Here is a 57,671-nt window from a genome sequence, read left to right on the forward strand (position 1 = left end):
GAAGCAGGCCTCGCCGTTGCAGGCGGGGAGGGCGGCGAGCGTTGCGACGCACAAAACGCCCAGCGCGGGGCGGGTGAAGCGCGTAAGGCGAATGTTCATGGTCGCGGGCAATCCGAGAGAATGAGGCAACCGGTGCGCGTGGGGGAATGCGGCGCTGTTGTCATTCTATGTCGTGATCCGGGGAAAGCGAATACGGCCGGCCGATAAGACCGCCTCACCGCCTCAGCGCTTGCGCGCACCCGGCTTCGCGAACGCGCCGCGCACCTCGAAGTCGATCGCGTCGGCGACGTTGCCGCGCGCATCGACGAGTTCGAGCCGGTGTCGGCCCGGCCACGGCAGCCACGCGACGCGATCGGCATGGCCGATCACCTTGTCGTCGAGCCGCCACGCGAACTTCGTCGCGTGCCCGGACGATCGCTCGAACCAGATCCGCTGGTTCTTCGGCGGAATGTCGGGGTCGATCGCGAAGATCGTGCCGTCGGTCGGCGCGCCGATCGTCAGCGGCGCACGCGCACCGTCCTTGCCTGGCGCGACGGGCGCCGCGAGCCGGATCGTGTCGACCGCCGTGCCCGCGATGAACCATTCGTTGCGGGCCGGCTCGATGTCGCGCTCGAACGCGATGCGGCGCGTCTCGACGCCGGCCGGCGCGCGCGGCGCACGGCTCGGCAGGTCGCGATGCAGGTAGCCGACGACGGCCGACCACACGGGCGACGCGCCCGTGACGCCCGACACGTCCCACATCGGCGAGCCGTCCGCATTGCCGACCCACACGCCGACCGTATAGCGCGACGTGAAACCGATCGTCCAGTTGTCGCGCATGTCCTTGCTCGTGCCGGTCTTGACCGCCGAGAAGAAGCGCGTCGCGAGCGGGTTGTCGAAGCCGAACGTGCGCACGCGTGCGTTGTTGTCGGACAGGATGTCGGTGACGACGAAGCTGGCCGCGTCGCTGAACACGCGCGTACCGGCGTCCATCCGCGCGGGCGCCGAGGCGCCGGATGCCGGCGTCGGCGCCGTGGCGGGCAGGTCGACGACCTTGCGCGCGACGCCGCCGTTCGCGAGCGCGCGGTATGCATTGGTCAGCGACAGCAGCGTGACGTCCGCACTCCCGAGCGCCAGGCTGAAGCCGTAGTAATCGCCTTCCTGCGCGAGCGGCAGGCCGAGCGCGGTCAGCGTGCGCGCGAAGCGGTGCGGCGTGACGAGCACCAGCGTGCGCACGGCCGGCACGTTCAGCGAGCCGCCGAGCGCGCTGCGCACGCTCACCCAGCCCTTGAAATCCTTGTCGTAGTTCTGCGGAATGTAGAGGCCGCCGCCGGCGGCGAGGTTGATCGGCGCGTCGTCGAGCAGCGACGCGGCGGTCAGCCGTTTCTCGTCGATCGCCTGCGCATAGAGGAACGGCTTGAGCGTCGAGCCGGCCTGGCGCGGCGCGAGCACGGCATCGACGTCGCGCGCGCTCGACAGCGCCCCCGACGAGCCAACCCACGCGCGGATCTCGCCGGTCGCGTTGTCGATCACGACGACCGCGCCGTCCTGCACGTTGCGCCGATGCGCGGGTGCGTTCAGTTCGGTCAGCGCGCGCATCAGCGTGTCGCGCGCGAAGCGCTGCAGCGGCGCATCGAGCGTCGTGCGGATCTGCGCGCCGGCCGCCGGCTTGACCTCGGACGCGATGCGTCGCGCGAAATGCGGGGCGAGGGCGGCGCCGTCGTCGCGTACGGCGTTGGCCGGGCGCGCGGTGACGAGCTGCACGTAGCCGTCGAGCGATGCGCACGCCTGCGCGGCCTGCATGTCGCGCAGGATCCGGCACGCGCGTTCGGCGATCTTCGCGGGCGCCGCGTTGGGCGCACGCACGAGTGCGGCGGCGATCGCGGCCTCGCGCGCGTCGAGGCCCGACGGCGCCTTGCCGAACAGCACCTGCGACAGCGCGCCGAGCCCGATCGTCTCGCCGCGAAACGGCACCAGGTTCAGGTACGCCTCGAGGATCTGGTCCTTGCGCCAGCTGCGTTCGAGCCACAGCGCGTTCACGGCCTGCGTGGCCTTTTGCGGCAGCGAGCGCTGGCCCGAGCGGCGCGGCGAATCGCTGAGCAGGCCCGCGAGCTGCATCGTCACGGTCGACGCGCCGCGCGTGCGCTCGTTCCACAGGTTGCCCCATGCCGCGCCGGCAATCCCGCGCCAGTCGACGCCGCTGTGTTCGTAGAAGCGCTTGTCCTCGGACACGACGATCGCCTCGCGGAACGCGGGCGATACGTCGGCGAGCGACACCCAGTCGCCGCGCCGTTCGGTGCGGTCGATGCGCGTACGCTGCAGCGGCGTGCCGTCGCGCGCGAGCAGCACCCAGTCGGAGCTGCGCCAGTTGCGGCGCACGTCGTCGTAGCCGGGCAGCGCATGCGCGACGAGCGGTGCGGCCAGTACGACGGCGACGAATACGCGGCCGGCGAAACGCGCCGGCCGCGGCAAAGCCAGATCGATCATCGCTTGCCCGGTTACTTGCCCGCGTCGGCCGGCTTCACGGTCATCGGCGGGTTCGGCCACAAACCGTACACGGACGGCGCATACAGCGCCTCGACGCGCGTCGGCGGCAATCCGAACGTGCCGACGTTGTTCAGCCGCACCGTGTACTCGACCGAGAATTTGCCCTTCGGCAAATAGTCGTAGTACGCGCGATAGCCGTCGAAGTCGCGCTCGATGAACGCCGGCCACGCGCCGTCGGGGGTTTTCTCGCCCTGCGTCGCGGCTTCGGAATCGCGGCCGAGGCCCGACCCGAGGATCGTCGCGCCGGCCGGAATCGGATCGTTGACGGCGACCCACGTCATGTCGCTCTGCGCATCGATGTCGAGATGCACGCGCACGACGTCGCCGCGCGTGAGCACACCCTTGACGGCCGGCGATACGGGCGTGACGGTCTTCGTGATCCGGTAGCCGGCCGCGAACGGCGCGCGCAGCGGCACGGCCGCGAGGCTTTCGACCGTGGCCCACGGGCGGCCCGTGCCGTCCTGCGTGACCGACAGCGTGGCCGGCCCCTGCGACGCTCGCGGCCACGGCATCAGCACGCTGCGCGCGGCGGCCGCGCGGGTCGCCGGCGTCGCCGACGCGGGCGCATCGGCGGGCGCGGCCGATGCCGGCTGCGACCACGAGATCGAGCGCTCGTCGCCGCCCAGCGCCACCTTCGTCGCACCGGCGACCGGCGTGCTCTCGTAGGTGCGCGAGAAGCGCTCGACCGCGAGCAGGCCGAGCGCGTTCGACGTCGTCGTCTGCCATGCGCCCTGACGTTGCAGCGCGAGCAGGCCGGCCGTCACGCGCGGCATTTCGTCCTTCCATGCCGGGTCGCCCGCGAATTCCAGCGCGAGACGCGCGGCGTTGGTCTCGTTGCTGGTCATCAGCCACCACAGGTCGTCGTCGCGCGCGGTCGAGAACACGAGCTGCGTGCCCTGGTAAGTCAGGCGCGCCCGCAGGATCTGGTCGACCTGCGCGCGTTTCTCGTCGCGTTGCGGGATGTCCTTCACGCGCGTGAGGATCGCGTGATAGTCGATCACCGCCGACGTCGGCCACTGGTTCGGCGCGATCTCGATCGAACCGAGCATGCGGCCCTGCGCGGCGCCGTAGCGCGACAGCGCCTCGATCGCGGCGAGCTTGCGCAGGTCGCGATCCTGGCGCGGCGCCCACGCGTTGCGCTCGAGGCGGCCGTCGACGAAGCGCGCGAGCCCGGCCTCGAGCTGCGTGCGCAGGTCTTCCGGCAGCGCGAAGCGCGGGTCGAGGCGGCTGGCTTCGTCGGACACCACGAGAAGATACGACGACAGCGTCGGGCTGCCATGATGCGAATCGTCGGACGACGGCGGGAAGTAGCTCGCCAGCCCGTCGCTGTCGAGATAGACGGGCATGCGCGCGATCAGCGCCTGCCATTGCGCGGGGTCGCGCAGCCCGATCGCACGCGACGTCTGCTGTTCGAGGCAGCGATACGGATAGCGTTCGAACCAGCGCCGCACGCCGGGCAGGCCGTCGGCGAGCTTCGACTGCAGCGACACGGCGATGCCGCCGCGCGGCGCGCCTTGTGCGTTGCTCACAGCGCCGGCCGGGGCCGCGACGGGCACCGTCAGCGTGCCGTCGACCTGCGCGAGCGTCGCCTGCTGCACGGTCACCGGCAGCGCGGGCACGACCTTCTGCGCGACGGCCAGCGCGTCGGACGCGCGCTTGCCGCCTTGCTCGGCCGCCTCGATGCGCCAGTTCAGCGCACCGGCCGCATCGAGCGCCTGCTCGGGCACGGTGATCGTCCACGCGACCTCGGTCGCCGCATTCGCGGCCAGCGACACGGTTTGCGGTGCGACGTCGAGGCCCGTCACGCGCGGCGTCACGACGACCTGCATCGCGCGGTCGGTCGTGTTGCGCAGCGTGACCTGCGCACGGAACGCGTCGCCTTCGCGCACGAGCGGCGGCAGGCCGGAGATCAGTTGCAGATCCTGCGTGCTGCGGATCGACGTGCTGCCCGTGCCGAAACGGTCGGGGCCGACCGCCGCGATCGCGACGATCCGGAAGCGCGTGAGCGCGTCGTTCAGCGGCACCTCGACGGTTGCGCTTCCGTTCGCGTCGAGCGTCACGCGCGGGTTCCACAGCAGCAGCGTGTCGAACAGCTCGCGGGTCGGTGCGCTGCCGCCCCCGCCGCCGGCCGGCACGGCTTTGCGGCCGAAGTGGCGGCGGCCGACGATTTCCATCTGCGCGGTGGCCGTCTCGACGCCGTACGCGCGCCGGCGCAGCATCGCGTCGAGCAGGTCCCAGCTGTTGTTCGGCATCAGTTCGAGCAGCGCCTCGTCGACGGCCGCGATCGCAATCTGCGTGCCGGCCGGTGCCGGCTGACCGTTCGGCAGCGTGACCTTCACGTGCGCCTGCGCCTTGCTGCGTACCGTGTAGCGGGTCGCGTCGGTCGTCACGGTCACGCCGAGGCGATGAACGCCCGTGCCGACCTTGATCTCGCCGAGGCCATAGCGGAACGCGGGCTTCGACAGGTCGACGAACGCGGTCGGCGCCTCATAGTGGCGGCCTTCGCGCCAGAACGCGCGCGCCCATTCGACCGGCGCCTTCCAGCCCCACGTGAAGAACGAGTACCACGGCACCTCGCGAATCCGCCCGCGCAGCGCGAGCACCGACACGTAGACGTTCGGCCCCCACGATTCGCCGACCTTCAGGTCGACGGTCGGGTTCTTGCCGTTCAGCTCGACGATGTGCGTTTCCATCACGCCGCCGCGCTCGACCGCGACGAGCGCGGTCGCGTAGCGGAACGGCATGCGCACCTGGAAGCGGGCCGTTTCGCCCGGTTCGTACGACGTTTTCTCGGGGATCACGTCGATCCGGTCGGTGTTGTCGCCGCCGAACCAGAGCTCGTCCTCGCGCGTGACCCATACCGACGTCGACGCATTCGACGTGCGGCCGTCGCCGTCCTTCGCGACCGCGATCAGTTGCACGTTGCCGGCCTGCTCGAGCGTCGCGTCGCAGGCCATGCGGCCCTTGTCGTCGGTCTTGCCCGAGCACAGCACGCCGAGGTCGCGCGTATCGCTCTTGTTGTCGTACGCGTAGAAGCCGCCGACCATCCGCTTGCGCGACGACGTCGTGATGCGCGCGACGCCCTTGATCTCGATCGGCACCGACGCGCGCGGCTTGCCCTGCAGGTCGACCGCCAGCGCCTGCACCGGCACGCGCTGGCCGACCGACACCCAGCGGCCGGCCTTGATGCCGGCCACCACCGCGGCCGGCCACAGGATCGTGTCGCCGCGGATCGTCTGCACTTCGCCGTTCGGGTCCGCGAACGTCGCCTCCAGCGCGATACGCTTCGGTGCGTCGACGTCGGGCAGGCCCTTGAGCGTGACCGAGCCCGCGCCGTTGCGGTCGAGCGTCAGCGGCAGCTTGTCGGCGATCAGCTTCGTCGCGTCGGGATCGTTGCTCGACGCCGCCGCCGACGCGTTGTCGCCGTCCTGCGCATCGTCGTCGGCATTGCCGTCGCTCGTGTCGGGGCGATACGGCGTGAAGCTGAAATCCTCGAAACGATCCGCGAACGGCGGCGATGCCCACTTCATCAGCGCCGACACCTGCACGGGCAGGTTCGATGCGCCGCCGCCCGACACGTAGTCGATCTGCACCGCGAGCGGCGCTTCCTTCACGGCGACGAGCGGGCTCTTCTGCGCGTCGCGCGCGCCGATCGAGCCTTTCAGCACCGGCAGGCGGAACGCCTCGACGCGGAAGCTGCCGCTGTAGTAGGTGGCGCTCGGCGCATCGTCCGGGCCGCCTTCGAGCTCGACGCTGTATTCGCCGAGCTTCGCGGCGGCCGGCAGCGTGAACTGCGAATCCGCGCTGTGGTCGGCCGCCCACGTGAGCGGCAGTTTGTACGTCTGGCCGGTGCCGAGATGGCGGATCGTCACGCGCGTCGGGTATTGCGACGGGAACGCGAGGCTCTGCAGCGTCTCGGTGCGGATGAAATGCTTCATCGACACGGTTTCGCCGGCGCGCAGCAGCGTGCGGTCGAACACCGTATGCGCGCGCACGGTCGGCGCGCTGTCGGTGTCGGTCGGCACGTTGAAGCGCCACGATTCGATCCCGCGGTTCCAGCCCGAGCTGACGAACGCCATGTCGGGGCCCGTCTTCGGATCGTCGACGCGCGCCGACACGAAGTAGTCGCTAAAGCGCTGTTCCGACGAGCTGCATTCGCGCTTCGGCTCGAACGGCCCGTCGATCTTCAGCAGGCCCTGCGCGTCGGTCTTGCCGGCCGCGATTTCGTCGCCGTTGCAGTCCGACACGCGGATCTGCGCATTCGGCACCGGCTTGCCCTTGTCGAGCGTCGTGACCCACACGAGGTTGTTCTCGCGGCCCTGTTTCAGGTGCACGCCGAGGTTCGTGACGAGCACGGCGGTGCGCACGTACATGCTCGACGGCTTCGCGAGCAGCGAGCGGCCGAGCGCGGGCGACGCGAGTTCGAGCACGTAGAAGCCAGGCTTCTCGATCGGCACGCCGACCACTTCGAACGGGCGCAGCGCTTTCGGATCGGCCTTCGGCAGCGTCAGCACCTGCGCGCCGGGCTCGCCCGCGAGCAGCGACAGCGAGCGCACGTCGATGCGGCGGTTCTTCGGCGCGGGCTGCTTTTCGCCGGCCTCGAGCGGCACGTAGACCGGGCGTTGCCCCTTGCGCTCCAGCAGGCCGGGAATCTGGTCGTCGATCGAGCCGGCCGTCATCGACCAGTTGTCGAAGCGATCGACGGTGCGCATCCATTGGCGGATCGCGGTGTCGTTCTCGACCTTCAGGTTCGCGAATTGCGCGCCGCCCGCGTTGAGGCCCGCGATATGCAGGTCGGCCTCGACGTTGCGCAGCGTGACGGGCACCAGCGCGGGCGTGCCGGGCTCGGCGAAGCGCTCGACGATCCCGAAGGTGCCCGACGAGAATTTCGCGAGCGGCGGCATCGGCGCGGTGCGCGTCGCGAGCGGGAACAGGTCCGCGTTGGACAGCGGCCGGTCGGTCACGTCGTGCAGGCCCGACGGCAGCTCGACGGTGAGAGCCGCCTGTTCGGGCAGCGGCGGGTTGAACGTGACGGTCGTCACTTCCTCGCTGTGATCGTCGGCCGCGAAGGTCGGCGACAGCGAACCGTCGGGGCCGCGCAGCTTGATCGCTTCGGCCTGCTTGCGCGCGATCGGCGCGTTGAACGACAGCGTGAGCGGGCGCAGCGGCGTGCAGGGCGCCTTCGCGTTCTCGCGTTCGCACGAGAAGCTCGCGGCGAACGGTGCGCGCACGGTGAAATCGAAGCGTCGTTCGGTTTCGTTCGCGATGCCGCTCGGGCTCGCGACGCCCTTGCCGTACACGAGCTGCATCTTCGCGCTCGCCGGCAGCGCCTGCGAGCACGACAGCGTCAGCACGCGCGCGGCCTCCTTCTTCAGCCCGAAATGATCGAGCAGCGCGTTGCGCGCATCGTCGTCGGCGGCCGTGACGGGAATGCGGTTGCCGATGCCGGCCGCTTCGCACCAGATGTTCGCGAGCGCCGAACGCGGCTCGGCCGGGCCGTTCAGCTTCATCACGAAGACCTGCCGCTCCTCGATCTCGCGGGAGCCGGGGCGCACCGACACCGGGAACGGGCCGCCCGTCTGGAACGTGAAGCGACGCGGGCCGCTGACCGCATTGCCGGCGACCGAGCGCAGCGTGTCGTTGAGCGCGACCGAGCAGCGTACGCCGGGCGGCAGGTCGCTTTCGAAATCGTAAACCCAGGTCTTGTCGTCGAGCCAGTGGCCCGAGCCGCGCGCGGCCGTCGAATCGTTGCAGGTCACGCGCGCCGGATTCGGCGCAGAGGCCGAGCCGAACGCGACCATCGGTTCGTCGAACTTCACGACGCTCTGCCGGACTTCGGTGACGGTGCCTTGCGGCGACACGCTCACCGTGCGCGCCGCGCCCGCATGCAGCGACAGCGCGGCGGCGCCGCCGAGCGCCGCGACGGCGCCGATGCGCCAGAGCAGCCGGGTCGTGTGGTGGGTGTGGTTCGTTTCTTTGTTGTGCTTGTCGCGCTGCTTCATCGCTCGATTGCCCTCGGAGGGAAGCTTTCTGTTTGATTGCACGGGATTCTAACCGACCGCCGCGCGCGCGCAGCACGGCGTGCAGGTGCAGTGTGTGGTCGGCGCGCGACACGGGCGTGCCCGCGGCAGATTTGTCGCGCCGACGACACAAAATTGCAGCGAAATATCGATTGTCGCGGATTGCGGAACATTTAATGGACTATAAAAAGATTGTTCGATCCGACTTGTGCGCGTACATTTCAGGGCCGCGCCAATGTTTGAGAAATATCAAGCGTGGTTTTCCCGAATCCGGTGTTCGAGAGAAGGAAACATGCACAACGACAACACCCCCCAATCGCGTCGTGACAACGACGCAGCCGTAACCGGCATCACGCGGCGTCAATGGCTGCAGGGCGCACTGGCGCTGACGGCGGCGGGCCTCACCGGCTCGCTGGCGTTGCGGGCCCTGGCCGACGATCCGGCCACCGCGCCGCTCGATACGTTCATGACGCTTTCCGAAGCATTGACCGGCAAGAAAGGGCTGAGCCGCGTCACCGGCGAGCGCTATCTGCAGGCACTGCAGAAGGGCTCGTTCAAGACGGCCGACAGCCTGTCGCAACTCGCCGGTGCGCTCGCATCCGGCTCGCTGAATCCTGACCAGGAATCGCTCGCATTGACGATTCTCGGCGCGTGGTATCTCGGCATTGTCGACAACGTCGTGATTACCTACGAAGAAGCATTAATGTTCAGCGTGGTGTCCGATACCCTCGTGATCCCTTCGTATTGCCCCAACAAACCCGGCTTCTGGGCCGAAAAACCGATCGAGAGGCAAGCCTGATGGCCGATACCGATACGCAAAAAGCCGACATCGTCGTCGTCGGATCGGGTGTTGCCGGCGCGATCGTTGCACACCAGCTCGCGATGGCGGGCAAGTCCGTGATCCTGCTGGAAGCCGGCCCGCGCATGCCGCGCTGGGAAATCGTCGAGCGTTTTCGCAACCAGCCCGACAAGACCGATTTCATGGCGCCGTACCCGTCGAGCCCGTGGGCGCCGCATCCGGAATACGGCCCGCCGAACGACTACCTGATCCTGAAGGGCGAGCACAAGTTCAACTCGCAGTACATCCGCGCGGTGGGCGGCACGACGTGGCACTGGGCCGCGTCGGCGTGGCGCTTCATCCCGAACGACTTCAAGATGAAGACCGTGTACGGCGTCGGCCGCGACTGGCCGATCCAGTACGACGACCTCGAGCATTACTACCAGCGCGCCGAGGAAGAGCTCGGCGTGTGGGGCCCGGGCCCCGAGGAAGATTTGTACTCGCCGCGCAAGCAGGCATACCCGATGCCGCCGCTGCCGTTGTCGTTCAACGAGCAGACCATCAAGAGCGCGCTGAACGGCTACGACCCGAAGTTCCACGTGGTGACCGAGCCCGTCGCGCGCAACAGCCGCCCGTACGACGGCCGGCCGACTTGTTGCGGGAACAACAATTGCATGCCGATCTGCCCGATCGGTGCGATGTACAACGGCATCGTCCACGTCGAGAAGGCCGAGCAGGCCGGCGCGAAGCTGATCGACAGCGCGGTCGTCTACAAGCTCGAGACCGGGCCGGACAAGCGCATCGTCGCCGCGATCTACAAGGACAAGACGGGCGCCGACCATCGCGTCGAGGGCAAGTATTTCGTGCTCGCCGCCAACGGCATCGAGACGCCGAAGATCCTGCTGATGTCCGCGAACCGCGATTTCCCGAACGGCGTCGCGAACAGTTCCGACATGGTCGGCCGCAACCTGATGGACCATCCGGGCACCGGCGTGTCGTTCTACGCGAACGAGAAGCTGTGGCCGGGCCGCGGCCCGCAGGAGATGACGTCGCTGATCGGTTTCCGCGACGGCCCGTTCCGTGCGACCGAAGCCGCGAAGAAGATCCACCTGTCGAACATGTCGCGCATCAACCAGGAGACGCAGAAGATCTTCAAGGCCGGCAAGCTGATGAAGCACGAGGAGCTCGACGCGCAGATCCGCGACCGTTCCGCGCGCTACGTGCAGTTCGACTGCTTCCACGAAATCCTGCCGCAGCCCGAGAACCGCATCGTGCCGAGCAAGACGGCCACCGACGCGGTCGGCATCCCGCGCCCCGAGATCACGTATGCGATCGACGATTACGTGAAGCGCGGCGCCGTGCACACGCGCGAGGTCTACGCGACGGCCGCGAAGGTGCTCGGCGGCACCGACGTCGTGTTCAACGACGAGTTCGCGCCGAACAACCACATCACCGGCGCGACGATCATGGGCGCGGATGCGCGCGACTCGGTCGTCGACAAGGACTGCCGCACGTTCGATCATCCGAACCTGTTCATCTCGAGCAGCTCGACGATGCCGACCGTCGGTACGGTGAACGTGACGCTGACGATCGCGGCGCTCGCGCTGCGGATGTCGGACACGCTGAAGAAGGAAGTCTGACCGTGCGGAAATCTACTCTCACCTTCCTCCTCGCCGGCTGCCTCGCGCTGCCGGGCCTCGCACGCGCGGCCGATTCGGCCGATCCGGCGCAAGTCAAGCGCGGCGAATACCTCGCGGTCGCGGGCGACTGCATGGCGTGCCACACCGCGAAGGGCGGCAAGCCGTTCGCGGGCGGCCTCGGCATGCCGGTGCCGATGCTCGGCAAGATCTATACGAGCAACATCACGCCCGACCCGGACACCGGCATCGGCAACTGGACGTTCGACGACTTCGAGCGCGCGGTGCGGCACGGCGTGTCGAAGAACGGCGCCAACCTGTATCCGGCGATGCCGTACGTGTCGTACGCGAAGATCAACGACGACGACGTGCAGGCGCTGTACGCGTACTTCATGCACGGCGTCGAACCGGTCAAGCAGGCGCCGCCGAAGAACGAGATCCCCGCGCTGCTGAGCATGCGCTGGCCGCTGAAGATCTGGAACTGGCTGTTCCTGAAGGACGGCGTCTACCAGCCGAAGCCGGCGCAGAGCGCCGAGTGGAACCGCGGCGCGTATCTCGTGCAGGGCCTCGCGCATTGCAGCACGTGCCACACGCCGCGCGGCATCGCGATGCAGGAGAAGTCGCTCGACGAAACGGGCGGCAGCTTCCTGTCGGGCTCGGTGCTCGCGGGCTGGGACGGCTACAACATCACGTCCGACCCGAACGCGGGGATCGGCGGCTGGACACAGCAGCAGCTCGTCCAGTACCTGCGCACCGGCAGCGTGCCGGGCCTTGCGCAGGCGGCCGGCCCGATGGCCGAGGCTGTCGAGCACAGCTTCTCGAAGATGACCGAAGCCGACATCGGCGCGATCGCGACGTACATCCGGACGGTGCCGGCGGTGGCCAGCGGAGACGCGAAGCAGTCGCGCTCGTCGTGGGGCAAGCCGGCCGAGGACGGCCTGAAGCTGCGCGGCGTCGCGCTCGCGTCGTCTGGCATCGATCCGGCGCGGCTGTATCTCGGCAACTGCGCGACCTGCCACCAGATGCAAGGCAAGGGCACGCCGGACGGTTACTATCCGCCGCTGTTCCACAACTCGACGGTCGGCGCACCGAATCCGACCAACCTCGTGCAGGTGATCCTGAACGGCGTGCAGCGCAAGGCCGGCAGCGAGGACGTCGGGATGCCGGCATTCCGCCACGAGCTGTCGGATGCGCAGATCGCCGCGCTGACGAACTACGTGACCGGGCAGTTCGGCAATCCGGCCGCGAAGGTGACCGAGCAGGACGTCGCGAAGCTGCGCTGACGCGGCATGCGACGAAGCAGGGCGACAACGTAAAAGAGGAGGAGCACAGCACATCGGGCGGGCCCCGATGCCGGTTGTTGCAGAGCGGGGCGGGCGGCGCGATTGGCCGCTCGCTCCGGTTCACAGGCAATCCGGTGCGTGCGGTTGCGCGCGCATCGTTTTCGTTGATCACACCATGACACCGAATCAACCGTTTCTCGCGTCCCAGCGCGATGTGCTGCTGCTGCTGTCCCGAATCCTGCTCGTGATCCTGTTCGTGATGTTCGGCTGGAAGAAGATTATCGACTTCTCCGGTACGATCGCGTTCATGGGCAGCGAGGGCGCGCCGGCTCCGATCATCTCGGCGGCGATCTCCGTCGTGATGGAGCTGTTCGTCGGGATCGCGATCCTCGTCGGCTTCCAGACGCGGCCGCTCGCGCTGCTGCTTGCGCTGTATACGATCGGCACCGGCATCATCGGCCACCACTACTGGACGATGACGGGCGGCGAGCAGATCAACAACATGATTCATTTCTACAAGAACATCGCGATCTCGGGCGGCTTGCTTGCGCTCTGCGCGGCCGGCCCCGGACGTTTTTCGATCGATCGCGGATAAGCGACCCGAGGCGCGTGCATGGGGCGCGCGACGGACGGTCGAGACTTCGAGGGGGCATCATTTTGCGACTCAAATACTTCGCATGGCTGATTGCGGCCGCCACGCCGGCGGCTGCGTTTGCGCAGACGAGCGTCACGCTGTACGGCCGGATCGACGGCGGCATCGAATACCTGAACCACATCGCGAAGCCGAACGGCGGCAGCGGGACGCGCTGGAGCGCGGAAAGCGGCGACTGGGGCACCAGCATGTTCGGGCTGAAAGGTGTCGAGGATCTCGGCGGCGGGATGTCGACCGTCTTCAACCTGGAAACCGCGTTCCAGGTGATGAACGGCCAGACGGGCGGCGGGCGCATGTGGTCGCGGCGCGCGTACGTCGGGTTGAAGAGCAACACGTGGGGTCAACTGCAGGCCGGCCGCAACCTGTTCATCGACAGCGACGGCGTGTGGGAATTCGATCCGTTCGTGCAGCAGGCGTTTTCGTCGGCGTCGCTTGTGCGCGGCCGCAACTGGCAGCAGAGCAGCAACAACATCGAATATCACAGCCCGGTGATCGGCGGCTTCGACGTGCAGGCGCAATACGCGTTCGGCAACCAGTCGCGCGGCTTCAACTACGGCGCGGCCGACGATTTCGGCCGCTCGGACGGGATCATGATCTCGTACCACTCGCCGGTGCTCGACGTGCGCGGCATCTACGACGAACTGCGCGACAACAACGGCAAGTTCAGCAACATCTTCACGGCGTCGCGCGAGTACTTCGTCGGCGCGAACGTGAAGGTGTCGAAGTTCAAGATCCAGGGCGCGTATACGCACTACCAGGCGCCGGATAGCCCGGCTGGTGTCGCCGACCGTGCGGATCACTACTGGCTTGGTGCGACCTACTCGGCGACGCCGCAGTGGGCTGTGACAGGCGGCGGGTATTACGTGAAGGTGGGTGATGGCGGTGGAGACGCGTCGCACGATCCGTCGGGGCACGCGATCATGTACGTGCTCGGCACGACGTACAACCTGTCGAAACGGACGTTCCTGTATGGCACGGTCGCGTATGCCCGCAACGGCGGGAATTCGAACTTCTCGCTGATCGCGTCGCCGCGGGATGCGACGTCTGGGACGAGCCCGATGACGGGCGAGTCGCAGACGGGCGCGTATGTGGGGATGATGCATACGTTCTGAGTGTAGGCAACGCCAGATACGCAAAAGGCACGGGTGATGAACCCGTGCCTTTTGCGTTTACAGCGCTTGCGAAGCGTTCTGGCAAGCGTGCTGATGTCGGTCGGCGGAATCAGAGGCATCGTATCGGTTATGTGGCCGCGACATGTCGCTCTGCCATCGGTTCGCCGGCTCGGGCGTGGCTTACATACGTATCGCGTTGCGGGTGCAGTACACGCGCGATTGCGTCACACTTTCTAACGTTTGTGGACCGGAAACTTCAAGGCAAACGTCGGTTGCCCGATTTATCGCCGTCTGACTGATGCCAGCTACGGCGGGCACTTTCGCTGCAGACGTCGAATGCATCCCCCGACGGGCCGCGTGCCTATACTGCCCCGCGACATCGTTGTACTCGAAAGCATCACGTAAGCTCCCGTATCGATGAGATACCAATCGGCCGCCCGGCACCGCCCGGCGGCCGTTTTTGTTACTACACGGTACGGGGTAGCTTGATGGTTTCCGATCTCCTGAACAAGGCACTGCGCACGCAATACGTGCAACACGGACGCATTGTCCGCCTCGATACGCCGCTTGGCGAAGACTGGTTGGTCCCGCTCTATGTCCGGGGGCGCGCATGCCTCGGGCGAGACTTCGAATTCACCATCGACGCAACGTCGACGCGACTCGAAACGATTCAGGCGAAGGCGCTGATCCGGCAATCCGTGACGCTGTGGATTCGGCAAATGGACGGCAGCGAAATGCCGATTCACGGCTATGTGACTGCATTCAGTCGCCTGGGCGGGGACGGAGCCAATACCTACTACCAGCTCCGCTTCAATTCGTTCCTCGCGCTGCTGCGCCTCGGCAGTGACCGGCGCGACTGGATCGAGACGTCCGCGCAGCAAACCGTGTCCGATGTGCTGGGAAAGTATCCGCAGGCTGCCAGTAACTTTACTTGGCAACTGCGCCAAGCGTTGCGTTCGTATTCTCAGCGGATGCAATGGGAATCCGACTGGAACTACGTTCATCGTACATTTGAAGAACTCGGCCTTTTTCCGCGTTTCGATATCGCGCAGGACGGCAAGTCGCACAAGGTCGTCATCATGGACGACCTTTTGTCGGTTCCCGAGTTGAAGCACAAGACCATTTTGTTTAGCCGCTCGGCGCAGAACGAAGAATTCGATGGCCTGAGCGAGTGGATCGATTCGCAGGAAATCCAGTCGGCCGAACTCGACACAGGCACGTTCGACTACAAGCGTCCGGATCTTTCGAAGCACGTCACGATGTCTGCGTTCGATCTTGACGATGTACCGGGGTTGGGTGAGCAGTACGAATACACCGGGTCGCATACGTGGTCCGATCGCGACATGGGCGAGGCTCAGGCAAACGTTGTCACCGAAGAGTGGCGCTCACGCGCGCAACGCTTCTACGGTGTGGGCGCATTGCGTTGCGCATGGCCTGGCCGCTATGGGGTGCTGACCGGGCACGCGGTGCATGATGCGCAGCCGGATCAGGATCGTGAAATGGCGATTCTCTCGGTGAACTGGCTCATCCAGAACAACGTGCCGGGACTCGAGAACCTGATGCGTTTTCGCAGGAGCCTGCGCGCTGAAGTCGAGCAAGCGCGCGCGAGCGGTGCGGGTTCGTCCGTACGCCATGACGACGGCGGCGTGGGATTCTTCCACGTCGAAATCGAGGCGCAACGGCGCCGCGTCGCGTTTCGTAGTCCGTTCGAACACAAGAAGCCGATCATGCAGCTTCAGACGGGCATCGTCGGCGGTCCCGAGGACGAAGAGATTTATACGGATGCGATGCTGCGTGCGAAGGTGCGGCTGACGTCCAATCGACTCAATGACGGCGACCAGAACGTGTCGGCGTGGATACGTGCGGCGATGCCCGATGCGGGCCACAAGCGCGGCGGCATGTTCCCGCTGCGCAAGAACGACGAAGTCTTGATTGGCTTCATCAACGGCAATTGCGATCGTCCCGTGATCCTGTCCAGAATGCACGGCGGCGAAAGCATGCCCGAATGGCACACGCACGGGCTGACTTCGGGCTTGCTGTCGCGCGAGTACGGCGGTGAAGGTTATAACCAACTGATGATGGACGATGCCAGTGGGCAGAACCGCGTGCATTTGTACTCGACGAGCTATAGCTCGCATTTGCACCTGGGCTATCTGATCCAGCACTCGGGCAACACGCGCGGCGCGTTCATCGGGCAGGGTTTTGACCTCAAGTCATTGAGCTATGGTGCGGTGCGGGCCGAGCAAGGGCTCTACGTGTCGACGCAACCCGCCGCGACCCAACCGCTGAGTGTGACGGCAGCGTCCGAACAGCTTACCCGCGCCGAAGCAATGCTGGCGACGACGTCGAAGGCGAGCCAGACGAATCGCGCGCAGAGTCAGCAAGACGGCCACGATGCACTGAAAACTTTCACGGACGCAACGCAGCACCCGGTGGCTGGCACGACCAAGGGCGGCCGCACGGCAGGCGGCGGCACGGGCAACGCGAACGGCTTCGCGAAGCCGATCATGCTGCTGTCGAGTCCGGAAGGCATTGCCGCATCGACGCAAGGGTCGGCGCATATCACGGCAAACAAGCAAACCAACGTGGTTGCCGGAGAGGACATCAACCTCGCAGCCGGACGGGCGTTACTCGCCAGTGTGTTGGAGCAAATCAGCCTGTTTGCGGAAAAACTTGGCGTCAAGATCTATGCGGCGAGCGGCCCGATAGACCTTCAGGCACAGAATGATTCGATGAGTTTGGCCGCTTCGCAAGATGTGAAGATTACGGCGGGCAAGAAGATGTATCTGTCGGCCGATGAAATCTGGATCGGCGCGAACGGCTCGTATATCAAGCTGACGGCGAACATGATCGAGAACGCAACGTCGGGGCAGATTGTAGAAAAGTGCGCGAATTGGGAGAAAGCAGGAGCTGCAAGCGGTACGCTGAAAAACCCGCTGCATTCGTCGCCGGTATCGGTCGACGGCGGGCGTTTTACGCTGTTCTCCGGTTGAATCGCACCATCGGCATAATGTCGACATAAGAAATTCTGAAAACCGAATCCGAGTCGGGAATCGTGAGCAAAACGACCCATAAGAAGAAGCATCCTCCAGCAGCCGCGCCGCAATCGGCCCCGAAACCAACGGAACCTGCGGATACGCCGCTGAGCTGGGCGTATCCATTCACGCCGGTAGGTAAGGCCGACGCGGCCGACCCGATGACGTATTTCAAGGCGCTGGCGAAGTGCGAGAACGGTTTTTATCCGCTAGGCGTCAGCGGCATGTGGCACGGGGGCGTGCACTTCGCCGACGGCAGCGCCGAAATGTTGAAGCAGGACAGCGGCGTGCGTGCCATCGCGGACGGCAAAATTGTCGCGTATCGGCTGAACACGCAATACGAGGAAACGACGTACCCGAACAACCTGGGTCTGGCGCACTACTCGACCGGCTTCGTATTGGTTCGACATGAGCTGAAATTACCGCCGAAACCGGCACCGAAGGACCCTGCGAAACCGGCTCCGGCTTCGGCTCCCGCGCCGGCATCGACTAGTGCTGCGCCTCCTGCACCCGCTCCAGCCGATAATGCCCCGTCCAACACCAAACCGGCGAACGACAAACCACTCGTGTTTTTCAGCCTGTACATGCATACGATGGATTGGGCGACCTATCAGAAGGCGATTGAGCAGGCCAAGGCGAACCCGAAGCCCGATCCAGAGCTTCCCACGCCGATGTCGTACTGGGAAGGCGATCGCTATTATCGAGTCGGCGATAAGGCGAAGGACCAACAATCGGTGCCGAAGGCGCCTGTGCAGTCTCCCGCTACGCGTACCGATGGGGCAGACAATCTGCCGATCAACAACACCAGCCCGAACGAACCGATACCGACCGATAGCGATCAAGATGTGGCCCTACCGGCTCCCCAGACGGGATTGCGCATTCGGGAATTGCCAAACGGGAAGTGCAAGATTCTCGGGATACTGCCGACTGGGGCCGAAGTGATTGCCGGTGACGGCGATCCCGCACACACGGATTGGATCAAGATCAAGGCCATCAAATCGGGCACGATATTGCCTGCCGAAGTGGGTAAGCCGGTATCCCCCCAAGCGCCTTGGGGCTACGTGTTCAAAGGGGAACTGGATGCCGTTGTCGATCCGAAGCCGCTCGACACGGTTGTGATCCTGAAGGTGCCGCAGCGCATCAAGGCAGGCGAAGTCGTCGCGCATGTCGGCCAGTATCAATGGCCCATGAAGGCGAGTCCGATACCGCCGAAGCCGAACTACCCAATGTTGCATCTCGAAGTATTCGCGGGCGCGGATTTCAAAGATTTCATGGACCGAAGCCGCGCGCGTGCCAAAGAACTGAACGATAAAAACAAGCCGCTTCTGGAAATAGAGCCGGGGGCCAAGCTGGTCACCGAAATTCCCGCGCCCGATCAGAAACTGACGCAGGCGGGACTGAAGCTTGTACCGCTGGCCGATGCAAAGGGTTCGCGCTGGGTCAAGGTGCAGCCCAAGAGCGTGACAAATGTGCCCGCGAAGGGCAAGCAGAAGGCCACGCAGAATTTAGCAAACGTCGGGAACCCGATATGGGTAGAGAGCAGTCTTGCGAACACGATCAGTACCGCGAATGTGTCAGGCTGGCAGAACTTTCCGCTAGACGTTTCCAAGGCAAGCGGGCCGGGGGCGGATTTCCGGGACGTGCTTCGTCGTGCTGAACTCGACAAGCTTGGCGAGGGTAACGTTGCAATCGACGACAAGGGCCATCATTGGTGGAACATCACGATTGGTTCGAAGGATGGCTCCGAACTGAAAGGCTGGGTGTGCGACACTGGCCACCTTAACGTACAGTTTCGTAGTCCTTGGGAATGGCCGGGTTTCGAATTGGTCGATAACGGTAGTGTTGGCCCTGCCGACATGTTCAAACGCCACATCCATACGACCGAGCAATATCTGGCGGACGAGGACGGCACGGAGTTTATGGGGGAAGCGGCGAAGGTTAACGCTGGCGAACTCATCACGAAGATCGAAAAGGCGATCGATACGAATCACGACGGGAAGGTGTCGGCGCAGGAACTGAAGCACGCACTGGATACGCGCTGGATGGCCGAAGCGGTCTCGCACCTTATAGTGCGCAATGAAACCGAATGGGGCGGTGGCCTCGGCAAGTGGGAAGATCTCTCCCCGCTCATGAAGACGCAGAAGGAGATGTGGAAGACGGAACTTGACCGACTCGCGAAGCTTCAGTGGTGGGAGGAAATCAAGGGGATTGACGGTTTCCCCACAGACCTTTCGCCTTGGCACTTTCATCCGATTGGATTGATCGGGAATTTTCTGGTAAGCGGAGGATGCGATTGTGCTGGTTCTCGACTTGAGCTATCAAGCATGCGGAAAATTGCGACAACCTGTGGTGACGCAAAAATTAACGAGTACCTTGATTCTATAAATCAGGCATTTGTCGATTACAAGATCAATACATGCATGCGGCGCGCTTATTTCATATCTCAAATACTTACGGAAAGTGGCGAGTTTAAATATACCCGGGAGCTGTCAAAGAATAATGCTCCGCTTGAGTATGACCCGTGGCGAGGTCGAGGGTTGATTCAACTCACGCACAAGGAGAATTACCAAGCCTATCAAGATTATTCTGGCGAAGACGTAACATCCGGGATGCCGGCGATTGAGAAGGTTGAGAAGGCGCCGCATTCGGTTTTATCGGCAGCTTGGTTTTTTGCTATTCATGTGAATTTGCTTAAACCTAGCGAGGAAGATGATTTAATTTGGGCTTCTCGAATTATTAATGGTGGATTTAATGGGTATGATCATCGATTGAGCTATCTCAATCTGGCTATCAAGGCTCTTGGGCTAGAGGCTTGCACGAAGCTGAATCGGGCAGGTATATATAAATTTGAGGAGAGTCGTGCCTATAACGAGAAGCGTGCGTCATTTGGTTGGGGTCATTGGCACGATCCCGGTTCGGCAGTCTCGGGTACGTCAAAGGATAAGGACGAGGCCATTAAGGGATTTAGGCGATACCTTGATCTTGATGATGCGGCAGGTAAGCCGGTGGATAAGCACGGCAAGCCAAAGGATCAGAATTGGTATCACATTGCCGTTGTGCGCCCACATGCTGAAGCGAGACTTTTAGCACTGATGGCGTCCTAATTAAAGGTTGGGTCATGAAGCAAAAAAATGTATTTAGTATACTATTTGTCTGTGCGTTGAATATGTGTGCCCACTCTTCTTTGGCGCTATCTGGTGAGAATAAAATAGTTGGCGACTTTGAAGGAATCGGAAAACCCGGAATTTTCACATCCGAAGCTGCGCATAATGGGTTGAATGTTCAATACTACTCGCCTTCTTTGGGGCGATCGCTTTCGTATAGGGTTGAGAGTTTTGATGAATGCAGCATGATGGGTATATATATAATTCCGCATACAAACCTATTGGCTGTTGATGGAAGTTGCTCCAGTCAAGGAGGGCAGATATATCGCTACATCTACAAGTGGAGTGCCAGCGAAAAAAATTGGTGCTTGATCCGGCAAGTCAATGGTGAAAAATCTGATATTACGTCTGGAGTGGTGGTGCCAGTAGAGGATGTTTTGCGGGTAAATGGATGTGCGACTATAGGAAAAAACGACTCGCTGACGTACAAATCGAAGGATCAAGTGCGGAGCGAAATTCGCAGTGAATTGGATGATTTTAAGAAGGCTGCCCAGCAACAGTCGTCGCTAGAGAGGTATATCGCCGAAATGCCGGATTTTCGTGTGGCTGAGCTTGGGTCATATATCGATGCTGGCAATGTTGAGGATATCAATAATTTGGCATTTTATTTGGGGAAATATAAGAGAAGTGGTGATGCGGTGGAGGTATTGCAGTTTTTGGTGAAAAAATTCCCAAGCCGAACCGTGGCTAGATTGAATTTGGCTGATGCATATTGGGATATTGACGCCAAAGAGTTGGCGGCTCCGGAGTATCGTGAGTATAGGCGGCAAATGAATGAAAAAGGGATTTCCGCAAAAATCCCCCCTCGGGTCCTAGATAGGATGAGGTAATTTATTTTTCAACACTTTAAAATGTGATGAATCTAATTCGAGTTGGTGACGGCACCGACCACGGCGGTAAGGTTGAAACTGGATCATCGACCATGAAATTCGATGGCCGTTACGTCGCTCGTAAAGGCGATCGCGTGTCGTGTCCGCAGCATCCCAACGTGTCACCGAACCTCATCGAGGAAGGCGATGAATCGATGAAGGACAACGGCATTCCGATTGCGCGACACGGCCACCGAGCGACGTGCGGCTGCCACCTGATTTCGAGTCTCGCGTAGCGCTATAGCAGCGGCACGATGCTAGTCCGCATCGGACAGCGCACGATCACGGAGCCGTCGTTCTTCGACAGGACGACGAGCTGGGTGAAGCTGTTGGCGGGCGCGTAGCGCGACAGGTACAGGTCGAGCAGCAGAATCAGCGTACCCATGCTGTTTTCAATGAACGCGCTCTCATCTGCCGCCATCACAATTTCGAAGCCTCTCACTAGGGCCGAATGCGGCTTGATCGCCAGTAGTCTCTCGACGACGTTTCGCTTGACGAACGAAATCGCCCCGACGTGTTCGGCGCGTCGGTCGCTCGGTGCAAGCTGGCGCATGAGTTTCACGAAGTCCGGCCATCCCTCGCGTGTCAACTGCGCCAGGTTGGCTGTCGTCAGTGCGAGCACGCGCCACTGCGCTTCCGACTCACGGGACGCGCTATACGTCGGTGTCGGCTGTTTCAGCAGCGTAATCCTGCAAGGCATTTGATCGTTTTCGTTTTTCAGATCGCCCTTGAGGGAGCCGATCCGCATTCGCGAAGGCCAGTCGCGATTCGTGCAGGTAAGATCGGCACTCAATTGCAGCGGCGTTTGCGCCACCGCCGTCCCGTCCGCGCGTAGCAGTACGAGCGACGTTTCACGTCCGGGGTGATGGATTGCCGCGTAGCGATCGTGGCGCGTGATCCAGAATCGTTCGCCGGCGCCGACACCCCACGCATTCAGTGGTGGAATAGCGGTCCCGTCTGACACATCGCGAACCGCATCAACCGAATAGATGCCGCGTATGTCTGGTCGGCTCGGTTTCGGCACGACGGGATAATCCGCGGCGATTTCGCCACGCGACGACTTGACACCCATATGCTTGAACAGGTTCACGATTGGCGTACAGAACAATCCGATGTTGTCCGCCGATAGCGGGGTGAGCGCTTGCGCGATGCGTGAATCGGCGTGCATGCCTTCGATCGCCAGATGCAGTGTTACGCGCCGCGCGCGGTTCATTTGGAGAGGTTTGAGACATCGGCGTAAATGAATGTCGACAAAATCGAACTTGTCCGGAAATCCGACGTATTCCAGCAGCGGTTGAACCAGCGGCGAATTGTGCGACGGCGGCAGCAGCATATCGTCCGGGCCGAACCCGACCGGAGTGACCGGTATCCCCGCAATTGGCATCCACCGTCCGCTGTCGTCCGCTTCGACAAATGCGCCACGGACGCGCAGCAGGACCGTATCCAGCAGCGCGACGACGGTCTGGCGTTCTCCAGCGAAATGGACGCGCAGCGTGTTGGGCGAAACCGCGCCGAGCGGTGAGGCGGCGACCGTCGGCTCAATCGTGATGGAAATGAAGCTGGTTGTGTTCGGCGGCAATGCGACTTGTGCCGGTGCGACGGTGCTGCGCGAGAATCGAGCGTTTGCGATGCGGATCGGCGCAAGCGTTACGTCATAAGCGGTTCGAAAGCGAACTTCCCCGCCGCGCGACGTGAGCTCCATGCCACGCGGCAAGACGACCGGCTTGCCCGGTAATTCCTTGATCGGATCGGAGCGAGCGATCGAACATGCAGGGAACGGTCGCAAGTAGTGCGGGTGCAAGACATGAAGCAGCGCTTCGGTGAACTTCGGTGCGCCGTCGTCCAGGTTGGCCCGGATTTCGGCTGCAATCAACGCGAACGCCTGCATCATCCGCTGGATGTGTGGGTCTTCCGTCTGTCCGCCTGTAAAGCTCAGGCGGGCGGCAATTCGTGGATACTCGTTGGAGAAGGTTGCGAACTGATCCTCCAGTTTCGTCAGTTCCTGTTCATAGTAGCCGCGCAGCTTGTCGTGCATATCCAACGTCGTCAGGCCTCTGCAGGTCACGACGTGCGTCGTATTGTCCAACGGTCATCGTAGTCGAATCTTCATCCTCCGAGTTTCTGCAGTCCGATAGTCCGAGGCCAAAATATGAGTCTGACGAGATTACGGAAACTGCACGACGGCGGGACAAACCGCCTGCGTTCGCATGCGATTGATATTCAGTAACTGATATTGACGGGTTTTGGCATCAGCCGTGGTTCCTTGAATCTCGACGTGAATATGTTTCGCAATGTGAACTTCGAGGGGCGGCTCGTCGAGATAAAGCCGTGACGGCAGCCGCCGACGCGGGACAAGATCAGCGGGTTGATGTCGGCAGCGGGATGCCGACGGTCTTTAATCTGGAAAAACCGCGTTCCAGGTGATGAGCGGTCAGACGGGGTACTACGCGAAGGTGGGCGACGGCGGCGATGCGTCGTACGATTCGTCGGGGCACGCGATGATGTAAGTGCTCGGCACGACGCGCAACCTGTCGGAGCGCACGTTTCTGTACGGGACTATTGCGTACGTGCGCAACGGCTGCAATTCGAATTTCTCGCTGCTCCCGAGGCCGCGTGGCGCGACGTCGAGTACGAGCCCGATGACGGGAGAGTCTCCGACGGGCGTGGGGATGATGCATACGTTCCGAGTGTAGGCGCAGTGCACGCAAGGCACGGGCGAGGGCAGCCCGTGCCTTGTTGCGTTTGCGGCTTTGCCGGATCATTGTGACGTGCACATCAGCGCCGGCGCGCAGATTGAGGTGCGCCGGGCCTGCCTGCGGGCCGCTATATGGCTCCCGCGCATCGGTTGTTCATCTTTTCGCCGCGAGTCTTATAGCTGGCCTTACGCGTCGTGCTACCGATAACGTGCGCTGGAGGGATTCACATTTTATGACGTTTATGGGCTGAAAATTCTGCGACGGCTTGGCTGTCCCGGAGGATGGAAGTGGTTTTGGCTGAAAACACTATCGTGCAAATCAAGAACAAGGTACTGGTCTATGTTACGTGGCGAGACCGACTACTCACGTTTACCCAACCGAAGTTCCCGGAAGCCGGGAGGCAAGTGGTTGCCGGCACGATGAACCACGGCGAAGTGCCAATAGCCGCCGCGCTACGCGAGCTTCGCGAGGAGAGCGGTATCAGCGACGCTCAAGTCGTGCGTGTCCTCGGCGATTACTTCTATTCGATGAAGAAATTCGGAAGAAGTGAGATTCAGCATCGACATGTCGTGCATGTCATGGTGAGTGACGCCATTGCAATGAAGGCGCACTGGACGCATTTCGAGGTCGACTCAAGTCCCGGTGGTGAGCCTATTGAATTCCGCTTCCAGTGGTTTCTCCTTTTTGGAGAGGAATTCACGCTGATCGGTGGGCACGATTTCTTCTTACCCATGCTGAAACACTTCATGCGCGAGCATCAACATGCGCGGTTGAACAGAGACTGAAACATGAAGGTTTGCATCGTAGGCCCGTCGGGTGCGGGGAAAACGACTATCGCTCGGGAGTTGGCTCGGAGGTTCGATACTGACGCGTATGAATTCGACAACGTCTATTGGGACAAGAGCGGTGAAGAGTATGTGAAGAACTCGGATCAGGCGATGGCTGACGCTATCGCGACGATCATCGCCGAAGCCGGCTGGGTCGTCGAAGGCGCGTACGACAAGCGAATGTATCCGCTGCTTGCCGAGTGTTCACTGATCTTGAAGGTCGAAGTCCCGTTCCGTGTGCGCGTGATACGCCTGATCAAGCGCTTCATCGGGGCGACGGTGACCGGAAAGTTACCTAGGGAGACCTTCCGGAACACCATCGAATTGACCAAGTTTTCGTTCCGCTTCGACAAGCGGCTCAGCGATTTTCTGTCCGCGGACGCAGTGCTTTCGACGAAGGTCGTTTCAGTCCGCGACACATCGTCGAGCATTGAAGCAATACGTATGGCAGGGCTCTGCTGACGCTATAGCCGGCCCGCGCTGATCCATCGCGATCCGATCGGCGCCGTGCATCAGAACACGCATGCCTCGGTCTTCGTCAGCACCGCAAACGGGCCCGCCAGCGTCGCATTGTGATGCGCGACGATCCGCTCGGCCGGCAACGCAGGTGTATCCATGCAGGTATGCGCATCGGCAACGAGCACCGCGCGAAAGCCGAGATCGCCGGCCGCGCGGCACGCCGTGTCGACGCAGTACTGCGTCTTCATCCCCGCGATCACGATCTCGCCGATACCGGCCGCATGCAACCACTCGGCGAGCCGCGTGCCCGCGAAGCAACTTGGGCGAGTCTTGTCGAACACGATGTCGCGTGCGGTATCGATCGCAAGCTCCGGCAGCAACGCGGCCAGCGGCGCGTCGGGCGAAATCGGCGAGCCGGCCGGGCCGGTGTGACGCACGGCGAACACGGGCGCGCCGGCTTCATGCGCGCGACGAATCAGCTGGTTGACGTTGGCCAGCACGCGTTCACCGTCATACGGACGATCTGGACCATGAAACAACCCGACCTGCATGTCGATGACGAGCAGTGCGCGTTTCGGGAAAGGGACTTCGGACATTGCGTTTCTCCTGAGTGGCCGATGCAGACGGAGAAACGGAAAGACCCCGTCCGGAACCGGCGGGGCCTGTGGGAATCGGTGACGCTACGATCTTGCGCGCACTCGCCGCACGGGCCCGCCGAAGGCGGTCGTGCGCGTGGTCGTCGAAAGGGTGATCGTGGCGTTGTGCATTGAATGATCATGCCCGATGCGCGGGCGCGGCGTCAATGACGTACGTCACGCACCCACGCATCTCCCACCGCTCAATCCAGCGCCTTCCCGGCCTTCTCGTCCATGCAACGAATCGCGAGCAGCGTGAACACGCCACACCCGATCGCATACCACGCCGGCGCATTCGGATTCCCGGTCGCCGCGATCAGCCACGTGACGAAGAATTGCGCGAAGCCGCCGAAGATCGCGACGCCGACGCTATACACGAGCGCACCGCCCGTCGCACGCACCGCACGCGGAAACAACTCGCCGAGCATGGCCCCCGTCGCACCGATGTTGATCGCATGCACGATCGACAGCGCGGCGATGATCGACAGCAGCGACGCGGCGCCCGGCCAGCGGTTCAGCGCGATGAACGCCGGGTAGATCGCGGCCATCAACACGATGCGCGTCCACCAGACGATCCGGTTGCGCCCATACACGTCGGACAGGTGGCCGCCGATCGGCGTCACGAGCATCAGGATCGCGCCAGCGACGCAGCCGGCCGTCATCGACAGCCACGTCGGCAGGTGCAGCACCTGCACGCCGTAGATCGCCATGTAGAACACGATGATGTAGTGGATCGACGTGCCGCCGATCGTTACGCCGAGCCCCGCGAACACGGCTTTGCCGTGATGGCGCAGCACGTCGGCGAGCGGCAGCGACGCAACGGGTTCGTCGTGCTCGGCGGCGGGCGAGGGTGTCGCCGCCGGGACTTCCTCGACGGTGCGTCGCAGCCAGTAACCGAGCGGCACGAACAGCGTGCCGATGATGAACGGCACACGCCAGCCCCAGCTTTCGAGCTGCGCGGCGCTCAGCGTCGACGTCAGCGCGACGCCGGTGAGCGCGCCCGCGAGCGCGGCGAGCCCCTGGCTCGAGAACTGGAACGACGCATAGAAACCGCGACGATGCTGCGGTGCCTGTTCGAGTAGCAATGTCGTCGAGGCGCCGACTTCGCCGCCCGACGCGAACCCTTGCAGCAGCCGCGCGAGCACGAGCAGCAGCGGCGCGGCGATGCCGATCTGCGCGAAGGTCGGTGCGACCGCGATCGTCGCGGTGCCGAGCGCCATCAGCAGCAGCGTGAGGATCATCGCCTTCTTGCGGCCGGCGCGGTCCGCATACATGCCGATCACGAGCCCGCCGAGCGGACGCGTGACGAAGCCGACGCCGAAGCTCGCGACCGCGAGCATCAGTTGTCCGAACGACGAATGCACGGGAAAGAACAGCTTGCCGATCAGGATTGCGAAGAAGCTGTAGACCGTGAAGTCGTAGAACTCGAGCGCATTGCCGACGGCGGCGGCCGCGATCAGCCGGCGTTTCTTCGCGGCGGCGCGGGCGTCGACCGGCGTGCCGGCGAACGGAAGGGCGGACGTTTCCATGGGGTTCCCCCGGGTAGGCACGAAACTGCGTGGTGAAGGATCGTCAGGCCGCGAGCCATGCTTCGGCGACGCGGACCCAGTAGCTCGCGCCGATCGCGAGGATGTCGTCGTTGAAGTCGTAGCCGGGGTTGTGCACCATGCAGCCGCCCTTGCTGCCGATCCCGTTGCCGATGAACGCGTAGCAGCCGGGGCGTGCTTCGAGCATGAACGCGAAATCCTCGCTGCCCATCAGCGGCGCGGCGCCGGTTTCGACGCGTTCGGCGCCGAGCATCTGGCGCGCGATGTCGGCCGCGAACGCGGTCGGTTCCGCGTGATTGACGAGCACCGGATAGCCGTAGTCGTAGTCGACTTCCGCGGTGACGCCGAAGCTCTCCGCCTGGCCTTTCGCGAGCGCTTCGATACGGCGCGCGAGCAGCGCGCGCACGTCGGCGTTCAGCGCGCGCACCGACAGTTTCATCACGACGGTTTCGGGAATGATGTTGAACGTCTCGCCGGCCTGCACGCTGCCGACGGTGATCACGGCCGCATGCTGTGCATCGACCTCGCGCGCGACGATCGTCTGCAGCGCGACCATGATGCTGCCCGCGGCCGACATCGGATCGCGCGCGAAATGCGGCATCGCGCCGTGGCCGCCGACGCCGCGCAGCGTGATCGTCACGCGGTCGGCCGACGCCATCGCGGCGCCGGTGCGGAACGCCATGTCGCCGGCCGCGCGGCCCGGCATGTTGTGGATCGCGAAGATCGCGTCGCACGGGAAACGATCGAACAGGCCGTCGTCCATCATCGCCTTCGCGCCACCGAAGTTTTCCTCGGCGGGCTGGAAGATCAGGTTCAGCGTGCCGGAGAACCGGCGCGTGGCCGCGAGGTGGCGCGCCGCGCACAGCAGCATCGCGGTGTGGCCGTCATGGCCGCATGCATGCATCTTGTTCGCGTGGCGGCTTGCGTACGGCAGGCCGGTGGTTTCCGCGAGCGGCAACGCGTCCATGTCGGCGCGCAGGCCGACCGTGCGCGCGCCTTGCCCTTCGCGCAGCACGCCCACCACGCCCGTCTTGCCGATGCCGCGATGCACGTCGTAGCCCCAGCCGGTGAGCAACTCGGCGACGAGATCGCTCGTGAGCGTTTCTTCGAATGCGAGTTCGGGATGGGCGTGGATGCGGCGGCGCACCTCGACGAGTTCGGGGGCGATCGCGGCGATGCCGGGGATGACGGGGTTCACGGCTGGCAGCATGGTCTCTCCAGTGGGGCGGGTGGGGCGTTTGACGCGCATATGACGACCAAGCATATAAATTTCTTTTGCGTACCAGAAGCTGCTAAATTGCTTTGGTGCACACCGTCGGTTGTCGCTCGGGAATACCCTGAACCCCTGCGCGGCACGGCGCACAGGGTTTCCACGGATCACGCATTGCCCCATGAAATACCATCAGCTGAAAGCGTTCGTCACCGCCGCGGAGGAAGGCAGCATTCGTGCGGCCGCGCGGCGCCTGAACGTGTCGCCGGCCGCGCTGACGAAGGCGGTCAAGGAGCTGGAGATCGCGCTCGGCGTATCGCTCGTCGTGCGCACCGCGCGCGGCGTGCAGCTCACCGCGTTCGGCCAGCAACTGCAGGTGCGCGCGCGGCTGATCGTCGCGGAAATGCAGCGCGCCCGCGACGACATCGAGCAGGCGCAGGGCGCGATGACAGGCTCCGTCGCGGCGGCGATCACGCCGGCGGCGGCGGTGACGATCCTGCCCGACGCATTCCGTGCATTCCGGCGCCGCTTTCCGGTGGCGCGCGTCAATCTGGTCGAAGGGTTTCCCGGCGTTGCGCTACCGCGCCTGCACGACGGTTCGCTCGATTTCGCGGTGGCCGTCGTCGTGCCGGAGCTGCTGGCGGCCGAGTTCGATCATGCGGAGCTCTATGCGAGCCGCTCGCTGATCGTCGCGCGCAAAGGGCATCCGCTCGCGTCGGCCACGTCGCTCGCCGATCTCGTCGAGGCCGACTGGCTGATGAATCCGTCGCCGGAAAGCTCCACGCAGGTACTGTTCAACTCGTTCGTCGCGTACGGATTGCCGGTGCCGGCGCGTGTCGTCGAGTGCCCGAGCTTCGGTCTCGCGCACAGCCTGATGACCGGTTGCGACCTGATCGCGTCGATGCCCGAGCAATTGCTGCAAGGCGAGTGGGCACGCGATCAGCTCGCGGTGCTGCCGATCCGCGAGCGCTTGCCGGGCGTATCGGTGCAGGTCGTCACGCGCCGCGACAGCCCGCTGACGCCGGCCGCGGCGATGCTGCTCGATTGCCTGCGCGATTCCGCGCGACGCAAGGGATTAAGGTGAGCGTGCGCCCGCAAGGATCACGTAGTGATCCTGACGATCATGGGCCCGGCATGTGCCGGCCGCGCGCCATTCGGGCGCACCTTGCGCGAGCCGGTATCATAGCGGCCGGCCCGCCGCTCCGGCCGGCCGCCAACCACACCGCCATCCGGCATCCAGCAATCAGAGGCATCCCATGACCAGTGCAACCCAATTCGACAACGTATCGGTCGTCAAGCGCGCGAACGTCTATTTCGACGGCAAGTGCGTGTCGCATACCGTGCTCTTCCCGGACGGCACGCGCAAGACGCTCGGCGTGATCCTGCCGTGCGCGCTCAACTTCGGCACGGATGCACCCGAATTGATGGAAGTGCAGGCCGGCAAGTGCCGCGTGAAGCTCGACGGCAGCAGCGAATGGCAGACCTACGGCGCCGGCGAATCGTTCTCGGTCCCGGGCAAGAGCCGCTTCGACATCGAAGTGCTCGAGACGCTCGATTACGTCTGCAGCTACCTGTAAGGCGCTTCCCGCGCGGCAAAGAAAAAGCCCCGCCGAAGCGGGGCTGGTCGCAAGCGGATGGCGCAAGGCCATCCGAAGCGCCTGTTCTCGTTACTGCGTTACAGGCAGGCGTTGATGTCGCCGGCGGACGCTGCGTCGCCACGCACGCCGACCCACGTTTTCGCACCCGGCTTCCACGACGGACGAACCATCGCGGCGGCGCCGTTCGGCGGCTGCTGGCCCGGTGCATACACGTCGGTCGCGAGGCCATTGGCCAGCACGTTCTGCGAGATCACCTGTTGTTGCGACTTGTCGGCCCAGGTCTTGGCGATGCACGCCGACACCTCGGGCGCGTCTTTCTGGCTTTGTCCCACGTTCTGCGCGGCAGGTTCGGCGGCATGAGCAGAAATTGCCACGGTCAATGCGATGAGCGGTAAGTATTTCACGTTCACGTTATCTCCCTCGAGTCGTGATTGATTGAGTGGGATGCGCAGCAATGCTGCGTGCAAGTGAGATTCCATCCTGCAAGCACGGTTCCGGCCATTCCGAAACAAGTTGTTAACGCGCTTGCCAAATGGCGGCTCGGATGCTGCGCATGTTGCTGCGGCGCGGCATGCGTCGTGTACGGTTCGACGTCATGCGTGGCGCGGTCCGCGCGCTGCCCGATCGTGGTGTGGTGAAGTGACGGCCGCGGCTGGCGGGATGTCTGTGCATCCCGCGCCGCGACGCTTTATCTGATGACGAAGTGGAATGGCTGATGGATGGCCCCGTCGCATGAGCACCATGATGACAAACTTTCGTCTGCCGAATTGTTAACCAACTTTAAACGCAGGAAGGCGGCGGGGAAGCGATGCGCGGCCGGGCGAACGCCCCGCATGCGGTTTGTGTCAGCTGGCCTTGCGCGAGCCGACGTCGCGCAGGTTGACCGGAACGACCGGACGGAAGCGCTCGCGCTTCTGTTCGTCGTCGAAGTGCTGGAGCGCCGGCTTGATCAGGTCGCTGCGCGACACGATGCCCGTGACGCGCAGCGATTGTTCGTCGGCGACCACCGGCAGGCGTTCGAGGCCGAGCATCGCGAGGCGAGACGCGACGACGCGGCACGTTTCGTGCGCCAGCGCGACGGCCGGTGCGCGGTTGGCGAACGCGTCCGAGATCGGCGTGTCGGCGCCGGCTTGCGCGCGCTGCGCATCGAGCATTGCGCGATCGACGAGGCCGAGCAGTCGCCCGTGCTGCACGACCGGATACGCGCGGTGCGTCTGCCTCGCGCCGAAGTATTGCGCTTCGACGGTATCGAGCGTCGTTGCGCCGTCGATCGCGACGAGCCGATCGGCCGACGTCATCACTTCGCCGATGTCATGCCGTTCGAGCGGATCGACGCCGTATTCGCGATAGATGTGATAGCCGCGACGTGCGATTTTCTCCGTCATGATCGAGCGCTTCATCACGATGGTCGCGAAGCCGTGCGCGACGAGCGTCGCCGCAAGCAGCGGCAGCAGCGCGTTGGCGTCGTGCGTGAGGCCGAACGCGAACACGATCGCGGTGAGCGGGGCGCCGAGCGTCGCGCCGAGCGTCGCGGCCATGCACACGAGCGGCCACAACGCCGGATCGCCGCCAGGCAACACCGGCGACAGCACGGTGCCGAGACCGGCGCCGAGCATCAGCAGCGGGGCAAGCACACCGCCCGACGTGCCCGAGCCGAGCGCGATCACCCACATCACGGCCTTCACGATCAGCAGCGCGAGCGCGATCTTCAGCGCGATGTGCTGCAGCAGCAGGTCGCCGATCACGTCGTAGCCGACGCCGAGCGCGCGCGGCTCGAGCCAGCCGCCGACGCCGATCACGATCGCGCCGAGCGCCGGCCACCACATCCAGTGCACGGGCAGCTTCGCGAATGCGTCTTCGACGCGATAGAGCGCCGCCGACAGGCCGCACGCGAGCATGCCCGACAGCAGGCCCGCGACGATGCACGACAGCAGCGCGACGGGCGTCGGCGCGGCCGTCGTCAGCGGAAACAGCGGATCGACGCCGAAGAACACCGCGCGTGCGAAGCCGGCCACCGCGCATGCGAGCGCGACCGGCAGGAAACTGCGCGGACGCCATTCGAACAGCAGCAGTTCGACCGCGAGCAGCACGGCGGCCACCGGCGTGCCGAACACGGCCGTCATGCCGGCGGCCGCACCGGCGACGAGCAGCGTCTTGCGCTCGGCGGCGGTCACGTGCACGCATTGCGCGATCAGCGAGCCGAGCGCGCCGCCCGTCATGATGATCGGGCCTTCGGCGCCGAACGGGCCGCCGCTGCCGATCACGACGCCGGACGACAGCGGCTTGAGGATCGCGACCTTCGGCGACATCCGGCTCTTGCCGAACAGGATCGCCTCGATCGCTTCGGGAATGCCGTGGCCGCGGATCTTCTCCGAACCGAAACGCGCCATCAAGCCGACGATCAGCCCGCCGATCACCGGGACCGCGATCACCCAGGCGCCGAGCGTGTTGTTCGCGGGCGAATGGTCGGCGAACGACAGTTGCTGGAAGAAGAACAGGTTCGTGAACAGGCGGATCAGGCTCAACAGCACGAATGCGGCGAGCGTGCTGAGCAGGCCGATCCCGGCGGCGAGCAACGCGATCCTGGGCAGGCGTTCGTTGGTCGAGAAATCGCGTTTGTGTGGTGCGTTCATCGGAGTGGCAAGGGTCAGTAATCGATCTGGGGAACCAGGAACGTGCCCTTGAGCGACTTCAGCTCGGCACGATGCATGGCCGCGAGACGGGCAAGCAGCGTTTCGCCGGCCGGCTCGAGGTGGACTTCGACCTGGCGGCGGTCGGCTTCGCTCGGCTTGCGCTTCACGAGCCCGAGTGCTTCGCAGCGCGTCACCAGCGCGACGACGCCGTGGTGCTGCGCCTGCAGGCGTTCCGCGAGTTCGCCGATGGTCGCCCATTCGCGATGCGGATAACCCTTGATGTGCAGCAGCAGCAGGTATTGCAGCGGCGTCACGCCTTCGCTTTGCGCGGCGCGTTCGGAGAAGCGCTCGAAGCGGCGCATCTGGTAGCGGAACTCGGACAGTTGCTGGAAATCGCTTTTCGTCAGTGCGCGTCGGGTATCGGTCATCGAGGTCATTCGGGCAGTCGGTTGCGGTGACGATTAATATATCACAATGTGATATAAATGGCCGAAATCGGTCGGATTGGCTGCATTCCGCGTTCCGCCGGCGGCTACATGTGGTGCGCGCTACGCGGCTTCGAGCATTTGGGTCTGCTGATAAAGGCCCGTGACGAGATCCGTCTGCGTAATGATGCCGACGAGCCGGCGTGATGCATCGACGACCGGAATATGGTGGTGGCCCGAATGCGTGAACAGCGGCACGAGCGCGGTGATCGGCATCGTTTCCGGCACCGACGCGACGTCGCGCGTCATTACCGACGCGACGCTCGCGGGCTGGCCGCCGAACGATTGCGGCAGCCGCGCGGACAGGCGCTGCCACAGCGGGGCCGGATGGCGCAACTGGCGCGTGAGGTCGGCGCGCGTGACGATGCCGATGAGGCGGCCTTCGCCGTCGACCACGGGCAGCGCCTTCACGCGGTGGCGGTCGAGCAGCGTGAGCGCGGCCGTGACCGACGTCGACGGCGCGACCTCGATCGCATGCTTCGTCATCAGGTCGGCGCACTTCAACTGGCCGAACGTGCGCGTATAAGCCTGCATTTCCGTTTCGCGCAGCAGCGTTTCGAGATCGTCCGGATCGACGTCGAGCCATTCGCTGCGGCGCTTCAGTACCGCATCGAGGTCGTCGCGCGTGAAGCCGCCGCGCGCCGGTGCGGCGCCCGCCTGCGGTTTCGCTTCGGGGCGCACGCCGCCGTGCGGGTAGCGGTGCCCGGTCAGCGCGTGGTAGAGGAGCGCGGCCGACAGCAGGATCGCCGATTGCAGCGCGATCGGCTGCAGCACGAAGCCGAAGCCGAGCGAATGAATCGCCGGGCCGCCGACCACCGCGGTGAGCGCGACGGCGCCCGACGGCGGGTGCACGCAGCGCAGCGCGAACATGCCGCCGATCGCGCAGGCAATGGCGACCGCGGCGGCCGTGATCGGATCGGCGATCCATTGCGCGCACGCGACGCCGACGGTCGCCGCGACGAGATTGCCGCCGACGATCGACCAGGGCTGCGCGAGCGGGCTCGCCGGCACCGCGAACAGCAGCACGGCCGACGCACCCATCGGCGCGACGAGCAGCGGCACGAGGCCCGGCACGCCGGGCAGCAACCGCATCGTGACGCCGACCGTCGCAATGCCCACGAGCGCGCCGGTGCACGCGCGCAGGCGCTCGCGCCAGCCGAGGGTCATCGGATGGGGAATGAAACTGTGCAGCCATTGCCGCAACGTGCGGCGCGACGGGGAGGAGCCTGACGACATGGATGGTGAGCGGCAAAAGGACGGCGCCGGGGCGCGGTGACAAGCGTCGAATTATATCGTGTTGTGATATAAATTGCCGCGCCGCATCACGCCGTTGCACGCGCACGACGTACAAGTCTTGCAAAATCCTTTCATCGCATGAGAGCTTGCGCGCGCATCACCGCGCAAATTTGTCTGCAGCGGCGTACAATTCGGCGCAGTCAATTCCCCCGTCATGCCAGAACCCTGTCCTCGATGCCCGCTCTCCCGCCTTCTCCCCGGCACGGTGATCGATTCGACGCGGTTCGCGGCCGCGTTCCGTTGCCCCTCTGACGCGAGCGCCGCCGACGCCTCCCCACCGACTCTCTCCAAGCCAATTCAATGGACATGCTCGAAAACATGCGCCTGTTCGTGCGCGTTGTCGAAGCCGGCAGTTTTACTGCGGTCGCGAAGGAAATCGACGCGACCACCGCGCAGGTGTCGCGCGCGGTCTCGAACCTCGAAGCCCACGTACAGACGCGCCTGCTGCATCGCACGACCCGCCATCTCGGCCTGACCGAAAGCGGCGAACGCTATTTCGAGCGCGCGAAATCGATCCTCGCGGAACTCGACTACGCGAACGCGGAGGCGCGCAACGCGCTGCTGCGGCCGAGCGGCAAGATGCGCATCCATGCGATGACGGGGCTCGGGCAGAGTCATGTCGTGTCGTCGATCGTGCGCTACCAGGCGGACAACCCCGACGTGTCGGTCGAGCTGACGCTCGCGCAGCGGATGCCGAATCTGGTCGAGGAGGGCTATGACGTGTCGATCGTGACCGCGTCGCAGTTGCCCGATTCCGGCTATGTCGCGCAGACCTGCGGCACGAGCTGCAGCGTGCTGGTCGCGTCGCGCGAATACCTGGCGCGGCACGGCACGCCGCAGACGCCCGACGAGCTGCCGAACCACGTATGTCTGCGCCTCGACACGCCCGCGTCGCCGGCCGGCGAATGGCGGCTCGAACGCAGCGACGGCGAGGAGACCGTCTACGCGCTGCAGCCGGCGCCATTCCAGGTCAACGTGCCGGATGCGCTGTGCGTCGCGGTGCGTGCCGGACGCGGGATCGCGTGCGTGGCGCTGTATACGGTGCTCGACGATATCCGCGAAGGGCGCCTGATCCGCGTGCTGCCCGAATACCGGCTGCAGACGGTGAGCGTCTATGCCGTCTATGCGACGCGCCGTTATCTCGATGCGAAGATCCGCACCTTCCTCGATCACCTGCGCACGACGCTCACGCCCGCGCTGGAGAACGATCTGCGCGAACTCGACCGGCTGACGACCGAGCACGCGCCAGCCGGCCGTCAGCGCGCGTAACGGTGCGCCGTCGCACGGCCGCGACGTTCATGCGGCCGGCGCGATGCGGATCCGCTCGAAGCGGCCCGCGAGCCACGTGTACGCGGCAATGCCGATCAGCCCGTGCGCGGCGACGAACCACAACGCGCCGGCGAACGAACCCGTGCTCGCGACGAAGTAGCCGATCACGAGCGGCGTGACGATCCCGGCGATGTTGCCGAGACCATTGAAGACACCGCCGCTCAGCCCGACCATGCCTTCCGGCGCCGTGTCGGCGAGCACGGCCCAGCCGACCGCCGCGAGTCCCTTGCCGAAGAACGCGATCGTCATCAGCGCGATCACGACCGCGTTCGACGATGCGCCGTTCGCGAGCACGAGCAGCGTCGCCATCGCCATCCCCGCGACGAACGGCGTCTTGCGCGCCCGTGACGGATGCATGCCGCGCCGGATCAGCCAGTCCGACAGCAGGCCGCCGAGCACGCCGCCCGTGAACCCGCAGATCGCCGGCAGCGCGGCGACCCAGCCGGCTTCCATGATCGTCATCCCGCGTCCCTTGATCAGATAGATCGGGAACCACGTGATGAAGAAGTAGGTGAGGGCCGTGATGCAGTACTGGCCGATGTAGATCGCCCACAGGTTCCGGTGGCGGAACAGTTGCGACACGTCGCGCCACGACGCGCGCGGCCGCTCGCGCACGCGGTTCGCCTCGAGATCGACGAGCGCGCCGTGGGCGCGCAGGTAGTCGCGCTCCGCGTCGGTCATGCGCGGGTGGCCGTGCGGTTCGCGATACCACGCGAACCACAGTGCGGCGAGCGCGATGCCGAGCAGCCCCATCCACAGGAATACGTGTTCCCAGCCGAGCGCATGCGTGAGCCACGCCATCGCCGGCGTGAACAGCACGACGGCCATGTATTGCGCGGAATTGAACAGCGCGGACGCGGTGCCGCGCTCGGCCGTCGGGAACCAGCAGGCGACGATCCGCGAATTGGCCGGGAACGCCGGCGATTCGACCAGGCCGAGCATGAAGCGCATCACGAACAGCGCGAGCGTCGCGGCCGCGCCCTGCACGGCGAACCCGCCGACCGTGCCTTGCAACATCGTGAATATCGACCACAGCAACAGGCTCAGGCCGTACACGCGCCGCGCGCCGAAGCGATCGAGCAGCCAGCCGCCCGGAATCTGGCCGATCGCATAGGCCCACGCGAACGCCGAAAAGACGATGCCGAGCTGGACGGGCGTGAGTCCGAGGTCGTGCGCGACGCCGGTGCCGGCGATCGACATCGTCGCGCGGTCCGCATAATTGATGACGGTGACCGCGAAAATCAGCGCGAGGACCGCATAACGGACGCGACCGATCGTGCGCGACGCGGCGGACGATGCGGCGAGCGCAGCGCCGCTGGATCGATTGGACATGCATGTCTCCTGGCCTTCGTCGTGCGAAGGCATCGGTGTTGTAACGGGAAGGGGCGTGCCGCGCTCAGCGCGTGACGCTGGTCGGCGGGCGCTGGCCCGCGAAGCACGCGGCGAGGTTCGCGAGCACGATGCGGCCCATTGCCTCGCGCGTTTCGTGCGTGGCGCTCGCGCGGTGCGGCTGCACGACCACGCGATCGAGTTCGAGCAGCGCGGCCGGCACGTGCGGTTCGTTCGCGAATACGTCCAGCCCGGCGCCGGCGATCATGCCGTCGGCCAACGCGCGCACGAGCGCGGCCTCGTCGACCAGCTTGCCGCGCGCGACATTGATCAGGAATCCTTTGGGGCCGAGCGCGGCGAGCACGTCGGCCGTCACGATCACGTTGCCGTGATCGGCCGACGCCGCGATCACGAGCACGTCGCTGTCGCGCGCGAGCGCGGCGAGGTCGGGCACGAAGCGATAGCCGCTGTCGCGATGCTCGCGCGGGCCGAAGTAACTGACGGGCATCCGGAATGCCTGCGCGCGCTGTGCGATCGCGCGCCCGACGCGACCGAGCCCGACGATGCCGAGCCGCTTGCCCGTGACCTGCGTCGCGAGCGGCTGGGCCGTCTTGCCCCAGCGGCCGGTGCGCACGATCCGCTCGCCGGCGCCGAGGTCGCGCAGCGTCATCAGGATCAGCCCGAGCGCCATGTCGGCGACGTCGTCGGTCAGCACGTCCGGGGTGGTCGTCACGTGGATGCCGCGCGCCCGCGCGCGGTCGAGATCGACCGCGTCCGTGCCGATGCCGCTGATCGCGACGATCTCGAGCGCGGCGAGCCGGTCCATCAGCGCGGCGGACAGGCCGTTCGCGCCGCCGGTCACGACGCCGCGAATGCGCGACGCCACGCGATCGAGCAGCGCGTCCGGTTGCTCGGCCGCATACAGTCGATGCACGGTGTAACGGGCGGACAGTTCGGCGTCGATGGTGTCGGGGAGCGGCTGCGTCAGCAGGATGTCGATGGTCATGAAAGTCTCGGTCGTCGTGCGCGACGTAGGCCGCGCATCAGGTGGAACCGAGTATAGAAATCGCATCGATATCGGTCTAACATCAAAAGACTATCGATTGATTCAAGATTTGAATGATTGAACTACACCAGCTTCGCTGCTTCGTCGCGGTTGCCGAGGAACTGCATTTCGGCCGGGCGGCCAGGCGGCTCTTCATGACCCAGCCGCCGCTCAGCCGGCAAATCCAGTTGCTCGAGCATGCGCTCGGCATCGCGCTGCTCGAGCGCAGCAGCCGGCAGGTCAGCCTGACCGCGGCCGGCGAACGTTTCCTGCGCGACGCGCGGCACATCCTCGAATTCTCCGCGCGCGCCGAGCAGGCCGCGCAGCGCGTCGCGCACGGCGGGGCCGGGCGCATCACGCTCGGTTTCACGGCCGTCAGTGCGTACCGGATGATCCCGGTGCTGCTCGCGCATGCCGCGCATGCGTTGCCGGACGTCGACGTCGAATTGCGCGAGATGGTGTCGACCGTGCAGATCGACGCGCTCGCGTCGCGGATGCTCGACGCGGGTTTTGTCCGCCAGCGCGCCGCGCGCCAGCCGCTCGAATACCGGCTCGTGCAGCGCGAACCGATGCTCGTCGCGGTCGCGGAAGGCGCCCCGCTCGCGGCCTACGCGCAGCTCGGCCCCGACGAGCTCGACCGACAGCCGTTCATCGCGTATTCGCCGAACGAGGGCAAGTATTTCCACGACATGATCTCGGGGATGTTCGCAGGCGCCGGGCGGTTGCCGAACTACCTGCACTACGTCGGCCAGACGCATACGATCCTCGGCCTCGTGCGCGCGGGGCTCGGCGCGGCGCTGGTGCCGGCGTCGGCGCGCGAGCTTCATGTGGACGGCGTGGTGTTCCGGCCGCTCGCGGGCGCGAACGTGGCGGCCGAGTTGTATCTCGCATGGCGCACGGACAACGACAATCCGGCGCTGCCGTTGTTCAACGCGATGGTCGAGCGGTTTCTGACCGGCAGCCCGGACGACGCGGGCGTTTAACGGCGCTTGCTCGCATGAGCGGGGCGTCCTTCCGCCCTCAAAAGTCTGTCGTCTGATGATGGTCCGTAGGTTCGAATTATTTCGGCGACATCTGAACGCACGAGAAACGGCGATCTTTCATCCAAAATTGCGCCGGAACTCACCCGCATACCACCCATCATTTCACCCCGGACAGGGCAAACCCTCATTTTTCTCTCATCGGTCGTCGTATTACTGTATCGATACACTAAATCGATACAGTTGCGTCGCGAGACGCACTCGCAAAGGAGACGGCTCATGAGTACCTATACCCGGCGGCGCTTTCTGCAGACGGTGTCCGCCGCCACGCTCGCGGCCGCGGGCAGCTTGCCGGAGACCGTGCGCGCGCAGCAGCCGGCGGTCACGCTGCGCTGCTCGTCGTCGATGCCGGCCGACCAGAACGCCGCGCACTACGTGTGGTACCAGCGTCTCGCCGCGAACCTGAAGGCGAGCGTCGGCGATGCGATTCGGGTCGACTACTTTCCGAACAGCCAGCTCGGCAAGGAAAGCGACGTCGTGCAGCAGGTCAAGATCGGCGCGATCGACATGATGATCGCGGGTTCGTCGATCTGGGCCACGATCGCACCGGAGCTCGGGATGCTCGATCTCGGCTACCTGTTCGACAGCTACGCGCACGTCGCGAAGGCGCTCGACGGCCCGGTCGGCACGAGCCTGAACGCGCTGCTGCAAAAGCGCGCGGGTTGCTCGGTGCTGACCTGGGGCTCGCATTTCGGCGGACGCTGCGTATTCACGAAGCAGCCGGTGGCGGCGCTGCCCGGGCTGAAGGGGACGAAGCTGCGCGTGCTGCCGACGCCCGCGTTCATGGATACCTTCAAGGCGATGGGCGCGGTGCCGACGCCGATCCCGTTCGGCGAGCTGTACATGGCTGTGCAGACGGGCGTCGTCGACGGCCTCGAACACGATCCCGCCACGGTGCTCGCGAGCCGTTTCGACGAGATCGTGAAGTCGTGCTGGCAATCGCACCACGTATTCGCGGCGATGACCGTCGTGATGGGGCGACGTGCGCTCGACCGGATTCCGGCCAGTCTGCGGCCGGCGTTCGACCGCGCGGTGGCCGACGCGACCGTGCAGCAGCGCGCGATTGCCGCGCAGAAGGCCGCGCAGGCGGAGCAGGCGCTGAAGCAGCGCGGCATGGCGTTTCACCCGCTGGCCGAGGGCGAGCACGCGGCGCTGCGGCAGACGATGCAAGACCGCCTGTATGTGGCGTTCGCGAAGCAGTATCCGGCCACTGCGCCGCTCTTTCCGGCGATCGCCGCCGCGCGGGGTTGAGCGATGGACATGCATTCCGTCTCGGGCGCCGCGCCGGCGCCCGCCGCAGGCCGCCCGGCGCATCGCGCCGCCCGCGTGCTGGATGCGGTGCTGCGCTGGATCGAGATCCTGTCGGCCGCGGTGCTCGCCGTCGACGTGCTCGTCGTGTTCGTGTCGGTCGTGTTCCGCTATTTCCTGCACGACCCGGTCGACTGGGCCGAGGAGGTGGCGAGCGCGCTGATGATCGTGCTGGTGTTCTTCGGCTCGGCGACGGTGCTCGGGCGCAGCCAGCATGTCGGCATCGACGTGTTTCGCGGCCTGCTGCCCGCACGCTGGCAGGGCGCGTTGACCCAGGCCGGCCACTGGATCGTGGCGGCCGTTGCGCTGAACCTGCTGGTGTCGTCGAGCCAGTTGCTCGCGGATTCGTACGACCAGATGACGACGGGCGGCTTGCCGGGCTGGATCAACGGGTATCCGATGATGTTCGGCGCGCTGTTCATGACGGTATTCGCGCTCGCCAATGCGCTGAACGCGCCGCGCCGCCGGGTGATCGGCACGTTCGCGTGCTGTGCGGCGCTCGCGGCCGCCATCTACGGCTGGAACGCGCTGTGGCCCGCGCATGCGGTCGCGCCCGGCACGCTGCTCGTCGCGGGCTTCGTCGGCGGGCTGGTGCTCGGCGTGCCGATCGGATTCGTGCTGGCGTTTTCGGCGCTGCTGTATTTCCTCGCGGATCCGACGCTGCCGCTGCTCGTCTACTCGCAACAGGTGATGGCGGGGGCCGATCACTTCGTGCTGCTCGCGGTGCCGTTCTTCGTGCTGGCGGGGCTGCTGATGGAGTCCAACGGGATGTCGGCGCGGCTCGTCGAATTGCTGCTGCGGATGTTCGGACGCGTGCGGGGCGGGCTCGGCCTGATCGTGATCTTCGCGACGGCCTGCTTTTCCGGCGTGTCGGGCTCGAAGCTGGCCGATATCGCGGCGGTGGGCGGCGTCGTGATGCCGGCCGTGCGCCGCGCGCGGCAGGACCCGAACGAAACCGCCGCGCTGCTCGCATGCAGCGCGGTGATGGCCGAGACGATTCCGCCGTGCGTGAACATGATCATCATGGGCTTCGTCGCGAACATCTCGATCGCCGGGCTGTTCGTCGCGGGGATCGTGCCGGCGGCCGTGCTCGCCGCGTCGCTCGCGATCGTGACGGTCATCACCGGACGCAAGATCGACGTGGCCGAGGTATTCGGCGAGCGTCGCGCGTGGCTGCCGCTCGCGGGCGGCGCGCTCGTCGCGCTGGTCATGGTTGCGATGATCGGCAAGGGCGTGACGTCGGGGATCGCGACGTCGACCGAAGTGTCCGCGTTCGCGGTGGTCTATGCGCTCGTCGTGGGCTGGCTCGCGTTCCGCGAACTGACGTGGCGCTCGGTCGGCCGCGTATTCGTGCGCGCCGCGTCGATGGCGAGCGGCATCCTGTTCATCGTCGCGGCGGCGTCGAGCGTGTCGTTCGCGCTGTCGATCGAGCAGATTCCGGCCCTCGTCTCGGGCACAATGACGGCGTTTGCCCATCAGTACGGCGCGACGATGTTCCTGCTGCTGTCGGCGCTGCTGATGATCGTGTTCGGCGCCGTGCTCGAAGGCGCGCCCGCGCTGATCATCTTCGGGCCGCTGCTCGCGCCGATCGCGCTGCAGCTCGGCATCCATCCGCTGCATTTCGGCACGGTCGTGGTGGTGGCGATGGGGTTCGGGCTGTTCGCGCCGCCGGTCGGGCTCGGGCTGTTCACGACGTGCGCGATCACGGGCACCGAGGTCGGCCGCGTGGCCCGGCCGATGGTGAAATACCTGCTGGTGCTGTTCGCCGCCCTCGTGGCGCTGATCTTCGCTCCGGCGTTTTCGTTGTGGCTGCCGGCCCATTTCGGCCTGTAGCCCGTTCCATGCAAGACGACATGAGTACGATTCAGGACGTGGCCCGTCATGCGGCCGTTTCGGTCAGCACGGTTTCGAACGTGCTCAACGGACGCACCGACCAGATGAAGCCGGCAACGCTCGAGCGCGTGAAGGCGGCGATGGATGCGCTGCAGTACCGGCCGAGCACGCTCGCGCGCCAGCTCAAGACGGGGCAGACGCCGCTCGTCGGGCTGCTGGTGCCGTCGATGGCGAACCCGATGTACGGCTACATCGCACGCGAAGTCGAGGCCTGCGCGCAGGAACGGTATGGTCATCGCGTGCTGATCGGCAACACGTACCGCGATGCGCGCAAGGAGGCGTCGTTCTTCGACGATCTCTACGCGCATGGCGTGCGGCGCGTGATCGTGATCTCGTCGCTCGCCGACGAAAGCCACCTCGAGCGCGCGGCCGAACGCGGGATGACGGTCGTCAGCTACGACCGTCGCGCGACGCCCGGCGAGCAATCGAAGGTCGATCACGTGACGGCCGACAACGAGGCGGCCGCGCGGCTCGCGACGCGCCGCCTCGTCGACGCGGGTCATACGCGGCTCGCGTTCGCGACCGTGGCCGGCATCACCGTGAGCCGCAGCGACAAGATCCGCGGGTTTTTCGCCGTGGCAAGCGAGGCGGGCGGCGCCATGCAGGCCCGCGTGCTCGACGGCGGCCCCGCGAACGAATACGGCGACTCGGTGATCGTCGATGTCGGGCGTGCGCTCGGCGCCGAGCTCGCGGCCGATCCGGCGCGGCCGACCGGTATCGTCGCGGTCAACGACCTGTTCGCGCTCGGTCTGATGGCCGGGCTGCGCGACGGCGGGCTGCGGGTGCCGGACGACGTGTCCGTCATCGGGATGGACGGTCATTTCCTGTCGGCGATCTCGTGGCCGGCGCTGACCACGGTGCAACTGCCGGTCACCGAAATGGCCGGCGAGATGGTGCGGCGCGTGATGCGGCAGGAGGGCGACGCGCCGTCCGCACCGGGGCAATGCGTGTTCGCGGACGTGACGCTCGTCGAGCGCGCATCGGTCGCGCCGCCGCCGCCGGATGCGGCCGGTACGAGCGGAGGTCAAGCATGACGCGCGTCTACGTCACGCATCCGACCGGGATGATCGACCACTACTTCGGCGCCAAGGCGTTGCGCGCGCTGGGCGCGCTCGCGGACGTCACCTGCAACCCGCACGATCGCGAACTCGGTACGGACGAACTGATTGCCACCGCGCAGGGATGCGACGCGATCATCGCGTACCGGCAGACCCCCGCGCCTCGCGAACTGTTCGCGGGGCTGCCCGCACTCGCCGCGTTCCTGCGTTGCGCGGTCGACATCCGCACGATCGACGTCGCCGCGGCGAGCGCGTTCGGCGTGCTGGTCACGCAGGCGAGCCCCGGCTTCGGGCCGGCCGTCGCCGAGTGGGTCGTCGGCGCGATGATCGACCTCGCGCGCGGAATCGGCGGTTACGCGGATGCCTACCATCGTGGTGCACCGCCGGTGCCGAGGATGGGGCGCGAACTGCGCGGCAGCACGCTTGGCCTGATCGGCTACGGGCAGATCGCGCGTCATCTCGCACCGATCGCGACGGCGCTCGGGATGCGTGTGCTCGTCAGCGATCCTTACGTGCGGATCGACTCGCCGCCGCTTGAACAGGTCGATTTCGCAACGTTGCTGCGCGACGCGGATTACGTCGTCTGCCTTGCGCCGGCCACGCCGGCCACCGCGAACCTGATCGATGCGGCGGCATTCGCCGCGATGAAGCCGGGCGCGTATTTCATCAATGCGTCGCGCGGCGAACTCGTCGACGAGCAGGCGCTTGCGGACGCGCTCGACGGCGGCCGGCTCGCCGGCTGCGCGCTGGACGTCGGCCGCGCGGCGGACCAGATGCCGCCTCCCGCGCTTGCCGCGCATCCGCGCGTCATCGCGACCCCGCACATCGGCGGACTGACGCTGCCGGCGATCGAACACCAGGCGCTGGAGACGGTCGACCAGCTTGCCGCGCTGCTCGATGGACGGGTGCCGAACGGCGCGGTCAACGCCATGCAGGCGACGCGGCTCGCGCGCTGGCGCAGGTCGAGCGCATCCGTCGGCCAGGGGCTGCAATGACGCGCGACGGGGCAGACGGCATGCGGTTCCCGGATGCGTGCGATTGCCATATCCATATCTACGACGATGCGTATCCGCTCGCGCCGACGGCGACGTTTCGGCCGCCCCATGCGCCGGTCGATGTATATCGGCGCATGCAGGGGGCGCTCGGCCTCACGCGTGTGGTCGTCGTGCAGCCGACCGGCTATGGCTTCGACAACCGCTGCACGCTCGACGCATTGGCCGCGTTCGGTTCGCGCTCGCGTGGCGTCGCGACGTTGCCGGTCGACGTGCCGGACGCCGAGCTGGAACGTCTGCATGCCGCCGGCATGCGCGGCGTGCGGTTCATGATGCTGGCGGGCGGCACTGCGCAATGGGGCGATCTGGAGCGGATGGCCGCACGGATCGCGCCGCTCGACTGGCATATCGATCTGCAGTTCGACGGTCGCACGCTGTGCGATATCGAACACGCGCTATCGCGGCTGCCGGCGCGCGTGGTGATCGATCACACGGGCAAATTCCTGACGCCCGTCGCACCGGATGCGCCGTCCTTCCTCGCACTGCGCCGCCTGCTCGATCGCGGCCACGCATGGGTGAAGCTGTCCGCGCCGTACGAGACGTCGCGATCCGGCGCGCCGGGCTACGACGACGTCGCGCGTCTTGCCGCCGTGCTCGCGCGCGGCCATTCGGCGCGCTGCGTGTGGGGCAGCAACTGGCCGCACCCGAACGCATCGCCGGTGCCCGACGATGCGCGCCTGCTCGGCTGGCTGCGCGATTGCGCGGCCGACGACGCGACGGCTCGCGCAATCCTGGTCGACAACGCGGCTGCGCTCTACGGATTCCACGCCGATACGCGGCGCGATGACGCGACGTAACGCGCTGTCGATCCGGACGCATTGTGCGGTCGCGGCCCGGTGACGGCGGTGTGAAGCGAAGGAGGGGGAAGGGACGGGAAGACGTGCACGCGGCCCGGCGGAGAGGATTCGCCGGGCCGCGCGCATCGGGACGTCAGTGCGTGAACGACAGGAACAGATAAGCGGCGAACAGCGCGACGTGCACGACGCCGTGCAGCACCGTCGTGCGTCCCTGGCTCAGCGTGAGCGTGCTGACCAGCAGCGTAAGCGCCAGCAGGACCGTTTCCATCGCGCCGATCCCGAGCGTGAGCGGCTGGCCGACCCAGATGAATACGGCGGCGACGGTCGGGATCGTGAGCCCGATGCTCGCGAGCGCCGAACCGAGCGCGAGGTTCATGCTGGTCTGCAGGCGGTTCGCACGCGCGGCGGTGACGGCCGCGAGCCCTTCCGGCAGCAGCACGAGCGCGGCGATCACGATACCGACCGCGGCTTCGGGCGCGCCGAGCTTCAGCACCGCATGCTCGACGGCCGGCGACAGCAGCTTCGCGAGCAGCACGACCGCGACGAGGCTCGCGAACAGCAGCACCATGCTGATGATCGCGGTGCGGTTGCTCGGTGCGGCGGCATGCACCGCTTCGTCCGCGCTGTCGTGCGCGGCGAGGAAGTAGTCGCGGTGGCGCACGGTCTGCACGAACACGAACGCGCCGTACAGCACGAGCGACGCGACGCCGGCGAACGCGAGCTGCGATTTCGAGAAGAACGGGCCGGGCGCGGCGCTCAGGTAGTTCGGCATCACGAGCGACAGCACCGACAGCGACGCGAGCACCGCGAGCGCCTTGCTCGCGCCGCGCCCCTGGAAGTCCTGTTCGCCGTGCTTCCATGCGCCGACCAGCAGGCAGATGCCGACGATGCCGTTACAGATGATCATCACGGCGGCGTACACGGTGTCGCGGGCGAGGCCCGATTTTTCCGGGCCGGCGCCGAGCATCACCGACACGATCAGCGCGACCTCGATGACGGTCACGGCGACCGCGAGCACCAGCGTGCCGAACGGTTCGCCGACGCGGTGCGCGACGACTTCCGCATGATGGACGGCGGCGAACACGGCGCCGGCCAGCGCGGCGGCGAACACCGCGATGACGAAGCCTTCGGCTGGCACGACGCGCGACAGCGCGAGTACCAGCCACGCGGCAAGCGGGGCCCAGAGGGTCCAGCGCGGGAGCTGGTTGGACGAGAGCGGCATGAGGGATTCCTTATGCGAGTGGCGGCGCGCGACGCGCCGTCACGGGTTGACGAAGCCCGGCCGTACTATCCGCCGAACGAGGACGATGAAACCGAAAAGGTGGCGGCACGCAACGGTGCCGCCCTGGGTTCGCTGCCGTGAGGCGGCGAGGGGCGCGGGCGGGCCGAAGCCCGTCGCGGGATGAAACGGTTCGATGCGGTTGCCCGCTGACAGCGCGACGAACAACACGTGGCGACGCGCGGGCCGGAGCCGCGATTCGACCCCGAAAGGGAGCGACGGACGGCGGTGATGTCGCGACACGCGTTTCCCCTGGAATCCGGCGATTTGTCGAATTTTATCAGGCGATCGGGGGGCACTATCTCATATTCGAATCATTACATTGACCTTTCGGTTTACAAAAAGTGCCCCGGCCTGTCGATTTTTTGTCGTTGCAGCTTCCGTAACGGTGTCTTGCACGACACATTCGGGCTCGCCCTGACATAAATCTACCGACCGGTCGGTTTATAATCGCTCGCACTTCCACTTCATGACGGATCGCAAGCGATGGCTGTTTCCTCTGCACATTCGGTGAACTCGGGCGCGCTGGCACCGTCGGCCGTCGTCGGCGTGATCGGCGTCGGCGCGATGGGGGCGGGCATTGCGCAGGTCGCGGCCGCGGCCGGCCATCCGGTGCTGCTGTACGACCTGAACGAAGCGGCCTGCGACAAGGCGCTGGCGGGCATCCGCGCGCAGTTCGCGCGCCTCGCGGAGAAGGGCCGGCTCGAACCGGCGCAGGCCGACGCGGCCGGCAACCGAATTCGCGCGGTGCGCGCGCTGGCCGATTTCGCGGGCGCCGCGCTGATCGTCGAGGCGGCGGCCGAACGGCTCGACGTGAAGCGCGAAATCTTCGCGACGCTCGAGCGTCATGTCGACGACGCCTGCGTGCTGGCGACCAACACGTCGTCGATCTCGATCACGTCGATCGCGGCCGGGCTGCGCGTGCCGCAACGCGTCGCCGGCCTGCATTTCTTCAACCCGGCGCCGCTGATGGCGCTCGTCGAGGTGGTCTGCGGGCTCGCGACCGCGCCCGAGGTCGCGCGGATGCTGCATGCGACCGCCGCCGCGTGGGGCAAGCAACCGGTGATGGCGAAATCGACGCCGGGCTTCATCGTGAACCGCGTCGCGCGGCCGTATTACGCGGAGGCGCTGCGCGTGCTGAACGAACAGGGCGGCGCGCCGGCCACGATCGACGCGGTGATGCGCGAAGCGGGCGGCTTCCGGATGGGGCCGTTCGAGCTGATGGACCTGATCGGTCACGACGTGAACTTCGCGGTGACCGAGTCGGTGTTCCGCGCGTACTTCAACGATCCGCGCTACACGCCGTCGCTGATCCAGCAGGAGCTCGTGAACGCGGGCTTTCTCGGGCGCAAGTCCGGGCGCGGGTTCTACTCGTATGCGGACGGCGCGACGCCGCCCGCGCCCGACCTCGAACCTGCACGTGACGCGCCGGCCGACGTCGCGCTGTTCGCGCAGGACGGCCCGGCCGCCGCGCTGCATGCGCGCTTCGTCGAACGCATCGCGACCGCGCGGCGCCACGACGCGCATGCCGACGCGCTGCTCGCCGTGGCCGGCCGCGCGTCGATCGCGTTGACCGACGGCCGTACGGCGACCGCGCGCGCCGCCCGGACGGGCGTGGCGGATCTCGTGCTCGTCGACCTGGCGCGCGATTACGCGCAGGCGGGGCTCGTCGCGCTGACGCGCGCGCTCCAGTGCAGCGACGCCGCGTATGCGGACGCGGTCGGCCTGTTCCAGCACGCGGGCTTTCGCGTCGTCGGCATCGCGGACGTGCCGGGGATGGTCGCGATGCGCACCGTCGCGATGCTCGCGAACGAGGCGGCCGACACGGTGAACCAGGGCGTGTGCTCGCCGGCCGATCTCGATCTCGCGATGGAGAAGGGCGTGAACTACCCGTGCGGCCCGCTCGCATGGGCCGATGCGATCGGCATCGGCCGCGTGCATCGCGTGCTGTCGAACCTGGCGGCGAGCTACGGCGAGGACCGCTATCGCGTGTCGCCGCGTCTTGCCGCGCTGCACGCGGCCGGCCGCACGTTCCGGTCGTGACCACCGCGTCACCTCGAACACGACAACGACATCACTCCATTGGAGGAGTACCCCGATGACTCACCCGACGCATCCCGCCGCCGCCCTCGAGCCGATCGAGACCGCCAGCCGCGACGAACTGCAGGCGCTGCAGCTCGAGCGCCTCAAGTGGTCGCTGCGCCACGCGTACGACAACGTCCCGCACTATCGGCGCACGTTCGATGCGGCGGGTGTGCATCCGGACGACCTGAAGTCGCTCGCCGATCTCGCGAAATTCCCGTTCTCGACCAAGAGCGACCTGCGCGACAACTATCCGTTCGGCCTCTTCGCGGTGCCGCGCGAGCAGGTCGTGCGCGTGCATGCATCGAGCGGCACGACGGGCAAGCCGACCGTGGTCGGCTACACGGCGCGCGACATCGACACGTGGGCGAACGTGACCGCGCGCTCGATCCGCGCGGCCGGCGGCCGCCCGGGCGATACGCTGCACAACGCGTTCGGCTACGGCCTGTTCACCGGCGGCCTCGGGATTCACTACGGTGCGGAGCGGCTCGGCTGCATGGTCGTGCCGATGTCCGGCGGGCAGACCGAGAAGCAGGTGCAGCTGATTCGCGATTTCGAGCCGAAGATCATCCTCGTCACGCCGTCGTACATGCTGAACCTGATCGACGAGATGGTGCGGCAGGGGATGGACCCGGCCGAATCGTCGCTGAAGATCGGCATCTTCGGCGCCGAGCCGTGGACGCAAGCGCTGCGCAATGAAGTCGAGACGCGCGTGGGCATCGACGCGCTCGACATCTACGGGTTGTCGGAAGTGATGGGCCCGGGCGTCGCGTGCGAATGCGTGGAGACGAAGGACGGCCCGGTGATCTGGGAAGACCATTTCTACCCGGAGATCATCGACCCCGTCACCGGCGAAGTGCTGCCCGACGGCAGCCAGGGCGAGCTCGTGTTCACGTCGCTGACGAAGGAGGCGATGCCGGTGATCCGCTACCGCACGCGCGATCTCACCGCGCTGCTGCCGCCGACCGCGCGCGCGATGCGCCGGCTCGCAAAGATCACGGGCCGCTCCGACGACATGCTGATCGTGCGCGGCGTGAACGTGTTCCCGAGCCAGATCGAGGAAATCGTCGTCGCGCTGCCGCAGTTGTCGGGCCAGTTCCAGATCACGCTGTCGCGCGACGGTCACATGGACCGGCTCGACCTCGCGGTCGAGTTGCGCTCCGAGGCGGTGGCATCGGTCACCGATGGCGATCGCGCGGCGCTCGCGCGCGAGCTGCAGCACCGGATCAAGACGATGGTCGGCGTGTCGTCCGGCGTGACGGTGCTGGCGGCCGGTGGTATCCCCGCGACCGCGACCGGCAAGGCGCGGCGCGTGATCGATCGCCGCCAGGCCGCCTGATGTCGATGTGTGCCGTTCTACCCGAGGAAACCTGTTCGATGGATGAATTGAAGACCCTGGCCGTCGCGGTCGATGCGCGCGGCATCGCGACCGTCGCGCTGCAGCGCGGCGACGTGCTGAACGCGTTCGACGAGACGATGATCGCGGAGCTGACCGACGCGTTCGCGACGCTCGGCCGGCGCGACGACGTACGCGCGATCGTGCTGCGTTCGGATGGCCGCGCATTTTGCGCGGGCGCCGACCTGCAGTGGATGCAGCGCGCGAGCGCGAACGAGGCCGCCGCGAACCTGCGTGACGCCGAGCGGTTCGCCGCGATGATGCGCGCGATCCGGCAGTGCCCGAAACCGACGGTCGCACGCGTGCAGGGCCACGCGTTCGGCGGCGGCGTGGGCCTGTGCGCGGCGTGCGATATCGTGATTGCGAGCGACCACGCGCGTTTTTCGGTCAGTGAGGCGCGCTTCGGAATCCTGCCGGCCGTGATCGGCCCGTATCTGGTCGAGGCGGTCGGCCAGCGTCAGGCGCGCCGGCTTGCGTTGACCGCGACGCAGCTCGCGGCCGCCGAGGCCGTCGCGATCGGCCTGATCCATCAGGCCGTGCCGCTCGATGCGCTCGACGACGCACTCGAGCGGACGCTTTCGGAACTCGGCCGCAACGGCCCGCACGCGCTGATGGAGATCAAGCGCTTTTTCGATGCGATCGGCGAGTATCCGCCGTCGGACGAACGCACGGCGTTCACCGCGCAGACGATCTCCCGCGTGCGGGCGACGCCGGAGGCGAAGGAAGGCTTCGCGGCCTTCTTCGCGAAGCGGCCGCCGGCGTGGGAGACGGGCACCGAATAAGGCCGCGCGACGAACTTTCACGACGATCGACGGCGGAACCGGGCCGGCCGCATTTTGCATCTCGGGCGCGGGCGCTTGCACTACAATGCGTGACCCCCGGCGCGCTGCCGGCCCCGTCCCGACCGATGCTTCGCACGATGATCGTCAATCGCCTTGTCTCCGAGATCCTGTTCGGCTTTACCGGCCTGATCGGCATCATCAATCCGATCGGTATCGCGTTCCTGTTTCTTGAACGAACCGAGGCGCTTACCGTGCCCGAACGGGATCTGCTCGCGCGGAAGGTCGCGTTCAATGCGTTCGTCGTGCTGATGGTCGCGTTCTTCGCCGGCACGCCGGTGCTGCATTTCTTCGGGATCTCGATGGAAGCGCTGCGGATCGGCGGCGGCTTCGCGGTTGCCGTCGCCGGCTGGCAGATGCTGAACGAACCGGACGGTCCGGGTGGCGGCGACACGCCGGTCAAGCCGATCGACGCGAACGCGATCATGACGCGCGCGTTCTTCCCGTTGACGGTGCCGCTGACGGTCGGCCCCGGCTCGATCGCGACCGCGATCGCGCTGAACGCGAACCGCACGCACAAGCTGTCGGAATTCATGCTGTCGAGCATCGTGTCGATCGCCGTGTCCGTGCTCGTCGCGCTCGTGATCTGGCAGGTCTACAGCCGCTCCGCGCTGCTCGCGCGCTACCTCGGTAGCGAAGGGACCAAGGTCGCGAAGCGCGTGTCGGCGTTCCTGCTGCTGTGCATCGGCGTGCAGATCATGCTGACCGGCTTCTCCGCGTTCCTGCAGCCGATCGCCGACCAGGCCAAGTAACCGGGGCCTTCCGGTTCGTCCTTCGAGGTCCGTCCTTTCACGCAGCCTGCATGCGGCGCGCGGTCATACGCGTTCGCGGCATGCGGGATACCATGCAACGTCTGGCGGATGCGCGGCGCGCATCCGGCCGCAACCCCCAACTTGAGTGGCGAGGCGTGCAATGGAATACGTGAAATTCGGGTCGACCGGGCTGGATGTGTCGAAGCTGGTGCTGGGCTGCATGACATTCGGCGAGCCGTCGCGCGGCACGCACCCGTGGACGCTGCCGGAAGCGGAAAGCCGCCCGATCATCCAGCGCGCGGTCGAGGCCGGCATCAACTTCTTCGACACCGCGAACATGTATTCGGACGGGACGTCCGAGGAGATCGTCGGCCGCGCGCTGCGCGATTTCACGAAGCGCGACGACGTCGTGATCGCGACGAAGGTATTCTACCGGATGCGGCCGGGGCCGAACGGCGCCGGCCTGTCGCGCAAGGCGATCATGACCGACATCGACCAGAGCCTGAAGCGGCTCGGCACCGACTACGTCGACCTCTACCAGATTCACCGCTGGGACTACGGCACGCCGATCGAGGAGACGCTCGAGGCGCTGCACGACGTCGTGAAGGCCGGCAAGGCGCGCTATATCGGCGCGTCGTCGATGTTCGCGTGGCAGTTCGCTAAGGCGTTGCACACGTCCAAGCAGAACGGCTGGACCCGCTTCGTCAGCATGCAGAACCACCTGAACCTGCTGTATCGCGAGGAAGAGCGCGAAATGCTGCCGCTGTGCGAGGACGAACGCATCGCGGTGATCCCGTGGAGCCCGCTCGCACGCGGGCGCCTGACGCGCAACTGGGACGAGTCGTCGGAACGGCAGCAGAAGGACGACGTTGGCCAGCGGCTGTACGACGCGACGGCCGACGCCGACAAGGCGGTCGTCGAGGCCGTCGCGGCGATCGCCGCCGCGCGCAACGTGCCGCGGGCGCAGGTCGCGCTCGCGTGGGTCGCGCAAAAGCGCGGCGTGACCGCGCCGATCGTCGGCATTTCGAAGCCGCGGCAACTGGACGATGCGCTCGGCGCGCTCGCGCTGAAGCTGACCGACGACGAGATCGCCACGCTCGAATGCCCGTACGTGCCGCACGCGGTGGCCGGGTTCAATTGAGCGGCGGCGCGGGCGACACAGGCGTCGGCGCCGTCGCCGCGATCACCGCGCGGTAGCGAGCATTGGATAGGTGAACAGGCCGAAGTGCACGACGTTCAGCCCCGCATGCGCGAGCGCGGCGGCGAGCAGGCCGCCGCGCCGCCACGCGAGCCCGTAGCCGACGCCGGCCACCGTGCCCAGCACGATCCATGGCCAGCCGCCGGCCGCATGCGCGGCGCCGAACAGCACCGCGCCGGCCGCGAGCGCGACCCACGGGCCCCATGACCAGGCGCGGAGCACGCGGGTCAGCCCGCCTTGCACGTAGCCGCGGAACAGCGCTTCCTCGGCGAGCGTCACCAGCAACAGGTTGTTCGCGAGCCACAGCCAGCCGGACGGCGGCCATTTGGGCGCCCAGCCGACCATCCCGAACGCGAGCGCGCCGACCAGGCACGCGGCAGCCGTCGCGACGGCCGCCACGACGCCGGTGCGCAGCGCGCGCGACAGCGCGACGTCGGGGGCGACCCACGGCAGCATCCACAGCAGCCACAGGCCGACGAGCGGCTTGTCGAAATTCAGGTACATCGTGAACGGCACGGCGTCCGGCGTGAAGCGGATCGGCCCGATCACGCGCGGATTATGGAAGCCGGGAATCAGGTGCAGGCTCAGCGCGATCGCGAGCGCGGCAAAGACGACGTGCGCGGCGATGCGCACCGCGAGCGGGCGCCCGGGCAGCACGCCCCAGCCGGCCGCGATCAGCAGCGCGAACGGCGCCAGCGTGATCGGCGCAAGCTGGCCGAACGCCAGCGCGCCCGCATAGCCGAGCGCGGCGAGGCCGATGCTCAGGCCGTGCAGCGGGCGATGCCATGCGAATGCCGCGGCCGCGAACAGGGCGATCCAGATCGTGGCACAAGGAAGGAGCGAAAGGGACATGACGGGAAACGGATCGGCGGACGAGACGCCGCGCATCATACAGCAGGCGCCGTGACATGCCGCCGGGCAACGGGCCAGCCGCGTGTCAGCGGCCGGCCGTCTCGGTGACGCCGCTGCGGCCGGGGATGTCGACGCTGTTGCGCACGCGCATCCGCCGTCGGTACCAGAACGTCCACAGCAGCAGGCAGGCAAACACCGTATAGCCCATGACCGGCGACACGACGAGCACGCGCTCGACCGGCCAGTTGACGACCATCCACCAGCGCAGCAGCATCTCGATCGTCATGATGGCGCCCCACACGAACGTCATCAGCCGCAGCATCTGCCGCAGGCCCGGCTGCGCGTCCCAGACGGCTTCGAAGTGTGCGGCGCCGCCGTCCATCTCGCGGGCCACGGTGGCGCGGGCCAGATAGTAGATCAGCGGGCGTTCGCGGAACAGCGACAGCAGGAACACGATGCCGATCGTGCCCGACCCGATCGATTCGCGCATCAGCAGCGTGCGCGGGCTGCCGCCGAACGCCATCCCGACGATCGACAGCGTGATGCCGAGCAGCACGATGGCCGCCACCGCGTCGACACGGCGCGAGCGGATGAATTCGACGATCGACCAGACGATTGGCGGAACCGCCGACGCGTACAGCGCGCCGGTTTCGCCGAAATACGGATGCGCGACCCGATAGGCCACCCAGGGCAGCACGAGGTTGACGAAGAGTTCGAGAATCAGTCCGGCTCGCGGTTTCACTGTGCGCTAGTCCACGCAGGTCGGGGCGGACGCGCGAAAGGCGCCGTTGCCCTTGTTGCCCCGAAAAGGGTTCGGCCCAGTATATCGAAGAATCGTGCGCGGTTGCGGTGTCGCCTGCCGCGACGGCGATCCGCCGGATTGATCGGCGCACGCGGCAGCAGGGCCGGGGGCGTCCTGCACGATCGCTCCGTGGTGTCGTGTCGCGGCACGTCGTCGATCGGGATGCATTGGCGGTACGCGAGCCTGCGCGGCGCGGCGTGAATCGATGCCGCGGCCGCGCAGGCCGTGCGGTCAGGAGACGGCCGGCTGGACGATGATCTTCACGTTGCGGTCCTTGTGGTTGACCAGTTCCTCGAAGCCGCGCGTGACGATGTCGCCGAGCGCGATGCGTCCGGTGATCAGCGGCTGCACGTCGATGCGGCCGTCCGCGATGAAGCGGATCACGTCCGCGAATTCGCCGTTGTACGCGAGCGAGCCGATCACTTCCTTCTCGGTCGACACGATGTCGAAGAAGTTGAACGGCGCCGGTTCCTCGAAGATGCCGACCATCACCGACTTGCCGGCCTTGCGGATCACGTCGATCGCGAGCTTCGCGGTGGCCGTGTGGCCGATGCACTCGAACGACACGTCGGCGCCGTAGCCGCCCGTCAGTGCCCTGACTTCCGCGATCGCGTCGGACGTCTTCGGATCGATCACGACGCTCGCGCCGACCTCCAGCGCCTTCTGCTTGCGCGCGGCCGACATCTCCAGCGCGATCACGCGCCCCGCGCCCGCGGCCTTCGCGCACATGATCGTGCACAGGCCGATCGTGCCCGCGCCGACCACGACGACGGTCTGCCCGACGATGTTGCCGGCTTTCTTCACCGCATGCAGCCCGACCGCGAGCGGTTCGATCAGCGCGCCGGCCTCGGTCGGGAAATTATCGGGGAGCTTGTACAGCAGTTCGGCCGGCACGTTCACGTATTCGGCGAACGCGCCGTTGTTCATCAGCCCGGTGAACGCGAGGTTCTCGCAGATGTTGTACAGCCCGTGCCGACAGTACCAGCAGGTGCCGCAATGCTGGCACGCGTCGGCCGTCACGCGGTCGCCGACCGCGAAGCCCGACACGCCCGCACCGAGTTCGGCGATCTCGCCGCTGAACTCGTGGCCGAGGATGCACTGGCCTTTCAGGCCGGTCAGCGGATGCGGCGCGTCGACCGGGATGAACACCGGCCCGGCGACGTATTCGTGCAGGTCGGAGCCGCAGATGCCGCACCAGTGCACGCGGATCGTGACCCAGCCTGCGGGCGGGCGCTCCGGAACGGGAACCTGTTCGACGCGGATGTCGTGGCGGCCATGCCAGACGGCGGCTTTCATGCTGGGCGGGGTGATCGATGCCGGTGTACTCACGTTGCTGTCTCCGTCAGGTTGTCGTCGGGCGTGCGGCAACGCTGCCGGTGCGCCCGTCGCGCGATTGCGCGATCGACCGGTATGCAGGAACGGGGCCAGCGTGAATCGGGGCTGTGCGTGGCAGTCGGAAGATGCGCGGTACGCGCACTGCACCATGTCGCTTTTCGCCGTCCGGCAAAGGTTCGGAAGAAATGGCGGGTCGAATTTGCTGCGATAGCGAAGCGGCGAGTCGAGTGAGACGCCGGGACGTTCGTCTCAGCGCAATGAGACGAATCGCGAGACGAACCGCCACGGGCAGCGTTGCTCGATCCGCAGTCAGGCGAGCACTTCGTCGACGGCAACCGTCGCGAGCGCCGTGAATCCCGCAGCGCGGTACAGCGGCTGGCCGGCTTCGGTCGAGATGAGCCATACGCGCCGCGCGCCGCGGTGCCGCGCGTGCGCGACGATCGCGGCGAGCAGCTGCGTCGCCAGGCCGCGACGCCGGTATGCGTCCGCCGTCCCGACGCGGTCGACGACGATATCGCGCGGCGACGCGAAACCATAGCGCGCGGTGGCCGCGATCTGGCCGTCGATGCGGTGCGCGAACAGTACCGCGGCCGGATTCGGCTGGAACGGCGGGAAGACGCCGCTGGCGTTGAACGCAGCGATGGCGTCCGGCGTGTCGCAGGCGAGTGCTCGCGCGAGCGCGTCGTCGCCGGACAGCCCGTCGATATCGGCGGCCATGAAGTGCTCGTCGGTCAGCCGGCGCGTCCTGCCGTGCAGCGCGGGCGGCAGCGGGGCCGCGCCGTAGCGCGTGATCCATGCGCCGACGGCAAACGGGCCGGCGCCGGCGACGGGCGCACCCTCGATCATGAAATACTCGAACGGCCGGCCCATCGCGTCGTCGAACTGCACGACATGGCCGTCCGGGCCGTCGTGCAGCGGCGCATCGCGCCGGTCGCGCGCGGCGCAGTATCCGGCGATGAACGCGCGTACGGCCGCCTTGCGGCGCGGGAAGGCGGACCAGGCCTCGTCGAGCGGAAACAGCGTGGCCGGGGCGGGGGAGGCGGTCGGCATGCGTAGGTGCGCAGCGTTGTCGGGGGCGAGGCCAACAGCTTAAATCAGGACGCCGTCGGGCGTCGCGCCGGCCATTGTCGTCATCGCCGAAACGGATCGTTGCGCACGCTACCCCTTTACTTGAAGTTAACTTCAATTTGTATCATGTGCGGCAGTCCGATTGCGCTCGCGTCAGGCATCCCGTTGCACGCTGCCGCTTCGATGCCGGTGACGATGACCGAAGCGCCGGTCGCGGCCGATGCCGCCATGCCGCCGTCGCGCGGCTGCCGGCGCGGCGATCGGTCTGTTCCTGCGGCGCGAACCGATGGGCCGGCGCTGAGTGCTGCGCCTGCGTCGGTCCACCTGCACGGAAATCCGTCAAGCATGCTCGACATCATGGAAAGCCTGATCTGCGAAGAAGACCGGTCGTGCGATGTGCTCGCGTCCACGCTCGACGAAGACGATGCGCCGCCGTCGCGCGACGGCGTGGTCGCGCATCCGCTCGCGCCGATTCCGGCGCACGCGACGGCCGCGGCGTCGCCGTTGCGCCCGCAACTGTTCGTCACGGTACTGGAGGCGGGCGACGATGCACTGCTGGTGCGATGGGTCGAGAGCGGCCGCTGTCATTACGGCGAGCAGCGCTGGCGCCTGCGCGTCGCGTTGCAGCCCGGTCGCTGCGCGCTCTCGGGGCAGACGATCGAGCCGGGCGAGCCGGTGTTCCGGCCGATGCGGCGGCCCGTGCCGGCCAATGGCGACGAGATGATCCACCCGGCAGCGGTGTCGGGTATGGACGG

General features: G+C 66.1%; 44 protein-coding genes and 1 pseudogene (2 of these 45 only partly in view). 27 read left to right on the plus strand and 18 right to left on the minus strand.

What is annotated here, in order from left to right; translation table 11 throughout:
* The 3 genes from J8I33_RS00480 to J8I33_RS00490 all read right to left on the minus strand — a co-directional run.
* Positions 1-99, minus strand: partial view of a hypothetical protein gene (locus J8I33_RS00480; RefSeq protein ID WP_209932557.1) — the 5' portion only. The gene continues 591 nt to the left of window position 1, outside the view; the window shows 99 of its 690 coding nt (coding positions 1-99); its start codon is at positions 97-99; the stop codon falls past the left edge of the window.
* A gap of 123 nt (positions 100-222) precedes the next feature.
* On the minus strand, positions 223-2,466 hold the full coding sequence (gene pbpC, locus J8I33_RS00485) for a penicillin-binding protein 1C (protein WP_209932560.1): 2,244 nt from the start codon (positions 2,464-2,466) through the stop codon (positions 223-225).
* A gap of 11 nt (positions 2,467-2,477) precedes the next feature.
* A complete protein-coding gene (locus J8I33_RS00490) occupies positions 2,478-8,528 on the minus strand; it encodes an MG2 domain-containing protein (RefSeq protein WP_209932563.1) in 6,051 nt (2,016 codons plus the stop codon).
* Positions 8,529-8,838: 310 nt separating this feature from the next.
* Between J8I33_RS00490 and J8I33_RS00495 the strand changes: the two genes are divergently transcribed.
* The 9 genes from J8I33_RS00495 to J8I33_RS00535 all read left to right on the plus strand — a co-directional run bounded on the left by J8I33_RS00495 (position 8,839) and on the right by J8I33_RS00535 (position 21,312).
* Positions 8,839-9,345, plus strand: a complete 507-nt coding sequence (locus tag J8I33_RS00495; RefSeq protein ID WP_050012792.1) for a sugar dehydrogenase complex small subunit — start codon at positions 8,839-8,841, stop codon at positions 9,343-9,345.
* Positions 9,345-10,964 carry a GMC family oxidoreductase gene (locus tag J8I33_RS00500; RefSeq protein ID WP_089489433.1) on the plus strand — a complete coding sequence of 540 codons (1,620 nt, stop codon included), beginning with the start codon at positions 9,345-9,347 and terminating at the stop codon, positions 10,962-10,964. Before J8I33_RS00495 ends, J8I33_RS00500 begins: the two co-directional genes overlap by 1 nt.
* A gap of 2 nt (positions 10,965-10,966) precedes the next feature.
* Positions 10,967-12,244 (plus strand): cytochrome c, encoded by a 1,278-nt coding sequence (locus J8I33_RS00505; protein WP_050012790.1) that lies wholly within the window; start codon positions 10,967-10,969, stop codon positions 12,242-12,244.
* A 67-nt stretch (positions 12,245-12,311) separates the two neighbouring features.
* Positions 12,312-12,839, plus strand: a complete 528-nt coding sequence (locus J8I33_RS00510; RefSeq protein WP_306427012.1) for a DoxX family protein — start codon at positions 12,312-12,314, stop codon at positions 12,837-12,839.
* A 62-nt stretch (positions 12,840-12,901) separates the two neighbouring features.
* On the plus strand, positions 12,902-14,008 hold the full coding sequence (locus J8I33_RS00515; RefSeq protein ID WP_089489432.1) for a porin: 1,107 nt from the start codon (positions 12,902-12,904) through the stop codon (positions 14,006-14,008).
* A gap of 488 nt (positions 14,009-14,496) precedes the next feature.
* A complete protein-coding gene (locus tag J8I33_RS00520) occupies positions 14,497-17,001 on the plus strand; it encodes a type VI secretion system Vgr family protein (RefSeq protein WP_209932568.1) in 2,505 nt (834 codons plus the stop codon).
* A 62-nt stretch (positions 17,002-17,063) separates the two neighbouring features.
* Positions 17,064-20,147, plus strand: coding sequence for a lytic transglycosylase domain-containing protein (locus J8I33_RS00525; protein WP_245171236.1), 3,084 nt, complete (start codon positions 17,064-17,066; stop codon positions 20,145-20,147).
* Between the two features lie 14 nt (positions 20,148-20,161).
* Complete coding sequence (locus tag J8I33_RS00530) at positions 20,162-21,037, plus strand: hypothetical protein (protein WP_209932570.1); 876 nt, start codon at positions 20,162-20,164, stop codon at positions 21,035-21,037.
* Between the two features lie 23 nt (positions 21,038-21,060).
* Positions 21,061-21,312, plus strand: coding sequence for a PAAR domain-containing protein (locus J8I33_RS00535; RefSeq protein ID WP_050012786.1), 252 nt, complete (start codon positions 21,061-21,063; stop codon positions 21,310-21,312).
* A gap of 2 nt (positions 21,313-21,314) precedes the next feature.
* Here the strand turns inward: J8I33_RS00535 and tssF are convergent, their stop codons facing one another.
* The gene (tssF, locus tag J8I33_RS00540) at positions 21,315-23,111 is read right to left on the minus strand and encodes a type VI secretion system baseplate subunit TssF (RefSeq protein ID WP_209932572.1); all 1,797 of its coding nucleotides are present in this window, start codon (positions 23,109-23,111) and stop codon (positions 21,315-21,317) included.
* Positions 23,112-23,514: 403 nt separating this feature from the next.
* Here tssF and J8I33_RS00545 point away from each other — a divergent pair.
* From J8I33_RS00545 to J8I33_RS00555, 3 genes and pseudogenes are all read left to right on the plus strand, one after another.
* Positions 23,515-23,769, plus strand: a pseudogene (locus J8I33_RS00545) (porin); the annotation flags it as partial.
* Positions 23,770-24,059: 290 nt separating this feature from the next.
* Complete coding sequence (locus J8I33_RS00550) at positions 24,060-24,557, plus strand: NUDIX domain-containing protein (RefSeq protein WP_209932574.1); 498 nt, start codon at positions 24,060-24,062, stop codon at positions 24,555-24,557.
* 3 nt (positions 24,558-24,560) lie between these two features.
* Positions 24,561-25,061, plus strand: coding sequence for an AAA family ATPase (locus J8I33_RS00555; RefSeq protein WP_209924939.1), 501 nt, complete (start codon positions 24,561-24,563; stop codon positions 25,059-25,061).
* Positions 25,062-25,111: 50 nt separating this feature from the next.
* Here the strand turns inward: J8I33_RS00555 and J8I33_RS00560 are convergent, their stop codons facing one another.
* From J8I33_RS00560 to J8I33_RS00570, 3 genes are all read right to left on the minus strand, one after another.
* Positions 25,112-25,654, minus strand: coding sequence for a cysteine hydrolase family protein (locus tag J8I33_RS00560; RefSeq protein ID WP_209924940.1), 543 nt, complete (start codon positions 25,652-25,654; stop codon positions 25,112-25,114).
* Between the two features lie 242 nt (positions 25,655-25,896).
* Positions 25,897-27,222 carry an MFS transporter gene (locus J8I33_RS00565; RefSeq protein WP_209924941.1) on the minus strand — a complete coding sequence of 442 codons (1,326 nt, stop codon included), beginning with the start codon at positions 27,220-27,222 and terminating at the stop codon, positions 25,897-25,899.
* 43 nt (positions 27,223-27,265) lie between these two features.
* Positions 27,266-28,450 (minus strand): M20 aminoacylase family protein, encoded by a 1,185-nt coding sequence (locus J8I33_RS00570; protein ID WP_209932575.1) that lies wholly within the window; start codon positions 28,448-28,450, stop codon positions 27,266-27,268.
* Positions 28,451-28,631: 181 nt separating this feature from the next.
* On the opposite strand from J8I33_RS00570, the gene J8I33_RS00575 reads away from it, so the two are divergent.
* Together J8I33_RS00575 and J8I33_RS00580 are read left to right on the plus strand one after the other, a co-directional pair.
* On the plus strand, positions 28,632-29,534 hold the full coding sequence (locus tag J8I33_RS00575) for a LysR substrate-binding domain-containing protein (RefSeq protein WP_050012778.1): 903 nt from the start codon (positions 28,632-28,634) through the stop codon (positions 29,532-29,534).
* A 172-nt stretch (positions 29,535-29,706) separates the two neighbouring features.
* Entirely contained in the window at positions 29,707-30,027 is a 321-nt protein-coding gene (locus J8I33_RS00580) for a pyrimidine/purine nucleoside phosphorylase (RefSeq protein ID WP_006478890.1), read from the plus strand.
* A 98-nt stretch (positions 30,028-30,125) separates the two neighbouring features.
* Here J8I33_RS00580 and J8I33_RS00585 read toward each other — a convergent pair whose 3' ends face one another.
* From J8I33_RS00585 to J8I33_RS00600, 4 genes are all read right to left on the minus strand, one after another.
* Positions 30,126-30,458 (minus strand): hypothetical protein, encoded by a 333-nt coding sequence (locus J8I33_RS00585; RefSeq protein ID WP_209932941.1) that lies wholly within the window; start codon positions 30,456-30,458, stop codon positions 30,126-30,128.
* Positions 30,459-30,893: 435 nt separating this feature from the next.
* A complete protein-coding gene (locus tag J8I33_RS00590; RefSeq protein ID WP_209929289.1) occupies positions 30,894-32,681 on the minus strand; it encodes a chloride channel protein in 1,788 nt (595 codons plus the stop codon).
* Between the two features lie 14 nt (positions 32,682-32,695).
* Positions 32,696-33,109: a helix-turn-helix domain-containing protein gene (locus tag J8I33_RS00595; RefSeq protein WP_050012872.1), complete on the minus strand. Its 414-nt coding sequence runs from the start codon at positions 33,107-33,109 to the stop codon at positions 32,696-32,698.
* A 120-nt stretch (positions 33,110-33,229) separates the two neighbouring features.
* Positions 33,230-34,402, minus strand: coding sequence for an HPP family protein (locus J8I33_RS00600; protein WP_209932577.1), 1,173 nt, complete (start codon positions 34,400-34,402; stop codon positions 33,230-33,232).
* A gap of 360 nt (positions 34,403-34,762) precedes the next feature.
* On the opposite strand from J8I33_RS00600, the gene J8I33_RS00605 reads away from it, so the two are divergent.
* Positions 34,763-35,731 carry a LysR family transcriptional regulator gene (locus J8I33_RS00605; RefSeq protein ID WP_050012775.1) on the plus strand — a complete coding sequence of 323 codons (969 nt, stop codon included), beginning with the start codon at positions 34,763-34,765 and terminating at the stop codon, positions 35,729-35,731.
* A 27-nt stretch (positions 35,732-35,758) separates the two neighbouring features.
* Here the strand turns inward: J8I33_RS00605 and J8I33_RS00610 are convergent, their stop codons facing one another.
* Together J8I33_RS00610 and J8I33_RS00615 are read right to left on the minus strand one after the other, a co-directional pair.
* Positions 35,759-37,123, minus strand: coding sequence for an MFS transporter (locus J8I33_RS00610; protein ID WP_050012774.1), 1,365 nt, complete (start codon positions 37,121-37,123; stop codon positions 35,759-35,761).
* A 64-nt stretch (positions 37,124-37,187) separates the two neighbouring features.
* Positions 37,188-38,126 (minus strand): 2-hydroxyacid dehydrogenase, encoded by a 939-nt coding sequence (locus tag J8I33_RS00615; RefSeq protein ID WP_209929292.1) that lies wholly within the window; start codon positions 38,124-38,126, stop codon positions 37,188-37,190.
* Positions 38,127-38,239: 113 nt separating this feature from the next.
* Between J8I33_RS00615 and J8I33_RS00620 the strand changes: the two genes are divergently transcribed.
* The 6 genes from J8I33_RS00620 to J8I33_RS00645 all read left to right on the plus strand — a co-directional run bounded on the left by J8I33_RS00620 (position 38,240) and on the right by J8I33_RS00645 (position 45,313).
* The gene (locus J8I33_RS00620; protein ID WP_209929293.1) at positions 38,240-39,148 is read left to right on the plus strand and encodes a LysR substrate-binding domain-containing protein; all 909 of its coding nucleotides are present in this window, start codon (positions 38,240-38,242) and stop codon (positions 39,146-39,148) included.
* A gap of 276 nt (positions 39,149-39,424) precedes the next feature.
* Positions 39,425-40,456 carry a TRAP transporter substrate-binding protein gene (locus J8I33_RS00625; RefSeq protein ID WP_209929294.1) on the plus strand — a complete coding sequence of 344 codons (1,032 nt, stop codon included), beginning with the start codon at positions 39,425-39,427 and terminating at the stop codon, positions 40,454-40,456.
* A gap of 3 nt (positions 40,457-40,459) precedes the next feature.
* The gene (locus tag J8I33_RS00630; RefSeq protein ID WP_209932579.1) at positions 40,460-42,346 is read left to right on the plus strand and encodes a TRAP transporter large permease subunit; all 1,887 of its coding nucleotides are present in this window, start codon (positions 40,460-40,462) and stop codon (positions 42,344-42,346) included.
* 8 nt (positions 42,347-42,354) lie between these two features.
* On the plus strand, positions 42,355-43,440 hold the full coding sequence (locus J8I33_RS00635) for a LacI family DNA-binding transcriptional regulator (RefSeq protein WP_124653161.1): 1,086 nt from the start codon (positions 42,355-42,357) through the stop codon (positions 43,438-43,440).
* The gene (locus J8I33_RS00640) at positions 43,437-44,459 is read left to right on the plus strand and encodes a hydroxyacid dehydrogenase (RefSeq protein WP_209932581.1); all 1,023 of its coding nucleotides are present in this window, start codon (positions 43,437-43,439) and stop codon (positions 44,457-44,459) included. The genes J8I33_RS00635 and J8I33_RS00640 overlap by 4 nt, the downstream gene beginning before the upstream one ends.
* Positions 44,456-45,313 carry an amidohydrolase family protein gene (locus J8I33_RS00645; protein ID WP_209932583.1) on the plus strand — a complete coding sequence of 286 codons (858 nt, stop codon included), beginning with the start codon at positions 44,456-44,458 and terminating at the stop codon, positions 45,311-45,313. The genes J8I33_RS00640 and J8I33_RS00645 overlap by 4 nt, the downstream gene beginning before the upstream one ends.
* A gap of 133 nt (positions 45,314-45,446) precedes the next feature.
* Here the strand turns inward: J8I33_RS00645 and J8I33_RS00650 are convergent, their stop codons facing one another.
* The gene (locus tag J8I33_RS00650; protein WP_124554931.1) at positions 45,447-46,535 is read right to left on the minus strand and encodes an ionic transporter y4hA; all 1,089 of its coding nucleotides are present in this window, start codon (positions 46,533-46,535) and stop codon (positions 45,447-45,449) included.
* 543 nt (positions 46,536-47,078) lie between these two features.
* Here J8I33_RS00650 and J8I33_RS00655 point away from each other — a divergent pair.
* The 5 genes from J8I33_RS00655 (at position 47,079) to J8I33_RS00675 (ending at position 52,802) form a co-directional block, all read left to right on the plus strand.
* Complete coding sequence (locus J8I33_RS00655; RefSeq protein ID WP_209932585.1) at positions 47,079-48,635, plus strand: 3-hydroxyacyl-CoA dehydrogenase; 1,557 nt, start codon at positions 47,079-47,081, stop codon at positions 48,633-48,635.
* A gap of 55 nt (positions 48,636-48,690) precedes the next feature.
* Positions 48,691-50,013, plus strand: coding sequence for a phenylacetate--CoA ligase PaaK (paaK, locus tag J8I33_RS00660; protein WP_089489422.1), 1,323 nt, complete (start codon positions 48,691-48,693; stop codon positions 50,011-50,013).
* 38 nt (positions 50,014-50,051) lie between these two features.
* Positions 50,052-50,852 (plus strand): enoyl-CoA hydratase-related protein, encoded by an 801-nt coding sequence (locus J8I33_RS00665; RefSeq protein ID WP_209932587.1) that lies wholly within the window; start codon positions 50,052-50,054, stop codon positions 50,850-50,852.
* Between the two features lie 137 nt (positions 50,853-50,989).
* Positions 50,990-51,661, plus strand: a complete 672-nt coding sequence (locus J8I33_RS00670; protein ID WP_209932589.1) for a MarC family protein — start codon at positions 50,990-50,992, stop codon at positions 51,659-51,661.
* Between the two features lie 160 nt (positions 51,662-51,821).
* The gene (locus tag J8I33_RS00675; protein ID WP_209929301.1) at positions 51,822-52,802 is read left to right on the plus strand and encodes an aldo/keto reductase; all 981 of its coding nucleotides are present in this window, start codon (positions 51,822-51,824) and stop codon (positions 52,800-52,802) included.
* Positions 52,803-52,844: 42 nt separating this feature from the next.
* Here J8I33_RS00675 and J8I33_RS00680 read toward each other — a convergent pair whose 3' ends face one another.
* The 4 genes from J8I33_RS00680 to J8I33_RS00695 all read right to left on the minus strand — a co-directional run bounded on the left by J8I33_RS00680 (position 52,845) and on the right by J8I33_RS00695 (position 56,898).
* Entirely contained in the window at positions 52,845-53,711 is an 867-nt protein-coding gene (locus tag J8I33_RS00680; protein ID WP_050012870.1) for a CPBP family intramembrane glutamic endopeptidase, read from the minus strand.
* A gap of 85 nt (positions 53,712-53,796) precedes the next feature.
* A complete protein-coding gene (locus J8I33_RS00685; RefSeq protein WP_050012762.1) occupies positions 53,797-54,453 on the minus strand; it encodes a VC0807 family protein in 657 nt (218 codons plus the stop codon).
* A gap of 291 nt (positions 54,454-54,744) precedes the next feature.
* Positions 54,745-55,809: a 2,3-butanediol dehydrogenase gene (locus J8I33_RS00690; RefSeq protein WP_124653151.1), complete on the minus strand. Its 1,065-nt coding sequence runs from the start codon at positions 55,807-55,809 to the stop codon at positions 54,745-54,747.
* A 348-nt stretch (positions 55,810-56,157) separates the two neighbouring features.
* Complete coding sequence (locus J8I33_RS00695; protein WP_209932595.1) at positions 56,158-56,898, minus strand: GNAT family N-acetyltransferase; 741 nt, start codon at positions 56,896-56,898, stop codon at positions 56,158-56,160.
* A gap of 363 nt (positions 56,899-57,261) precedes the next feature.
* On the opposite strand from J8I33_RS00695, the gene J8I33_RS00700 reads away from it, so the two are divergent.
* Positions 57,262-57,671 carry the 5' portion of a DUF3331 domain-containing protein gene (locus J8I33_RS00700; RefSeq protein WP_209929306.1) on the plus strand. The gene runs 64 nt beyond the window's last position, so the window shows 410 of its 474 coding nt (coding positions 1-410); its start codon is at positions 57,262-57,264; the stop codon falls past the right edge of the window.

It is taken from the genome of Burkholderia sp. AcTa6-5, from assembly GCF_017815075.1.
Taxonomy (GTDB): Bacteria; Pseudomonadota; Gammaproteobacteria; order Burkholderiales; family Burkholderiaceae; genus Burkholderia; species Burkholderia sola.

Bases quoted from the DNA above. Each gene is read 5' to 3' on its own strand.
- J8I33_RS00680 (WP_050012870.1), bottom strand. From the start codon at position 53,711: ATGTCCCTTTCGCTCCTTCCTTGTGCCACGATCTGGATCGCCCTGTTC.
- J8I33_RS00640 (WP_209932581.1), top strand. From the start codon at position 43,437: ATGACGCGCGTCTACGTCACGCATCCGACCGGGATGATCGACCACTAC.
- J8I33_RS00690 (WP_124653151.1), bottom strand. From the start codon at position 55,809: ATGAAAGCCGCCGTCTGGCATGGCCGCCACGACATCCGCGTCGAACAG.
- J8I33_RS00520 (WP_209932568.1), top strand. From the start codon at position 14,497: ATGGTTTCCGATCTCCTGAACAAGGCACTGCGCACGCAATACGTGCAA.
- J8I33_RS00695 (WP_209932595.1), bottom strand. From the start codon at position 56,898: ATGCCGACCGCCTCCCCCGCCCCGGCCACGCTGTTTCCGCTCGACGAG.
- tssF (WP_209932572.1), bottom strand. From the start codon at position 23,111: ATGCACGACAAGCTGCGCGGCTACTATGAACAGGAACTGACGAAACTG.
- J8I33_RS00575 (WP_050012778.1), top strand. From the start codon at position 28,632: ATGAAATACCATCAGCTGAAAGCGTTCGTCACCGCCGCGGAGGAAGGC.
- paaK (WP_089489422.1), top strand. From the start codon at position 48,691: ATGACTCACCCGACGCATCCCGCCGCCGCCCTCGAGCCGATCGAGACC.
- J8I33_RS00580 (WP_006478890.1), top strand. From the start codon at position 29,707: ATGACCAGTGCAACCCAATTCGACAACGTATCGGTCGTCAAGCGCGCG.
- J8I33_RS00510 (WP_306427012.1), top strand. From the start codon at position 12,312: ATGCCGGTTGTTGCAGAGCGGGGCGGGCGGCGCGATTGGCCGCTCGCT.
- J8I33_RS00655 (WP_209932585.1), top strand. From the start codon at position 47,079: ATGGCTGTTTCCTCTGCACATTCGGTGAACTCGGGCGCGCTGGCACCG.
- J8I33_RS00600 (WP_209932577.1), bottom strand. From the start codon at position 34,402: ATGTCGTCAGGCTCCTCCCCGTCGCGCCGCACGTTGCGGCAATGGCTG.
- J8I33_RS00665 (WP_209932587.1), top strand. From the start codon at position 50,052: ATGGATGAATTGAAGACCCTGGCCGTCGCGGTCGATGCGCGCGGCATC.
- J8I33_RS00490 (WP_209932563.1), bottom strand. From the start codon at position 8,528: ATGAAGCAGCGCGACAAGCACAACAAAGAAACGAACCACACCCACCAC.
- J8I33_RS00570 (WP_209932575.1), bottom strand. From the start codon at position 28,450: ATGCTGCCAGCCGTGAACCCCGTCATCCCCGGCATCGCCGCGATCGCC.
- J8I33_RS00670 (WP_209932589.1), top strand. From the start codon at position 50,990: ATGATCGTCAATCGCCTTGTCTCCGAGATCCTGTTCGGCTTTACCGGC.
- J8I33_RS00495 (WP_050012792.1), top strand. From the start codon at position 8,839: ATGCACAACGACAACACCCCCCAATCGCGTCGTGACAACGACGCAGCC.
- J8I33_RS00630 (WP_209932579.1), top strand. From the start codon at position 40,460: ATGGACATGCATTCCGTCTCGGGCGCCGCGCCGGCGCCCGCCGCAGGC.
- J8I33_RS00615 (WP_209929292.1), bottom strand. From the start codon at position 38,126: ATGACCATCGACATCCTGCTGACGCAGCCGCTCCCCGACACCATCGAC.
- J8I33_RS00605 (WP_050012775.1), top strand. From the start codon at position 34,763: ATGGACATGCTCGAAAACATGCGCCTGTTCGTGCGCGTTGTCGAAGCC.
- J8I33_RS00560 (WP_209924940.1), bottom strand. From the start codon at position 25,654: ATGTCCGAAGTCCCTTTCCCGAAACGCGCACTGCTCGTCATCGACATG.
- J8I33_RS00555 (WP_209924939.1), top strand. From the start codon at position 24,561: ATGAAGGTTTGCATCGTAGGCCCGTCGGGTGCGGGGAAAACGACTATC.
- J8I33_RS00500 (WP_089489433.1), top strand. From the start codon at position 9,345: ATGGCCGATACCGATACGCAAAAAGCCGACATCGTCGTCGTCGGATCG.
- J8I33_RS00620 (WP_209929293.1), top strand. From the start codon at position 38,240: ATGATTGAACTACACCAGCTTCGCTGCTTCGTCGCGGTTGCCGAGGAA.
- J8I33_RS00645 (WP_209932583.1), top strand. From the start codon at position 44,456: ATGACGCGCGACGGGGCAGACGGCATGCGGTTCCCGGATGCGTGCGAT.
- J8I33_RS00610 (WP_050012774.1), bottom strand. From the start codon at position 37,123: ATGTCCAATCGATCCAGCGGCGCTGCGCTCGCCGCATCGTCCGCCGCG.
- J8I33_RS00650 (WP_124554931.1), bottom strand. From the start codon at position 46,535: ATGCCGCTCTCGTCCAACCAGCTCCCGCGCTGGACCCTCTGGGCCCCG.
- J8I33_RS00675 (WP_209929301.1), top strand. From the start codon at position 51,822: ATGGAATACGTGAAATTCGGGTCGACCGGGCTGGATGTGTCGAAGCTG.
- J8I33_RS00595 (WP_050012872.1), bottom strand. From the start codon at position 33,109: ATGACCGATACCCGACGCGCACTGACGAAAAGCGATTTCCAGCAACTG.
- J8I33_RS00635 (WP_124653161.1), top strand. From the start codon at position 42,355: ATGCAAGACGACATGAGTACGATTCAGGACGTGGCCCGTCATGCGGCC.
- pbpC (WP_209932560.1), bottom strand. From the start codon at position 2,466: ATGATCGATCTGGCTTTGCCGCGGCCGGCGCGTTTCGCCGGCCGCGTA.
- J8I33_RS00590 (WP_209929289.1), bottom strand. From the start codon at position 32,681: ATGAACGCACCACACAAACGCGATTTCTCGACCAACGAACGCCTGCCC.
- J8I33_RS00530 (WP_209932570.1), top strand. From the start codon at position 20,162: ATGAAGCAAAAAAATGTATTTAGTATACTATTTGTCTGTGCGTTGAAT.
- J8I33_RS00625 (WP_209929294.1), top strand. From the start codon at position 39,425: ATGAGTACCTATACCCGGCGGCGCTTTCTGCAGACGGTGTCCGCCGCC.
- J8I33_RS00565 (WP_209924941.1), bottom strand. From the start codon at position 27,222: ATGGAAACGTCCGCCCTTCCGTTCGCCGGCACGCCGGTCGACGCCCGC.